The 57,671-nt window shown below is 70.9% G+C and carries 44 protein-coding genes (1 of these 44 running past the window's edge); 25 read left to right on the top strand and 19 right to left on the bottom strand.

The annotated features are described in order from the left end of the window. Together NMK44_RS04765 and NMK44_RS04760 are read left to right on the top strand one after the other, a co-directional pair. A protein-coding gene (locus NMK44_RS04765) for a DEAD/DEAH box helicase (RefSeq protein ID WP_254738495.1) crosses the window boundary here: on the top strand, positions 1-6,895 show its 3' portion. It extends 35 nt beyond the left edge of the window; only the last 6,895 of its 6,930 coding nucleotides appear in the window; its start codon lies beyond the left edge, outside the window; the stop codon is at positions 6,893-6,895. Next, positions 6,892-9,168: a UvrD-helicase domain-containing protein gene (locus tag NMK44_RS04760; protein ID WP_254738493.1), complete on the top strand. Its 2,277-nt coding sequence runs from the start codon at positions 6,892-6,894 to the stop codon at positions 9,166-9,168. The genes NMK44_RS04765 and NMK44_RS04760 overlap by 4 nt, the downstream gene beginning before the upstream one ends. A 63-nt stretch (positions 9,169-9,231) precedes the next feature. On the opposite strand, the gene NMK44_RS04755 is transcribed toward NMK44_RS04760, so the two are convergent. Next, a complete protein-coding gene (locus tag NMK44_RS04755; protein WP_254738491.1) occupies positions 9,232-11,778 on the bottom strand; it encodes a GmrSD restriction endonuclease domain-containing protein in 2,547 nt (848 codons plus the stop codon). 494 nt (positions 11,779-12,272) lie between these two features. Here NMK44_RS04755 and NMK44_RS04750 point away from each other — a divergent pair, with 494 nt between their 5' ends. The 4 genes from NMK44_RS04750 to NMK44_RS41970 all read left to right on the top strand — a co-directional run bounded on the left by NMK44_RS04750 (position 12,273) and on the right by NMK44_RS41970 (position 16,919). After that, a complete protein-coding gene (locus NMK44_RS04750; protein ID WP_254738489.1) occupies positions 12,273-12,833 on the top strand; it encodes a hypothetical protein in 561 nt (186 codons plus the stop codon). A 192-nt stretch (positions 12,834-13,025) separates the two neighbouring features. After that, positions 13,026-13,268 carry a DUF6411 family protein gene (locus NMK44_RS04745; protein ID WP_254738487.1) on the top strand — a complete coding sequence of 81 codons (243 nt, stop codon included), beginning with the start codon at positions 13,026-13,028 and terminating at the stop codon, positions 13,266-13,268. A 324-nt stretch (positions 13,269-13,592) separates the two neighbouring features. Further along, positions 13,593-14,414, top strand: coding sequence for an 8-oxoguanine DNA glycosylase OGG fold protein (locus NMK44_RS04740; protein ID WP_254738485.1), 822 nt, complete (start codon positions 13,593-13,595; stop codon positions 14,412-14,414). A gap of 60 nt (positions 14,415-14,474) precedes the next feature. Next, the gene (locus NMK44_RS41970; protein WP_308358283.1) at positions 14,475-16,919 is read left to right on the top strand and encodes a penicillin-binding transpeptidase domain-containing protein; all 2,445 of its coding nucleotides are present in this window, start codon (positions 14,475-14,477) and stop codon (positions 16,917-16,919) included. A gap of 38 nt (positions 16,920-16,957) precedes the next feature. Here NMK44_RS41970 and NMK44_RS04725 read toward each other — a convergent pair whose 3' ends face one another. Beyond that, positions 16,958-17,332, bottom strand: a complete 375-nt coding sequence (locus NMK44_RS04725; protein WP_254738483.1) for a hypothetical protein — start codon at positions 17,330-17,332, stop codon at positions 16,958-16,960. Between the two features lie 202 nt (positions 17,333-17,534). Between NMK44_RS04725 and NMK44_RS04720 the strand changes: the two genes are divergently transcribed. The 3 genes from NMK44_RS04720 to NMK44_RS04710 are packed head-to-tail and all read left to right on the top strand — an operon-like array spanning position 17,535 to position 20,941. Next, positions 17,535-17,990 (top strand): hypothetical protein, encoded by a 456-nt coding sequence (locus NMK44_RS04720; RefSeq protein WP_254738481.1) that lies wholly within the window; start codon positions 17,535-17,537, stop codon positions 17,988-17,990. A gap of 14 nt (positions 17,991-18,004) precedes the next feature. Further along, positions 18,005-20,278: a DUF6571 family protein gene (locus NMK44_RS04715; protein ID WP_254738479.1), complete on the top strand. Its 2,274-nt coding sequence runs from the start codon at positions 18,005-18,007 to the stop codon at positions 20,276-20,278. Between the two features lie 30 nt (positions 20,279-20,308). Next, the gene (locus tag NMK44_RS04710) at positions 20,309-20,941 is read left to right on the top strand and encodes a hypothetical protein (RefSeq protein WP_254738477.1); all 633 of its coding nucleotides are present in this window, start codon (positions 20,309-20,311) and stop codon (positions 20,939-20,941) included. On the opposite strand, the gene NMK44_RS04705 is transcribed toward NMK44_RS04710, so the two are convergent. From NMK44_RS04705 to NMK44_RS04695, 3 genes are all read right to left on the bottom strand, one after another. Next, positions 20,938-21,402 carry a hypothetical protein gene (locus NMK44_RS04705; RefSeq protein WP_254738475.1) on the bottom strand — a complete coding sequence of 155 codons (465 nt, stop codon included), beginning with the start codon at positions 21,400-21,402 and terminating at the stop codon, positions 20,938-20,940. The two genes, NMK44_RS04710 and NMK44_RS04705, sit on opposite strands and share 4 nt — an antisense overlap. 73 nt (positions 21,403-21,475) lie before the next feature. Then, entirely contained in the window at positions 21,476-21,871 is a 396-nt protein-coding gene (locus tag NMK44_RS04700; RefSeq protein WP_254738473.1) for a DUF427 domain-containing protein, read from the bottom strand. Positions 21,872-22,021: 150 nt separating this feature from the next. Next, positions 22,022-22,549: a MarR family winged helix-turn-helix transcriptional regulator gene (locus tag NMK44_RS04695; RefSeq protein WP_254738471.1), complete on the bottom strand. Its 528-nt coding sequence runs from the start codon at positions 22,547-22,549 to the stop codon at positions 22,022-22,024. Between the two features lie 112 nt (positions 22,550-22,661). Here NMK44_RS04695 and NMK44_RS04690 point away from each other — a divergent pair, with 112 nt between their 5' ends. Further along, positions 22,662-25,052: an MFS transporter gene (locus tag NMK44_RS04690; protein WP_254738469.1), complete on the top strand. Its 2,391-nt coding sequence runs from the start codon at positions 22,662-22,664 to the stop codon at positions 25,050-25,052. 69 nt (positions 25,053-25,121) lie between these two features. Here NMK44_RS04690 and NMK44_RS04685 read toward each other — a convergent pair whose 3' ends face one another. Next, positions 25,122-25,364: a hypothetical protein gene (locus tag NMK44_RS04685; RefSeq protein ID WP_254738467.1), complete on the bottom strand. Its 243-nt coding sequence runs from the start codon at positions 25,362-25,364 to the stop codon at positions 25,122-25,124. Between the two features lie 185 nt (positions 25,365-25,549). Here NMK44_RS04685 and NMK44_RS04680 point away from each other — a divergent pair, with 185 nt between their 5' ends. Then, complete coding sequence (locus tag NMK44_RS04680; RefSeq protein WP_254738465.1) at positions 25,550-26,323, top strand: thioesterase II family protein; 774 nt, start codon at positions 25,550-25,552, stop codon at positions 26,321-26,323. A 433-nt stretch (positions 26,324-26,756) separates the two neighbouring features. Here NMK44_RS04680 and NMK44_RS04675 read toward each other — a convergent pair whose 3' ends face one another. Beyond that, entirely contained in the window at positions 26,757-28,019 is a 1,263-nt protein-coding gene (locus NMK44_RS04675) for an MFS transporter (RefSeq protein ID WP_254738463.1), read from the bottom strand. A gap of 112 nt (positions 28,020-28,131) precedes the next feature. On the opposite strand from NMK44_RS04675, the gene NMK44_RS04670 reads away from it, so the two are divergent. Then, positions 28,132-29,031 carry a LysR family transcriptional regulator gene (locus tag NMK44_RS04670; protein ID WP_254738461.1) on the top strand — a complete coding sequence of 300 codons (900 nt, stop codon included), beginning with the start codon at positions 28,132-28,134 and terminating at the stop codon, positions 29,029-29,031. Between the two features lie 552 nt (positions 29,032-29,583). Here NMK44_RS04670 and NMK44_RS04665 read toward each other — a convergent pair. Both NMK44_RS04665 and NMK44_RS04660 read right to left on the bottom strand, forming a co-directional pair. Next, positions 29,584-30,108: a GNAT family N-acetyltransferase gene (locus NMK44_RS04665; protein WP_254738459.1), complete on the bottom strand. Its 525-nt coding sequence runs from the start codon at positions 30,106-30,108 to the stop codon at positions 29,584-29,586. Between the two features lie 268 nt (positions 30,109-30,376). Next, positions 30,377-31,459, bottom strand: coding sequence for a ferritin-like domain-containing protein (locus tag NMK44_RS04660; protein WP_302887807.1), 1,083 nt, complete (start codon positions 31,457-31,459; stop codon positions 30,377-30,379). Positions 31,460-31,705: 246 nt separating this feature from the next. On the opposite strand from NMK44_RS04660, the gene NMK44_RS04655 reads away from it, so the two are divergent. The 4 genes from NMK44_RS04655 (at position 31,706) to NMK44_RS04640 (ending at position 35,169) form a co-directional block, all read left to right on the top strand. Next, positions 31,706-32,635, top strand: a complete 930-nt coding sequence (locus NMK44_RS04655; RefSeq protein ID WP_254738455.1) for an AurF N-oxygenase family protein — start codon at positions 31,706-31,708, stop codon at positions 32,633-32,635. 59 nt (positions 32,636-32,694) lie between these two features. After that, complete coding sequence (locus NMK44_RS04650; protein WP_254738453.1) at positions 32,695-33,480, top strand: TetR/AcrR family transcriptional regulator; 786 nt, start codon at positions 32,695-32,697, stop codon at positions 33,478-33,480. Positions 33,481-33,513: 33 nt separating this feature from the next. Then, a complete protein-coding gene (locus NMK44_RS04645; RefSeq protein ID WP_254738451.1) occupies positions 33,514-33,780 on the top strand; it encodes a DUF8847 domain-containing protein in 267 nt (88 codons plus the stop codon). A gap of 183 nt (positions 33,781-33,963) precedes the next feature. Beyond that, on the top strand, positions 33,964-35,169 hold the full coding sequence (locus tag NMK44_RS04640; RefSeq protein ID WP_254738449.1) for a C40 family peptidase: 1,206 nt from the start codon (positions 33,964-33,966) through the stop codon (positions 35,167-35,169). On the opposite strand, the gene NMK44_RS04635 is transcribed toward NMK44_RS04640, so the two are convergent. The 5 genes from NMK44_RS04635 to NMK44_RS04615 form a co-directional block, all read right to left on the bottom strand. After that, positions 35,150-36,403 (bottom strand): styrene monooxygenase/indole monooxygenase family protein, encoded by a 1,254-nt coding sequence (locus tag NMK44_RS04635; protein WP_254738447.1) that lies wholly within the window; start codon positions 36,401-36,403, stop codon positions 35,150-35,152. The two genes, NMK44_RS04640 and NMK44_RS04635, sit on opposite strands and share 20 nt — an antisense overlap. Positions 36,404-36,479: 76 nt before the next feature. Next, the gene (locus tag NMK44_RS04630; RefSeq protein WP_374215233.1) at positions 36,480-37,172 is read right to left on the bottom strand and encodes a GTP-binding protein; all 693 of its coding nucleotides are present in this window, start codon (positions 37,170-37,172) and stop codon (positions 36,480-36,482) included. Then, complete coding sequence (locus tag NMK44_RS04625; RefSeq protein ID WP_254738445.1) at positions 37,153-37,545, bottom strand: DUF742 domain-containing protein; 393 nt, start codon at positions 37,543-37,545, stop codon at positions 37,153-37,155. Before NMK44_RS04625 ends, NMK44_RS04630 begins: the two co-directional genes overlap by 20 nt. Beyond that, positions 37,542-38,033 carry a roadblock/LC7 domain-containing protein gene (locus tag NMK44_RS04620; RefSeq protein WP_254738443.1) on the bottom strand — a complete coding sequence of 164 codons (492 nt, stop codon included), beginning with the start codon at positions 38,031-38,033 and terminating at the stop codon, positions 37,542-37,544. Before NMK44_RS04620 ends, NMK44_RS04625 begins: the two co-directional genes overlap by 4 nt. Further along, complete coding sequence (locus NMK44_RS04615) at positions 38,030-40,918, bottom strand: sensor histidine kinase (protein WP_254738441.1); 2,889 nt, start codon at positions 40,916-40,918, stop codon at positions 38,030-38,032. Before NMK44_RS04615 ends, NMK44_RS04620 begins: the two co-directional genes overlap by 4 nt. 389 nt (positions 40,919-41,307) lie before the next feature. Here NMK44_RS04615 and NMK44_RS04610 point away from each other — a divergent pair, with 389 nt between their 5' ends. Next, positions 41,308-42,078, top strand: coding sequence for a hypothetical protein (locus NMK44_RS04610; RefSeq protein ID WP_254738439.1), 771 nt, complete (start codon positions 41,308-41,310; stop codon positions 42,076-42,078). A 115-nt stretch (positions 42,079-42,193) separates the two neighbouring features. Here the strand turns inward: NMK44_RS04610 and NMK44_RS04605 are convergent, their stop codons facing one another. Then, entirely contained in the window at positions 42,194-42,676 is a 483-nt protein-coding gene (locus tag NMK44_RS04605) for a MarR family winged helix-turn-helix transcriptional regulator (protein ID WP_254738437.1), read from the bottom strand. Positions 42,677-42,928: 252 nt separating this feature from the next. Here NMK44_RS04605 and NMK44_RS04600 point away from each other — a divergent pair, with 252 nt between their 5' ends. Both NMK44_RS04600 and NMK44_RS04595 read left to right on the top strand, forming a co-directional pair. After that, positions 42,929-43,771, top strand: coding sequence for a lysozyme (locus NMK44_RS04600; RefSeq protein WP_254738435.1), 843 nt, complete (start codon positions 42,929-42,931; stop codon positions 43,769-43,771). Positions 43,772-43,888: 117 nt separating this feature from the next. After that, positions 43,889-44,467 carry a TetR/AcrR family transcriptional regulator gene (locus NMK44_RS04595; protein WP_254738433.1) on the top strand — a complete coding sequence of 193 codons (579 nt, stop codon included), beginning with the start codon at positions 43,889-43,891 and terminating at the stop codon, positions 44,465-44,467. 71 nt (positions 44,468-44,538) lie between these two features. Here the strand turns inward: NMK44_RS04595 and NMK44_RS04590 are convergent, their stop codons facing one another. After that, positions 44,539-45,090: an NAD(P)H-dependent oxidoreductase gene (locus NMK44_RS04590; protein ID WP_254738431.1), complete on the bottom strand. Its 552-nt coding sequence runs from the start codon at positions 45,088-45,090 to the stop codon at positions 44,539-44,541. Between the two features lie 230 nt (positions 45,091-45,320). Then, positions 45,321-47,735 (bottom strand): endopeptidase La, encoded by a 2,415-nt coding sequence (lon, locus tag NMK44_RS04585; protein WP_254738429.1) that lies wholly within the window; start codon positions 47,733-47,735, stop codon positions 45,321-45,323. A 329-nt stretch (positions 47,736-48,064) separates the two neighbouring features. Between lon and NMK44_RS04580 the strand changes: the two genes are divergently transcribed. The 5 genes from NMK44_RS04580 to NMK44_RS04560 all read left to right on the top strand — a co-directional run bounded on the left by NMK44_RS04580 (position 48,065) and on the right by NMK44_RS04560 (position 55,273). Further along, entirely contained in the window at positions 48,065-48,778 is a 714-nt protein-coding gene (locus tag NMK44_RS04580; RefSeq protein WP_254738427.1) for a spermidine synthase family protein, read from the top strand. A gap of 106 nt (positions 48,779-48,884) precedes the next feature. Further along, complete coding sequence (locus tag NMK44_RS04575) at positions 48,885-49,625, top strand: response regulator transcription factor (protein ID WP_254738425.1); 741 nt, start codon at positions 48,885-48,887, stop codon at positions 49,623-49,625. Continuing rightward, positions 49,622-50,890, top strand: a complete 1,269-nt coding sequence (locus NMK44_RS04570; RefSeq protein ID WP_254738423.1) for a sensor histidine kinase — start codon at positions 49,622-49,624, stop codon at positions 50,888-50,890. The genes NMK44_RS04575 and NMK44_RS04570 overlap by 4 nt, the downstream gene beginning before the upstream one ends. 239 nt (positions 50,891-51,129) lie before the next feature. Further along, a complete protein-coding gene (locus NMK44_RS04565) occupies positions 51,130-54,960 on the top strand; it encodes a multifunctional oxoglutarate decarboxylase/oxoglutarate dehydrogenase thiamine pyrophosphate-binding subunit/dihydrolipoyllysine-residue succinyltransferase subunit (protein ID WP_254738421.1) in 3,831 nt (1,276 codons plus the stop codon). A gap of 130 nt (positions 54,961-55,090) precedes the next feature. Further along, a complete protein-coding gene (locus NMK44_RS04560) occupies positions 55,091-55,273 on the top strand; it encodes a DUF6104 family protein (RefSeq protein ID WP_254738419.1) in 183 nt (60 codons plus the stop codon). A 36-nt stretch (positions 55,274-55,309) separates the two neighbouring features. Here the strand turns inward: NMK44_RS04560 and NMK44_RS04555 are convergent, their stop codons facing one another. Together NMK44_RS04555 and NMK44_RS04550 are read right to left on the bottom strand one after the other, a co-directional pair. Then, on the bottom strand, positions 55,310-56,125 hold the full coding sequence (locus tag NMK44_RS04555; protein ID WP_254738417.1) for an AfsR/SARP family transcriptional regulator: 816 nt from the start codon (positions 56,123-56,125) through the stop codon (positions 55,310-55,312). Between the two features lie 19 nt (positions 56,126-56,144). Next, positions 56,145-56,759, bottom strand: coding sequence for a TetR/AcrR family transcriptional regulator (locus NMK44_RS04550; protein ID WP_254738415.1), 615 nt, complete (start codon positions 56,757-56,759; stop codon positions 56,145-56,147). A 171-nt stretch (positions 56,760-56,930) separates the two neighbouring features. Between NMK44_RS04550 and NMK44_RS04545 the strand changes: the two genes are divergently transcribed. Continuing rightward, positions 56,931-57,551, top strand: coding sequence for a malonic semialdehyde reductase (locus NMK44_RS04545; protein ID WP_254738413.1), 621 nt, complete (start codon positions 56,931-56,933; stop codon positions 57,549-57,551). The last annotated feature ends 120 nt before the right edge of the window (positions 57,552-57,671 follow it).

Raw genomic sequence — 57,671 nt, 5'->3', positions numbered from 1 at the left:
CAGTCTGACGCAGTACCTCACGACGACGTACGCCCTCGCCGACGAGGACACCCGAGGTGCCCTCGAGCGCTTCCTCGGGCACCCCGAGACCGGGATCTTCCGGGGGCCGTATCTGCGGATCAGGACGCCGTTCCACCTCGCCGAAGACGGCTGGCAGCGGGACGTGGAGGGAGCGACCGGGTTCCCGGGGTTCGTGCCGTGGCGGCACCAGGCGAAGGCGTGGGCCCGGCTGTCCACGCTGCGCGGGCCCGCGCAGCCGGCTCTGGTGACGACCGGTACCGGCTCCGGCAAGACCGAGTCGTTCCTCGTCCCCGTACTGGACCACTGCCGACGGCGGAAGGCCGAGGGGCGCGGCGGGGTCAAGGCGGTTCTGCTGTATCCGATGAACGCGCTCGCCACCGACCAGGCGGGGCGCATCGGGGACTACCTGGCGCGGCCGGAGCTGGCCCAGGTCACCGCGGGCCTCTACATCGGCGACCGGCCCGACACGGACTTCCGGCGGGTGATGACGCGCCGGGAAGAAATGCGGGTGTCCCCGCCCGACGTGCTGATCACCAACTACAAGATGCTGGATCTGCTGCTCCAGCGCGGGGAGGACCGGAGCCTGTGGGAAGGCGCCGACCTCACCTATGTCGTGCTGGACGAGTTCCACACGTACGACGGGGCGCAGGGCACCGACGTCGCGATGCTGTTGCGCCGGCTCGCTGCCGCCACCGGCGCGTCCCGGCCCGGCAGGCCGCTGGGGTCGATCTGCCCGGTGGCGACCTCGGCCACGCTCGGTGAGGGGGCGGCGGACAACGGAGCCGGGGGCGTCCTCGACGTGGCGGCGCGGGTGTTCGGGATGCCGTTCCCGGCGGAGGCGGTCATCGGCGAGGAACGGATGACCGCCGATGAGTTCACCGGGTCCGTGGACTACGAGCTGGACGAGCCACCCTCCCCGCAGGAGGTGGTGGCGGTGTCCGGCGGGCCGGACGTGGAGGCCCGCCCCGACCTGCTGGACCTGGACGCTCTCGCCACGAGGCTGCTGGGCCGCTCCGGGCTGGACGCCTTCCGTATCGGGCGGCTGCTGAAGCGGCACGACTTCACGCACGGCGTGCTCTCGCTGCTGAGCGGGGAGCCGCTGGACGAGTGGGCGCTGCGGGATCGGCTGGCCCGGTTCGGCTACTCCTGGGGCCGTACCGCGCGGGAGAATCCGCGGCTGGTGCTCCAGGCGCTGGGCCGGTTCGTGGCACTGCTGTCGGCTGCTCGCGACCCGGAGTCCGATGAGCGCAGGCCCCGGCCGCTGCTGCACATCGAGGCGCATCTATGGGTGCGGCCCGTGACGCGGGTCCTGCGCGGGGTGGGACGCACCCCTGAGTTCCGCTGGTACGAGGACGACCGGACCGCCACCCGGCGGGCCGCGCTGAGCGCCGCGCCCCCCGGCGACGAGGATCCGGACGCCTCGTCCGGGGGCTGGCCGTCGTCCTCGGCGAGCAGCCCGCAGCCGCTGCCCGGTGCCGACACGGCGCCGCGCCCGGCCCAGGTGCACCTGCCCGCCGTGTACTGCCGCAGCTGCGGTCGCTCCGGGTGGGCGGCGCTGTCCCCCGAGGCCGACCCCCAGCAGCTGGTGACGGCACAGGACCGTATCTGGCGAGCCGCGGTGGGGCGGGACAGGCGGCGCATCCGCTACTTCATCTCCGCCACCCACGGCGAGCGGCAGCGGGCGCTCGACGCGCTGACCGGGGCGCGGCCCACGGGCGGCAAGGGGGACCCGCTGTCGGTCGTGGTGCTGGACGGCGGCCAGGGCACCTACCGGCTGCCCACCGCCGGAGACGACGGCGAGCTCGTCGACGCCTGGTTCGCACGGGCCCTGCTCGACAAGAAGACCGCCGACCGCGCGGCGAAAGACGACCGCTGCCCGGCCTGCCACACCGACAACAGCATCCGCTTTCTCGGCACGGCCCAGGCGGCCCTGGCCTCGGCAGCCGTGACCCAGCTGTTCACCGGCGGCGACATCGCGCTCGTACCGGAAGAGCGCAAGACGCTGCTGTTCAACGACTCCACACAGGATGCGGCGCATCGCGCGGGGTACGTTGCCAACGCCTCGTACAAATTCTCGCTGCGTTCGCTCCTCGCCCACAACCTCGACGACTCGGGAGCGCCGACCGCGCTGAACGAGCTGATCGGCCACGTCCTGGACTCGGTGGACGACCCGGACGCCCTGGCGGCCGTGGTGCCCCCCGACCTCCACGACGAGGCGGGCGTCGACCGGCTGCTGTCCGGCCGCGGCACCGGCGACGCCCGGACCTGGAAGCTGATCGGGGAACGGCTGGCGTTCACGACCGTGATGGAGTTCGGGCTGCGCAGCCGCATGGGGCGCACCCTGGAGCTGACCCGTACCGCGGCGGCCGAGGTCGTCGTGGCAGAGCCCGACCGCATCACGGACCTCGCCCGTGACCTGCATCTGGCCCTGCCCGGCCAGCTACTGACGGGAGGGGGCCTGCCCACCCCCGAGCGGTATCTGGCGTATGTGCGGGGGCTGCTCGAGCGACTGCGGATGCGCGGCGCGGTACGACACCGCTGGCTGGACGATTGGATCAAGGAAGGTGGCAGCAACCGCTACCTCATCTGGGGGCTCAGGCCTCCCGGCATGCCGGCCTTCCCCGAGGGGGTGGCCCCGCCCCGCTTCCTGCTGGACGGGCAGAAGGACCGGTCCGAATTCGATGCGGTCACGGGACGTCTGGGTTGGTACCAGGACTGGACGCGCAGGTGCCTGACGCTGGACGCCACCGGGGCCGTGGAGTATCTGCGCAGGCTGCTGCCCGCCCTCGCCGAGGAAGGTGTCTTGGCGGTGCGGACCGCCCGGGATCGGCAGACCCGGGTCTACGGGCTTCAGCCGGGGCACATCAACGTGCGACTGCTCGGCGACGCGGTCGTCAACAAGGCTTTCGTCAGCTGCGAGGACTGCGGCTGGCAGCAGGTCGTAGCGCCCGAGCGGCGCACGCGCTGGTACGGGCATCCCTGCCCCAGGTACCGCTGCGGGGGGCGGCTGACCGCGCCACAGCCAGGCATGCCCCGCAACGGAGCGGGGCTCCCCCACCTCGGCGGCGCCGTGCAGGAACGTGACTACACCGCCGACTACTACCGCCGCCTCTATCTGACAGGCGGCACGTTCCGTGTCGTCACCGCCGAGCACACGGGCATGCTCAGCCGCCCGGAGCGGGAGCGGGTCGAGCGCACCTTCAAGGCGGGAACGCACTACACCGACCCCAATGTGCTGTCGTGCACGCCGACACTGGAACTCGGCATCGACATCGGCGATCTGTCGGCCGTACTGCTCGGCTCCCTGCCTGCCGGGCCGGCCAACTACGTACAGCGCGCCGGGCGGGCCGGACGTCACACGGGCAACGCGCTGGTGGTCGCCTTCGGCGGACGCAAGGCGCGCGACCTGTATTACCTGGACGAACCGAAGGAGATGATCGCCGGGACCATCGTGCCTCCTGGCTGCTACCTGTCCGCGGTGGAGATCCTGCGCCGCCAGTACACGGCCCGGCTGCTGGACCTCGCGGCCCGTGGCGACCTGAGGACCTCCGACGGCGAGGTACTGGCGCCGCTCCCCCGGCTGTCGTCGGCCCTGTTCGGGGCGAGCGGATGGTGCCAGGATCTGGCCGATGCCGCGCAGACCCGTGGCACCGAGTTCGTCGAGGAGTTCCTGGCCCTGTTCCCCGACGGCAGCGGCGGCCGAGAGCCCGACGGCGCGGGCGTCTCGGCGTACGCGGCCGAGGAGCTGAGGGCGTATGCGACCAGCGGCATCGTCCGCGCCCTCCAGGAGGCCGAGGAGGACTGGACGGGGCGGCGGGAGGAGCTGCGACGCAGGATCGCCGCGATCGACGAGGCCGCCGGGCAGCTGGCCCGGTCGGACGAGACGCAGAACCACGAGCGGCGCGAGTTGCTGGCCGAGCGGCGAGGTGCCGGGGACCTGCTGCGGGAGCTGAGCCAGTCGAGCGCCCACGCCACCCTGGTGGAGCTCGGTCTGCTGCCCAACTACAGCCTGACCGACACCACCACTCAGCTGGAAGCGACGCTGTACTGGTCCGAGAATCCGAGCGAGGAGGACGGCGAGCAGGAGGCAGGCGCCGAGGAGGGACCGGTCCGCAAGATCTATCGCAGCGAGACGCGGGACTACGAGCGGTCCCGCAAACTGGCGCTCACCGAGCTGGCCCCCGGTAACTACTTCTACGTCAACGGCTACCGTCACGCCGTACGCGCCCTCGACATCGGCAGCCCCGACCGCAGAGCCTGGTCCGTCTGGCGGCTCTGCCCCGCCTGCGGATTCGTGCGCACTGAGGACGCCGAACACGACACGGCCCCATGCCCGCGCTGCGGCGGGCGGGAGATCGCCGACGCGGGCTGCGTGCAGTACGTACTGCAACCGAAGCGGGTGTTCTCCCGCGACAAGCGGGACGACGCCCGGGTGCGCGACGACCGCGATGAACGGGACCGCAAGCACTACGCGGTCCTCACCACCGTCGACATCGATCCTGACCGGCTCGCTCCTGGTTCCTGGCGGCACGACACCGCGGTCTTCGGAGTGGACTTCACCCGCCATGCGAAGATCCGGACGCTCAATCTGGGGCTGGACCGTGAGGACGGCAGCAGCACGGTGCCTCTGGCGGGACGGGACGTGCGGATCAACCCGTTCTTCGTCTGCACCAGTTGCGGCGGGGCGACAGCCGACGGGCGCCCCGTGGTGGACGTGGAGCAGCACGCGCTGACCGAGTCGGGAGCGGCGAGCACCCCGGCCGCGAGGCACCATCTGCTGTGGTGCCCGCGTCGCCGCAGCAGGGGGTCCACGACCAGTGCGGACGGGCAAGGCAGGGGGCAGGACGTGCCACTGCTGCTCGCGCACGAGCTGACCACGGAGGCGGTGCGCATCCTGCTGCCCGCGTCGATGGCCCGGGTCAAGGAGCGACTCGCCTCGTTCACCGCCGCACTGTTCGCGGGCATAGCCGCACGCTACGGCGGCGACCCCGACCACATCGACATCGCCGAGGCGACCATGCCCGACCACGCGGGCGGCATGGGCGCGGACTGGCCGAGACGCTTCCTCGTCGTCTACGACCGGTTGCCCGGCGGCACCGGATACCTGCACCGGCTGGCGTCCGCCGACGGCTTCCGGGAGGTGCTCCTTGAGGCGCGCGAGGTCATCGAGCGGTGCGCGTGCCGCGAGAAGGGGCTCGACGGCTGCCACCAGTGCCTGCTGCGGCGGGTCCCGGCCACCGACTACGACAAGGTGAGCCGCAACGAGGTCCGGCAGATGCTGGACGAACTACTCGGCACGGACGGCGAGCGCTGGCAGACCTCGCCGGTCGCGACGACACGGCACATCCCGTTGCAGCGGCAGGCCGAGAGCGACCTCGAGGTCCTGTTCATCGACACGCTCCAGGACTGGGCCAAGCTTGCCGAGTCCAAGGCCGCAGCGGACACGTACACCACATCGGCGGGCACGTACGCGCTCGATCTGCGGCTGACAGCGGCGGACGGCACGACGGTGAGCTGGCGCGTCTCCCAGCAGCGCGCGCTGGACGGCACCCGGCCCGATTTACTCCTCGAACGGCTCGACGCCCCCGGCCCGCGCGTGGCCCTGTATCTCGACGGCTACGCCTACCACGCCACCCACGAGCACAACCGGCTCGCCGACGACGCCATGAAACGGACGCGGCTCAGGGCCGAGGGTCTGCGGGTGTTCCAGCTGACCTTCCATGACGTCAAGGAGTGGCAGCAGCGGGTCAAGGACACCGGGTACGCGGCAGCCGGGCCGAGCGACCCGGTGTGGGAGCCGTACGGCACGAACAGCCGGAAGCGCGCCCGTGACTACTACGAGCGGGTGGGCCGGGGTCTGCCCGGCGAGCTGGCAGAAACGATGTGGGTCAATCCGGCCCAGCTGCTCCTGGCCTATCTGCGTGCCCCGGAACCCGGGCGCTGGCAGCGGCGGGCGGAGGCGGTGGCCGCGGGCCTGAGCGGTGCCGACGGCATCCGTGCCGCTGCCCTCGTGGGTGAAGGCGTCGGCGAGGGCATCCGAGAAGCGCTGCGCGGCGGCGCTCCGTCCGGCGCCGCCGGGCGGGTGCGGCTCATGTCCGGCCCGGACGAGTCGAACTGTCACCTCGTGCTGGCCGCGGACGGCAGGCGTACACCTCCGGTGTGGACCGGGCTCACCGTCCTGGACGACGGCGACGCGGCCCTGGCCGACGAGCGGGCGCACAAGCGGCGCTGGCGGGCCTGGCTGTACTGGAGCAACGTACTGCAGTTCCTGGAGCACGGCGGCGGGGACAGCGCCCAGCTCACGACCAGCATGCTCGACGGTTTCACCGCCGAAGCGCTCACCGTGACAGGCGGAGTGGGCTGGCTGACGTCGGCACGGATCCCGGTAACGGCACACGCGGCAGAGCCCGCCGCCCCCCTCGTCGCCACACCGGCCGTGCCCGCTCCCGCCCGTGGTGAGGAAGTCCCGCCCCGGTCCGATGCGGGCGAAGCGACCACGGCTACCGGTCCGAAGCGGGACCCCGGCTGGGACCGGGTCATCGAATACCTCGATCCGGAGGAGCCGGGGCTCGTCGGCCTCGCGCACGCGCTGGCGGGCGCGGGTGTGCCCGCGCCTCGGGACGGCTACGAATTGGACGGGCATGGGTGGCAGGCCGAACTGGCCTGGCCCGACGCACGTATCGGAGTGGTTCTGGCACCCCGCGTGGACCGCGACGAGCCAGATCACGAGGCAGCGGACCGGGACAAGGCGTTCGCGGCCGCGGGCTGGGAGGTCCGCACCGCGACGGCATGGGACGGAGCGCGGCTGATCGGCCGCCTCACCGGTCAGGAGCAGAACAACACGGTCACCAGCGACGGGGAGTCGAAGCGATGAACACCTCGGGCGTCACTCTGCGTCTGCTCGACAAGGCCGACAAGGAGATCCTCAAGCTCCCACGTACGGTCAAGGGCGCGTTCTTCGACTTCCAGCACAAGTTCAAGACCAACCCGCACACCGCCGGGCTCAAACTCCAGCAGCTCAAGGGCGACAACAGGCTGTGGTCGGCACGGGTCAACGACGAGTACCGCGCACTGCTGCTGCGGCTCGCCGAGGACGACTGGCTGATCGTCTCCGTCAAGCACCGCAAGGACGTCTACGACCGGCTGTCGTACGGCGTCAACCAGGTCACCGGCGGTATCGAGTACGTGGATCTGGAGGTGGTGGAGGACAGCGTTCTGCGCCGTCTGCCGACTCCGCCCTCCTCCAAACCCGCACCCGATGCGGCCGAGGCGCCCGCCCGACCCGATGCGGCACGGCCACTGTTCGCCGACTGGACCGACGACCAACTGCTCGGCCTGGGCGTCGCCGAACCTCTGCTTCCGGTGATCCGCACGCTCACCACCGAGGACCAGTTGCTCGGTCTGGTCGAGTACGCGCCGCAGCTCACCGGCGAAGTACTGCTGTCACTGTTCGACGGGGCGTCTTACGACGATGTCCTCGATCAGGTGACGAAGCCCGTGGCCACCGCCGACCCGGTTGACCCGGAGGACTTCGAGGCAGCCGCACAGCGTCCGGCAACGGTCGTCACCACAACGGACGAAGCTCTCCGGGAGGCCCTGGAAAGCGGCGACTTCGGCCGCTGGAAGGTATTCCTGCATCCCACTCAGGCCAAGCTGGTCGAACGACGCTACAACGGCCCTGCCCGGGTGGGCGGCGGCCCCGGTACCGGCAAGACCATCGTGGCCCTGCACCGGGTACGGCATCTCGTGCGGGAGCTGTCCCCCGGCCGCGACAAACCTGTCCTGCTGACGACCTACAACAAGAACCTCGCCGCCGATCTGCGCTCCAGGCTGCTGGAACTGGGGGGCGAGGAATTGCTGGCCCGGGTCGAGGTGAGCCACGTCGACCAGCTGGCGCTACGGATCGTCCGGGAAGCCGAACCCGGCAACGGCAAGCAGACCATCGACGACAGCCAGGCGGTACGGGAATGGCGCGCGCTGCTCGATGAGCTCGGGGAGAACACCTGGGAGCCGGAGTTCCTGCACGAAGAGTGGACGCAGGTCATTCTGGGACAGGCCGTCGGCACCCGCACCGACTACTTCCGTGCCCGGCGTGCCGGTCGCGGCAGGAACATCGGCCGCGCCGAGCGCGCCGAGATCTGGCAGCTCGCTGAACGCTTCACCCAGCGGCTCGACCGTCTCGGACGGCAGTCCTGGGACCAGGTGGCCGAGCGTGCCGCTCGCCTGGAGATGGGCCGTGAGCAGCGCATCCTCGGCATCGCCCGGCAGCGGGAGGAGGCGGGCGGCCTCGACAACGTCCACGTGGCGGACGGCTCGGGAGGTTGGCTGCGCTACCGGTACCGGCACATCGTCGTGGACGAAGCCCAGGACCTGCGGCCCGCCCACTGGAAGATGCTGCGCGCGATGACTCCTCGTGCGGCGGACGACCTGTTCCTGGTCGGCGACACCCACCAGCGCATCTACAAGAACCAGGTGACGCTTGGCAGTCTGGGCATCCATATCCGCGGCCGGTCCTCGAAGCTGAGCCTCAGCTACCGCACGACCCGACAGATCCTGCGCTCAGCGTTGGGCGTGCTGGGAGAAGCCCAGTACGACGACCTCGACGGCAGCCAAGAGACCCTGGCCGGCTACCGGTCGGTGCTCAGCGGCAGCCGACCGTCCGGGCACCCGTTCCATGACTGGGCCTCAGAGCGGGAAGGCATCGCTGCGCTCATCAAGGAGTGGGACACGGTTGCCGAGCCACGTACCCCGCACGAGCAGATCGCGATCTGCGTGCCGACCAACCAGATGGCGGCCGAGGTGGGGTACACACTCAAGTTGCATGACATCCGCTCGGTCGAGATCCGCTCCGACGGCCCGCACGGCACCGGCGGCGTCCATATCGGCACCATGTTCCGGTTCAAGGGACTGGAATACCAGCGAATGATCATCGCAGGTGTGACGGATGGTCTCGTGCCCAGGGAAGCCGTCAACGCGTTGCGGGATACGGACCCTCTGCGATACCGACACGAGATCCAGCGAGCCCGTTCCCTGCTGTTCGTGGCGGCCACCCGGGCACGCGATACGGTGGATCTTTTCTGGCACGGCAGCCCCAGCCCATTTCTGACCGCTTCGCTGACAAACGCACAGGAGAGAATCGGCCGATAGCTATCGACGAGGCCAGGCCCAGGTGGCCGGGACGGCGCCGACCTCGCGAGTGCTTGCCATAGTTCACAGGCTCTGTTGCCGGAACCATTCCAGCGTCTCAGCGAACCGGATCAGGCCACCACCGCGCAGAACGCCTAGTGGGAAGCTCGGTCGTCGCCGGGGCAATTCCGCATCGGGAACGGTCAGCGTCACTCCAGGAATCGCCCGGATCCGGTCACGGAGCTCCGCAAGTAGCCCTGACCTGGTGAAAGGCTCCCGCCTCGCCAGATGTGCGAAGACGACTTCGACGACCCCCGACCGCGGATAGATGTTCACTGGCCAAATCGAGCCCTGCGAGCCGCTTCCTTCTCGCAACACCGGCGAACAGCTCGTCTCCTCGGCGGCACCGTATCCAAGCCGCCCGCCATCCGTCTCCCACTTCCGCAGCAGTGCCAGCAGCGCCTCGGCGAGATCGGGGTGGTGGCTGCTGAGCAGCTGGCTGAATTTCTCTGCGCGGTCGGTGACAGTACCCTCCGATGCTGATGCGGCCTCCTCTTCCGTTTCACGTGGCGTGTCAAGACCAGCTAGACCGGCCAGCACTTCCGCAGTCAGCTTCTGCTCAGGGTCCGCCACGGCGCCGTTGAAGCGGACGCTCTCACGCTCGAGCGCCTCCCGCTGAGTCTCCGTACGGCCGTCGAGCCAGGCGAAGTCGGGCGAGGACGTGCCATCGGCTCGGAGCACCCGGTGGGCGTTGGGGACATCGGTGCGGCTGGCCAGATAACTTCCAACAGTCTGGGGAGAACCGACGCCGGTTACTGCGGCGAGATCCTTGTACGTGGTCCACCTGCCGGAGGGCAATGCCGCCAGTACCTTCCTCAACCGCAGCCACTCTGAGCGCTCTCCGGACTGACCGCCTTCGCCCGCGACAGGCCCGGGCCACATGCGCACCGCGCGATCGGCGAGCCGGTCGGCGCGGCTGAGAATCTCCTTCCTTCCCCAGCGTTCAGCAGCGGCGATCTCCCGGTTCATCCGCAGGGCGCTCTGGTCGAAGATCTGCTGCTTGCGCTCGTAGGGGTGATTGGACAGGCGTGTGTTCTCGCCCGTGAGGGTCAGATTGCCCAGAGTGTGAACCAGCGCCTCGTGCAGGTCCTCTGCCTGCTCCCCCTCCTCGGCGTCCTCGGCGAGCATGGCGAGCCATTCCTGTCCTGGCCGCCGCGGAAGCACGTGCTCGATGGTCGCCCAGGCCCGCGAGAAGTCGACCGGCTCCGGAGCCATGTAGTCCTCCTCCAACCTCCTGAGGACGTAGGCGCGGTGGCGGCTGCTGCCCTGCCAGTAGAAGGGCTGGGCACGGATCGCCTCGCGCAGGTCCTCGTCCCGTGGCCACCCCCGTCGAGGACCGGACAGGTAGCGACGGACCGCCTCCGGCAGCGCCCGGTCCCGCTCAATGCCCGAAGGCAGCGTGGCCAGAATCTGCCGAACGCTGTGCGACGGTTCCCGACAGAGCATGCGCCGGACCAGGAAGCTCTCCACAAAGGTGAGCGCTGCGACGGCCTCCCTGGGCTCGACCGTCCCGCGATCCACTCGGTCCAGAACATGGAGCGCCGGAGGGAAATGAGCTTCTCCGCCCCACTGGAGAAGACGCCGCAGCACTGTGCGCAACTCGGCATCGGGCTCGCGCTGGGGCTCGAAGACCCGCATGAGCAAGTGACCAAGGCGCCGGAGTCGAGCCAGATCGTCCCGTAGCCCTTCCTCACCGGAAGCAGCGACGATCCGGCCCATTCGCTGTTGTTGTCCCTGGTACACCTCACTGATGGTGACCCGCGACTGTCCCTGCAGAACGAGGTCCAGCCACGCCAGAGTGGTCAGTCGATCCGGCCCGAGTTCCGTCTGCAGGGGAAGCCATATCTTGTCGTACACATGCTCGCCCAGACGCGGAAGCTGCATGAACACGTAGTTGCGCAGCAGGTCGGCCTGGCTCAGCGGTTTGCCTGTGTTGTTCAGGGACTCGAAGATTCGAAAGGCGTTGTCCTGTGACCCTGCGGTGATCGTCACTAGCGTAAGCCGGTGCCGCAACGCCTGGTCGATCTGACGAACGGTCTCCCACTCACCGGCGGGGTCATACTCGGCCAGCGCCGCCAGGAAGAACCGGTAGGCGACGCCGATACTGTCGTCCCCACCCGCCCTGGGATCGTTGTCGACACATGCGAGGTACGAAGGACGGTCGGCCTGTGTCGGGAGCAGGCGATAGGCGTCGAGGCCACCGTAGTCCTCTTCGTTGATCAGGTACCTACGGTGAATGAGTTCGGCCTTGGTCTTGTCAAAAGTCCGCACGTGATCACGAAGAGCACAGGCAAGCAGCATCAGCGTGGTCAGGCGCTGCTGGCCGTCGATGACGACCCAGCGTTGCACGGTGTCGGGCATGGGCGGCCGGGGATCGAGCACCAGCGACCCGAGGAAATGGCCACTGGGCGCCTGTGACGCGTCCAAGCCGGACGTCGCCTGCTCCACCAGGTCGTCCCACAAGCGTTGGTGATCGTCGACATCCCAGCTGTAGGTGCGCTGATACAGCGGAATCTGAAACTGGTTGTCCCCTTGAATCAGCCGCTCGAACGTTGTCTCCCGTGCTTCCACCGATCCTCCGCCTCCCCCTGCGCCAAGACCTTCCGCCCCGGCCTCCCCAAGGCTGACAACCTAACGAGAGTGCATCGCGGGAGCAGCGCTGTCCGTGCATCTTCAGGGTTCCTCCGCCACCTTGGCCGAAACCTGTGATAGACCCCGCCATCAGCCCAGCAGCTGAGAGCGGGGTCTTCGCGTATGTACTGGCGGGTGCCTCCCGGAGTGCCCGCGTGGCGGAGTCCGTGCACGAGCCGTGGACACGATCCCAGGGCATTTCCGCCGATGGCGGGACTCACCTGAGGAGAACACTCTTCCTCGCTATCGTCGAACCGAATCCGGGCCACGCCGCGGACGGGCCTCTTGGGCGTGGCAGGGGCGGCTGTCATGTTGTGTTCAGCCGCTGCATGCGGCAGAGAGATGGACGAGTTGGGGGATCCCGTGGATGTGAACACGCTTGCTGTCGCACTCATCGGTGTCGGAGGAACGCTGGGCGGAACTCTGGTGGGGCAGTGCTCAGCCAACGCGCCGGCCGGGAGCAGAACGAGCGTGCCGATCGTGAACGGGAGCAAGAGCGCTATGAGCAGGCGCAGCAAGCCAAGCGGGATCTCTATGCCCAATTGAATGCTGCGGCCCGCGCTTATCGGGTCGCCGGACGAGATGTGGTCCACGCGGCCGAGCGCGGTGAGGACGTCGACCACGCAGTTCTCGAATCCTCCAAAGAGGCATGGGGCGACCAGTACTCCCAAGCACAGATGGCACTCTCGAAGGATGTCCTGCATGTGGTCTCAAAACTCGACAGGACACTCCAGGTCGGCTACTCGATCGTCAAGCAGTTGCCGAGCAGCCCCAACCTCGACGAGGCGTATCAGCGGACGAAGGCATGGTTCAGCGGCCCACTGTCCGACGGTGTGTACCTGCTCAGAGTCACTCTGCGCCATGACCTCGGCGTTGAGGTCGACCCAGGATTCGAGCAGACTCGTACACGGATACTCACCGCCCTCGACACCGCGCGGAATGACATTGAGCGCCTGCTGGACGAAGAACGCGCGGAGAAGGCCGGATCCCGTTGACGGGCGCAGTAATTGACGGAGGCCCTCTCCCATTTCAAGATCCCAGCCGAGACCTGGGCCTGGCAGCACACGTCCACGTGCGGTGCCGGTGCTCCTTCCCAGCCGCATATGGGGCGGCGTCGCGGTGTGTGACGCATGTCCCGGCATCTCCGGGGCACGCGGCAGAGACCGCTCATGTTCAGGAGGACCATCATGGTGATCGTGGGAATCGTCGCCGTCTGCGCCGTTCTACTCGTCCTTGCTTTCCTCGTGCCTCGTCTGTCCCGGCACCCGGAACGTGGAACGCAGCGGACGCTCGGCGCTGGATCACGTGTCGGCGGAAAGGCCCCCGGCATTTTGGGCCGCGCTCTCAGCAAGCCTTTCCGCAGCAGTTCCAGGGCTGTCAGTCGCAGCGGGTCGGCTGGTCGGCGCGCCCGTGGTCACATGCCGTTCTGATCCGTCTGCCCGTCCTGCCGACGAACCTGGCCGAACCGCCTGCCATCGGGGGGTGAGCATGGTGGCCTTCCATGCTCACCCCCGGCCGTACGTCCATCTCGATGGAGTCGGCTGCCGCACCTGCCCACTGGGCGTACTGCTCGGGGGCGCCAACGGTGCGGGGCACCGGTCGTCCCCAGTCCCTGCCCCAAGGGCATGCCGCAGAGTCCGCCGCCCTGCGGGTTTGGAAGTGCCGCGCCGAGCGGATAACTCCCGCAAGCAGACAGTGGGGATGAGAAACGCCGGTCGCGCCACCCCGCGGCAATCGGCGTATGGGGGAGAACCATGGACAGACAGGCTCGTGCGGACGCCTTGGACCGGGAGATGGCCACCCGGCTCCTGCCCGAAGCGGAATTGGCGGCATTGGGCAACTGGTGGGCCGAGAACAAGGCGACGTACCCGGAGGGGAACCCGGGTCCGCACGCCGTCTGCTACACCCCGGCACGCTGGGTGGACATCACCCCGTGGCCGAAGCGCCTGGCCGACCCCTCGGTCACCGGTGACGCCTGGGTCAGCCGGGCGGACGTGACCTCGATGGTCGCCGACGCGCTCCAGCTCCAGCGAGGAGCCCACAAGGAGGCGCTGGTCGCGACCTATGTGTGGGGCAAGGGCAAGTGCGGTTCGCCCAAAGGCAGCGGACCCGCGACCCTGGCGGAGATCCTGAAGGCGGTGGAGGAGAACCCTACGGCGCTCGCCGACGCGGTCGAGGCGCTCCGCGAGCGAGGCGCACAAGATGCCTATGCCGCCCTACGCAAAGCAATTTCGGGGTTCGGGCCGGCCTTCTTCACCAAGTTCCTCTACTTCGCCGGCAAGGCGGGAGTGGTCGCGGCCGGTCCCGACCCGCTCATCCTGGACGGAGTACTCGCTTGCCGAATGCGGTCCCTCGCGACCGCCGTGGGCCAGGAGACCGGCCTCGATCCGGATGGCTCGATCGCGGCCTGGGTCTGGGCGGACTGGGACTGGACACCCCATCGCTACGGGGTCTACCTCGCGTTCATGCACGCCGCGTCCCGTCAGCTTGCCCGCACGGACACCTGGCCGACCGACGCGGGGCCCGATCTGCTGGAGTGTGCGCTGTTTCAACGGTGCCGTGCCCCACGCCACTAACATGATTCCCCATCGCGGCAGTCCATGAGCCGTGAGCTGTGGCCGAGGGGGACGGGGTCAGTGGACGCTTGGGGTGGGGACGAGCCCGCGGAGATCGCCGGTTACCGGGTGCGGGGCAGGCTCGGGGTCGGGGGGATGGGCGCCGTGTACCTGGCGTACACCCGGGGCGGGCTGCCCGTGGCGCTCAAGGTGATCCGTGACGAGTACGCCCAGGACCAGGAGTTCCGGCGGCGGTTCGCGCGGGAGGTCGCCGCGGTGCGGCGGGTGCAGGGGCCGTACACCGCGCCCGTCATCGACAGTGACGCCGACAGTCCGCGCCCCTGGCTCGTCAGCGCGTACGTCGCCGGGCCCTCGCTCAGCGCCGCGGTGGGCGAGCACGGTGCGCTGCCGCCGACCACCGTGCTCCAGTTGGTGGCCGGAGTGGCCGAGGCGCTGCAGTCGATCCACGGGGCGGGGCTGATCCACCGTGATCTGAAACCCTCCAACGTGCTGCTGGCCTCCGACGGGCCGCGCGTCATCGACTTCGGTATCGCGCACGCCATGGACGCCACGGCGCTGACCGGGCCGGACGAACGGCTGGGTACACCCGGGTACATGGCTCCGGAGCAGATCTCCGGGCGGGCGGTCAGCCCGGCCCTGGACGTCTTCGCGCTCGGGCTGCTGGCCCACTTCGCCGCCACCGGCACCCATGCCTTCGGCGAGGGGTCGTCGCACGCGCTGCTGTACCGGATCGTGGCCGAGGAGCCGGATCTCGGCGACTGTCCGGAGGAGCTGCGGGGGCTGGTGTCCCGCTGTCTGGCGAAGGATCCGGTGGAGCGGCCGACGCCGGCCGCGGTGATCGAGATCTGCCGGGAGCTGGCCGGGGACGAACTGTTGGAGCGGGACTCCCGGGGGTGGCTTCCCGAGGCGGTCGCCGGACATGTGGCCCGGCGGGAGAAGGAGGAACCGCGGCCGGAGGCGGCCCGGGAAAGGCCCGTACCGGATGGGCCGGACCCGCGCGTTCCGCACTCCTCCCCCGCCGTACCGGCCACGCCACCCCCGCCCGTACCCTCCGCTCCCCCCGTTCCCGCACCCGCTCCCGTCTCGCAGCGGCGGTCGCGGGCACGCATCGCGCTCGCCGTGGTGGCCGCGCTGGCGGTGATCGGTGGCGGGGTGTTCACCGTCGTACAGCTCACGGGCGACGACGGTTCGGCTGGTGCGGCCGGTTCGGAGAAGGGCGGCGGGGCCAAGGGTGGCTCCACCGGGGGCGGCGGCAACAAGGGCCTCGGCGACATCATCGTGGACGGCAAGCCGGTGACCGGCTCTCGGTACACCCCCAAGAACAGCTTCCCGTACCAGCGCACCTACACCGACGGTGCGCTCTACCTCCCCGTGACCGGGCAGTCGTCCCAGTCCTTCGGCGCCACGGGGATCGAGAGCCTGTACCGCGAGGTCCTCAACGGCCAGGAGAAGGGGCTGACGGCCCCGGGCAACGTCATCACGACCGTGGATCCCGCGGTGCAGAAGGCGGCGTACGAGGCGTTGGGGAACGCCAAGGGCGCGGCCGTGGCCATCGATCCTTCGAACGGCGAGATCCTCGGGATGGTGAGCAGACCGTCGTACGACCCCTCGTCCTACGCCGGGAACACCACCGAGGACCAGAAGGCGTGGCTGGAGGCCAACCACGACAAGGGCACCCCGCTGCACAACCGCGCGCTGCGAAAGACGTATCCGCCCGGTGCGACGTTCGAGCTGGTGGTGACCGCGGCGGCGCTGGAGAGCGGACTGTACGAGTCGATCGACGCGGCCACGCAGAGCCCCGAGCCGTACGCCCTCCCCGGTACTGCCACGGTCGTGCGGAACGAGGGCGCGGGGCACTGCAAGAACGTCAGCCTGCGCGTCGCACTGCGCGAGTCCTGCAGCACCGTGTTCGCCAAGGCGGCCGCCGATCTCGGGGCGGAGAAACTGCGCGGCATGGCGGAGAAGTTCGGCTTCAACTCAGAAGACCAGATGACACCGGTCCGGGCTGCCGAAAGCCAGTACCCGAACCCCGCCGACCAGGCGCACACGGCGCTCTCCGGCCTCGGTCAGTCCGAGGTGACGGCGACCCCGCTCCAGTTGGCGATGGTGTCCGCGGCGCTGGAGAACGACGGCAAGCTGGTCGCGCCCCATCTGGTCTCACGGGTGACCGATTCCGAGGGCAAGACCCTGCGCGGCAGGACTCCGGAATCCGCCACCACCCAGGTGGTCAGCGCCAAGACGGCGGGCGAGCTGCGCTCGGCGATGGCGGACGTCATCGCCGACGGCGCGGGCCGCCCAGCCCGCATCAGCGGCGCCGACCTCGGCGGCCAGCCGGCCACGGCCAACGGCGGTACGGACGAGGGGCAGATCGGTTGGTTCACCTCGTACGCGCGACGTGACGGCGGGAAGCGGGTCGCGGTCGCGGTGGTCGTGGAGGACGCCCGCGTCGGGGACGACCGTGCGGCTGCCGTCGCCAAGCGGATGATGCAGGCGGCGATCGGCTGAGAGGCGGGCCGCTGCATCCACGCATCCACAGAGTCGTATCAGGTGGTCGGGGGCCAGTCGACCATGGCGTGGAAGACGGCGTACAGGAAGAGCACGGCGAAGGGCACCAGCAGGGCGAGGACGCCGCGCCGGAGGCGCTGGCTCCGGCGTCGCGGCAGGGTCAAGCTGGCCACCAGCAGTGCCAGCGGGAGCAGCAGGCCCCAGAAGTACACCTTGATGGCGGGAGCCGCACTGGCGTTGCATCGGCTGATCTCGGCGCTGGAGCCGGTGTCGCACGACATTCCGGCGAAGCCCACCCCGATGCTGAGTACGTAGACCAGCGGAAGCGTGACGAGCAGGGAGAGCAGGGGGAAGATCCAGGCTCGCTGGTCGTACGCATCCGGTGCGGGGGCGGGTGCTGTGCTGTCGGGCATGGGCACCATCCCACCCGGCGGGCAGCGCCCGCGCATGAGTCCTGCTACTCAGATCACCCGGTGTTTCTCCCACGTCGTCAAGGGCCGCGACCGTGGGCGTACCGCTTTTCGGTGACACGCCGGTCTTCGCGCATCCGTACGGGGCGTCAACTCCCATAGGCTGTCGGTAACTTCATGTTCATGACGCAACTGGGGAGAGAGCGTGTCATTCGACGGGGAATGGAGTGGGCTGCGTGCCGAGGCGGCGTCCCGGATGCGGGTCAACAGCGCGGGCAAGGGCTCATCGGGCGGGGATTCCGGCGATCTCGTGGTGCATCAGGATGATCTGGGGCGGGTCGGCCATGAGGCGTTCTTACTCCACGCCCGCCTGAAGAAGGCGGGCGATATCACCCGGGGGGCGAAGGACGACGGCGCGACGGCCAAGGCCGCGAAGTCGCTGGGGGCGCACCACTTCGGTATGGCCGATGCCCTCACCACCATGGCCACGATGTGGAACGACCAGCTCAAGACATTGCTCCAAGCCTGCGCCCATATCTCCAACGGTCTCGACTACACCAAGAAGTCACAGGCCCATACGGACAAAGAGATCGGCGCTTCCATGACGCATCGGAACGGCAGCGCCATGTCCGTTTCCGAGATCTCCCGCTACTACCGGTAGAGGGGGCGGCGACCGTGGCCCGATTGACGTTCGACGACCTGTATCACGTCTCCTTCGAGAGTCTCGGCGCGGCGGCCGACGACTGGAAGGAGATGGTGGACCAACTGGACACGCTGGCCACCGATGCCAAGGACGGCATGGTCAAGCAGTCCGAAGCCGCGCGCTGGGCGGGGCTGACCGCCGATGTCACCCGGCCGTTCGTCCGCAAGACCGGGAAGGAATTCCGGGACGCGCACACCGAGGCCAAGGCCATCTGGAGCATGCTCCGGGACGCGCACACGGATCTGACGGAGATCCAGTCCGATCTGAAGACCGCCGTGGACGTCGACGCCAAGAAGTCGCACATCAGGGTCACCGGGCTGGACGACGGCACGGTCTCGTGCGTGGCGGTGGGGCGGCAAGGGGACACCGATCAGGAGACCCCTACGCAGGCCCGGGAGCGGGAGGCCCTGGAGAGCCGGATCAACGGGCTCATCGCGCAGGCGGACGAGATCGACAACTCCGTGACCCGTGCCCTGAAGAAGATCCACGGCGGCGACAGCCACAACTTCGGCCACGCGAGATATGACTCGCTCGATGACGCCCAGGCGGAACGGGCCGTCGAGCTCGCCAGGCTGGCACTCGAACCCGGGCAGGCGTGGGACAAAAAGCTCACCGGGGCCAAGCTGGCGGAACTCAAGCAGCTTCTCGCCGGGAACCGCAAGGACCGTGAGTTCGCCGTGGACTTCTACCGTTCGCTGGGGCCCACGGACGCCTTGCGCTTCCAGCAGTATGTCGCGCTCGGCGCCCCGGAGGGATGCAGCAAGGCTCAGCTCGAACTGGCCCACAGCATTCAGGTCAGCATGGGCGAGACGCTGGCCACGGCGACCCACCGGCCGGACGGAAGGGATGACCCGCACACCGCGTTTCGCGAGGACAAGGATTACCTCGGGAAGTCATGGGTGACCGAGCTGAAGAAGGTGGGGAAGGGGCCTCTGCCCTCCGATCCATGGGGACGGGCGGACACCACCGGCTATCAGGTCCTGTCCACCCTGCTGCGCCACGGGAAGTACGACAAGGAATTTCTCGTCCCCATCGCGCAGGACATGGTCGCCTTCGACCGGAAGAACCCGAACGCGTGGGCGTGGGCCGAGGGGCCTGATGGGGACACGAAATTCCGCCTCAACCTCGACAAGAAGGGCGGGCCCGGCTGGGACCCGATTCCGGGACTCCTCGAAGGGCTCGGTCATAGCCCGGAGGCGTCGACGGAGTTCTTCCAGGGCTCCACGGGTGGAAAGAAGGACGACGGGCTCGAGAAGCTCCGCAATCTGGACTACTTCCTGGGTGACAAGGACGGCAAGAACCATCGTTGGTACGCGACGGACGCGACGAAGGATGTCCTCGGTGGAGTCGGGGAGCGTGCGGACTACGGCAAGGAGGCTCTGGGGCATGCGCTGGAGTCCGCCACGTCGGGGCGGGCGTATGACAGTGCCGGCCCCGCGAAGGATCACACCCTGGACCAGGCGGAGTTGTTCAGCACGGTGGTGAAGAAGGTGGCGGCCAACCCCGATCTGTTCAAGGGGGAGGGTGAACTCGCGCCGATCGCGGGGAGTCTGGGGAATATGTCGGCGGAGTACATGCATGACATTCAGCGGGTGTATGCGGGTGGGGACGAGAGTGGGTACTACCGGGATACCGGGGCCGCCCCCGATCTCGGAGGGGCCAAGGCGGCCCGCGTACTGGACACCTTCCTGGGAACCGCGGCCGAAGACCCTGAGGCGTACTCCACCATCACCCATGCACGACAAGCCGTGACAACCGAGGCCATGCGTGCGGCAATCGAGCAACGCGCGGATGGCGAGAGCCTCGCGGAGGTCGGCGCAAGGGCTTCACAGGCGGGGGGAAGGATTGCGGACGTCGCGTCCGGCGGCCGGGCGGACGCCATCGCGGGTGCCGATGACAGCGTCCAGAAGGTCGAGGAGTACAACGAGAAACTGACGCAGACCGACAAGTGGGTCGGACGTTTCCTCGACCTCGGCACAGGTTACGTCCCGATTGCCGGAGACGTAGTCGGCTGGGCCACCGAGGACATTCGCGAGGCAGTACTCGGCCAGCAACTCAAGGACCCGGAAGAGGCGGCCAAGCAGATTGAGGAGAATCGGGGTGCTTATGTGCAGGACGAAGGCGAGCGAACGGCGCAAGCGGCCAAGCGAGCGTTCCTGAGTGCCGCGAAGGAAGCTGGTCTCGACCCCAGCAGCTCTGACGTCAAGGGCGCAGCCGACGATGTGTACGAAGCCACCCGCGATTGAAGTCACCCAGTGAAGAGGCCGTTCTCACAGATGTCGTTCACCTTGCTGAACAGTCGCAGGCGAGTGGTCGCCGCATTGTTATCCCTGGCGGTGATAGGTACCGGGGCGTGGTGGGCCGTCACTCGCGCACTATCGGACGACGCCATCAAAGTCCCGGCACGAGTCTGCACGGAGCGCATCTCCGGAAAGGAGATCGCCCCGCTGCTCCCCAGTCAAGGAGATGAAGTCGAGGAGCAGGACGTCGGGTTCATCATCAAGGGCCATGGCGGAAGCTGCGAACTCAAGGTCGGAGACCAGGACGCAATCGTCGTCTACTCACGTGGCCTGGACAGTACTTCCCGAGAGCGCATCGTGAGCAAAGGGATCCCCGTCTCACTGGGAGATGCCTACGGCTATCTCTCCGACAAGGGGGAGATCTCGCTCTACATCTCCTGCGGATCCTCGCCGGCCGGGGGCACGAACCGGCTCAACGTCGGCACCAGCGCCTCCCTGGTCCGGGACGCCGTCGGGTCACGCGGCGTACCCACCAAGTCGACCAAGGGGCTTCGCGCGCTGTCCGCATTCGCGGCTCAGGCGGCGCGCGATATCGCTCAGGACTGGTTCAAATGCCCCGGCGCCGACCGGCTGCCCGACACGCCCGTCACCATCCACTGGGACCGCTAGCCACCCCGCGGGCACCTGAGGTTCGGGGTGGTGTGGTTGGGGGAGCAGGTGACCAGGGCCAGGGAGAGGAAGGATGTCCGGCCGAGGTAGAAGCCGAACGAGACGTCCCCGCCGTGGGCCAGGCGTTCCGCCGCCGTGGCGACCAGGCGGGACAGGCGGGCGGCGTCCGCCTCCTGTTGGGAGAGGAAGCCGGGGGCGTGTTCGGTGAGTTCGCGGCCGAGCCAGGCCGCCGCGTCCTTCGGTTCGTCGAAGGTCGCGCGGATCGCCGAGGGTGGCTTCAGCAGCCAGTGGGACGTCTCCATCGGGGGCAGCTCCGAGCGGCGGAAGGTGTCGAGGAGCGACCGGTAGTGCTCCTCGTCCTCCGCGGTGCCGGGCGGCCGGGGGCGGTCCGGGAGGCGGCGGCGCGCCTCCCGGTCGAAGAGCTCCTTCTCGCCGAGCCACGAGTACGCGTGGATGTGCACGCGACAGCCGTTCCCGCCGCCGGGGCCGGGCAAGGCCCCTGCCCGGGTGACGGCGGCCGGAGGCCGGGCGCCGTCACTCCTCCACGGCGACCTCGGCCACGGAGTCGTAGAACGACAGATGGTTCTTGATCTCCGCCACCGCGTCGATCGGCTGCGGGTACGCCCAGACCACATCCGGTCGCAGCGTGCCGCCGCTCTCCGCGCCGATGAACGTCCAGTAGGCCGCCTCGCCCTTGAAGGGGCAGGTGGTCGTGGTGTCGGTCGGTTCGAAGAGGGTCAGGTCCACGTCCTCCGGCGGGAGGTAGTAGCGCACCGGCATACCCGTCTCATGGACGAGCAGCGGGCGGCGGGACTCGGCGACGACCTGGCCGTCGATCGTGACCTTGACGCGCTGGGAGCCGCGGACCACATCCACGCGGTGCCCGCCGCTGCCGCTTCCGGTCGTGGGGTGGGGTGCGTGGGTCGACATGACCGCGTCCTCCTCGGACTTCTCGGGTGAAGGTGAATGCGTGCGGTGCCCGTGCGGTGCTCCGCACTGTGACGCTTTCCCTGTTCAGGGCAACGTACGGCCGGGTGCACACATTCCGGCCCGCTCACACCTCGCTACCCGCCCGCCTCGCTACACACCTGCCGTGTTGTCCTCGCGCGGCCAGAGGTGGCCCTCCTTGGTCTCCACCTCGCGGTTGAAGCGGGTCAGCATCTCCTCGAAGCGGGCGACCTCCTCCGGGGTCCAGCCCTCGAGAAGCCCGGCCAGGGCTGCCCGGCGGCGTTCCCGTTCGGCGGTGAAGCGGTCGGCGCCCTCGGTGGTGGCGCGCAGTTTGCGGGCGAGGCCGCCGTCCGGGTCCGGGATGCGCTCCAGGAGACCGCTGCGGACCAGGTTTCCGGTCTGCCGGTTGACGGTCGAGACATCCAACTGGAACGCGTCGGCGAGCTGGCCGATGGACATCGCGCCCTCCGCGTCCAGCCGGGAGAGGAGCAGATAGGCGGAACGGTCCAGCCGGTCCGGGCCGCAGCGGCCCGCGGTCCCGTCGGCGTCACCGGACCTGGCCTCAGCGGCCGCGTCCGCCCCCGTGGTCTTGCGGTCCCGGGGCGTCAGCACATGGCACCGGGCGACCAGCATCAGCTCGCGTTCCAGGCGCTCCAGCACGCTTCCTCCTCACCGCCCCCGTACTTCTCCTTGGCAATGTGCATCGTACACATCGTGTGTAGGATGCACATCATTCGTTGTCCCCTGAACTTGTTTGGAGGCGGGCACCCGCATGCCCCAGTCAGCCCCCACCCGCGTCGAGGAGCTCCAGAGCGCCGCGTCGCCGGGCTCGCCGCTTCCGCGCGAGGTCGGCGGCGGCTTCGTGGCCGTCCTCGCGTTCTGCGGTATCGCCGTCTCGGTGATGCAGACGCTGGTCGTCCCGCTGGTGACCGACCTGCCCCAGCTTCTGGACACCACCAGCTCGAACGCTTCCTGGGTGATCACCGCGACCCTGCTGGCGGGCGCGGTGTCCACCCCCGTCATGGGGCGGCTCGGCGATATGTTCGGCAAGCGCCGGATGCTGATGGTCGCCCTGGCGCTGCTGGTGATCGGCTCGCTGACCTGCGCGGTCACCTCCGACTTGGTGGTGATGGTGGTCGGCCGGGCCATCCAGGGCGGGGCGATGGGCGCCATTCCGCTGGGCATCAGCATCATGCGGGATGAGCTCCCGCCGCAGAAGCTGGGCTCCGCGATGGCCCTGATGAGCTCGTCACTGGGGATCGGCGGTGCGCTCGGCCTCCCGGCCGCCGCGTTCGTCGCCCAGCACACCAACTGGCATGTGCTGTTCTACGGGGCCGCCGGGATCGGTGTGGTCGCCATCGCGCTGGTGCTGATGGTCGTGCCCGAGTCCAGCGTCCGCACCCCCAGCCGCTTCGACTTCATCGGAGCGATCGGACTGTCCGCCGGACTGCTCTGCCTGCTGCTGCCGATCACCAAGGGCGCCGACTGGGGCTGGGGCAGCGGCACCACCCTCGGGCTGTTCGGGGCCTCCGCGGTGATCCTGGTGGTGTGGGGTCTGATCGAGCTGCGGACCGAGAACCCGCTGGTCGACCTGCGGACCACCGCGCGCCGCCAGGTGCTGCTGACCAACCTCGCCTCGATCATGGTCGGCTTCTCGTTCTACGCGATGTCGCTGATCCTCCCCCAGCTCCTGCAGCTCCCGGAGGCCACCGGTTACGGCCTCGGCCAGTCGATGGTCATGGCCGGGCTCTACGTCGCGCCGATGGGCGTCGCGATGATGGCCGTCTCCCCGCTGTCCGCGCGGATCAACGCCGCGAGCGGCCCCAAGGTGTCGCTGGTCCTGGGTCTCATCGTGATCGCCGCGACCTACGGCGCAGGCACCGTGATGATGGACCACGTCTGGCAGATCGTGGTGCTGTCGGTCGCGCTCGGCATCGGTGTCGGGATCGCGTACTCGGCCATGCCGACCCTGATCATCAGCTCCGTTCCGGCCAGTGAGACGGGTGCGGCCAACGGGCTCAACACCCTGATGCGGTCCATCGGCATGTCCACCTCCAGTGCGGTGGTGGGTGTGATCCTGGCCCACCAGACGACCAGCTTCGGCGGTGTTCCGCTGCCGAACACGGACGGGTTCAAGACGTCGTTCGCCGTGGCGTGCGCCGCCGCGATCGGTGGTCTGCTGATCGCACTCTTCCTGCCCGGCCGACGCCGGACCGCCCTCGCCTCCGGGAACCCGGCGGCCACGTCCGAGGCATCGCAGGACGGCGCGGACGCGCCGCGCGCCGAAGCCGAAGCCGACGTCGAAGCCAAGGCCGAGGCGGAGGCTGAGGTGGCGGCTGAGGTGGCGGCTGAGGCCGAGGCTGAGCCCGTCGCCGACGACGCGGCGGACCCCGCCGGTCGGCTCGTCCACGGCCGTGTCCTCGGCCCCGGCGACGCTCCGCTCGCCGATGCCGCCGTCACCCTCATCGACACCGGCGGTCAGCAGCTCGGACGTACGGCCAGCGGCGACGACGGCCGCTACCGCGTCACCGTCCCCGATGCCGGGAACGTCGTCCTCATCGGCTCCGCCCCGGGCCACCGTCCCCAGGCCGCCACCCTGCTGGTCGCGGACCAGCCGGTCGTCTGCGATCTGCGGCTGACAGGTGGCGGCACCGGGATCGCCGGTTCGGTACGGACCACCGGCGGGGAGCCGCTGGCCGGGGCGACCGTGACCGCGACCGGCCCCGACGGAGCGGTCGCGGGTGCGGCGACGACCGACGAGAAGGGCGAGTTCACGCTGCCCGAGCCCGCCTCCGGCGCGTACACCGTGACCGTGGCCGCCGACGGACACCGTCCGCACGCCACCCAGGTGGAGCTGACCGGCGGTGAGCCGGTGCGCGTGGACGTGGAGCTGCGGCCCGCCGCCCGGGTCCGGGGCACCGTGCGCGGACGGAGCGGGCGACCGCTCCAGGACGCGCGGGTCTCGCTGCTGGACTCCACGGGAGACGTCGTCGGGCAGTTCATCACCGGCGAGGACGGGACGTTCGGCTTCGAGGGGCTGACCGGTGAGCACTACACGGTGGTCGCGGGCGGTTACGCACCGGCGACCCGGCCGGTCACGGTCGGCGGCGCGGAGCCCGCGGAGGCCCGTGACGTGGACTTCCTGCTGACCCACGGCGGCTGAGACCGACCCCCACCGGCGGAACATCGATGAACACACGGTGCGGCGGCCCCCGGGCCCCGCGCCGTGTGCTCATTCCGCGTCTTCCTCCTCGGGCAGGCTCTCCCACGCCTCACCCTTGCGGAACAGTTCGAACCCCTCCTCGTCCGCGATGGACTCCGCCTGCGCGCGGCTACGGAGGGAGATCTCGTACGTGTGACTGTCGACCGTCGCGTGTACGCCCTCGCCGTCGGTGATCGTTTCGATCGAGTGCGTCTCGTAGATGACGCGCCCCGGCTCGGTCTTGCTCCAGACCACGTGCATGCTCACTGCCATCGGACCCACTCCCGAAGACGAGTCCCCTGGTTTCAGGGTCTCACCTGCGCGCCCCGTCCACATGGCCTGAGCCTTTCGCCGCTCAAGCCGCACGTTAGGGGGTTCCTGGTACCAAGGCGGTGGTCGCAGCGGGAGTACGTGCTTCCCCCGGCTCCCGCGTACCCCGGCGGAAGGAACCGTTCACCATGACGAGCATCGCCAGCGGTGCCGACACCTGGCTCAGGCGATACCAGGAGGCCCCGGACAGCGCGATCCGGCTGCTCTGCTTCCCCTACGCCGGAGGGTCGGCCAGCTACTACCTGCCGGTGGCGAAGGCCCTGGCGCCGTCGGTCGAGGTGCTGGCCGTGCAGTACCCGGGGCGGCAGGACCGCTACCGGGAACCGTGTCTGGACGATCTCCACGAACTCGCCGACGCCGTCGTCGCCGCCGTCCGGGAACGGGCCGGGATCTTCGACCGGCCGCTGGCGCTGTTCGGGCACAGCATGGGCGCGACCCTCGCGTACGAGGTGGCGCTGCGTCTGGAGGAGCGCGCCGGGGTGACGCCCGCCGCGCTGTTCGTCTCCGGACGGCGCGCGCCCTCCACGCGGCGCGACGAGACCGTGCACCAGCGCGACGACGAGGGTGTGCTGCGTGAGCTGCGTCGGTTGAACGGGACGGACGGGCAGGTGTTCCAGAACGAGGAGCTGCTGCGGCTGGCCATGCCCGCGATCCGGGGCGACTACCACGCCATCGAGACCTACCGCTGCGTTCCGGGGCAGCGGGTCGGCTGCCCGGTCACCGCGCTGACCGGGGACGCCGACCCGAGGACGACCATCGACGAGGTACGGGCCTGGCAGCGGCACACCAGCGGCGCCTTCGAGTACCAGGTCTTCCCGGGCGGGCACTTCTACCTCAACGACCAGGTGCCGTCGGTGGTGAAGACGGTCGCCGAGCGGCTGCGGGCCCTGCCGGGGGCCTGACGGCCGGGGCCCTACGGGGCGGGTGACGAGCGGCCGGCCCGTGCGCGGTGGCGCCCGGTCATCCGCGCGGCCCGGGAGACCGCGGGCGTACCGGCGGCCCGACGATGGTCGCGCGCCGTCCCGGCCGCGTCGTCCTTGCCCCGCCGCGACGTGGGCGACCGGGCGACCGGTGACCGGCGGGCCCGGGGTCCGGATACGGATACGCGCGGTCCGGGGGACCGCGGGCGTACCCGTGTCGCGGCCCTGGGCGCATGTCATCCCTGCTCCGCAGCCGGTTCCGCCCTCGGACACCGGGGACTCGTCGCCGATCACCCGCGCCGCCCGGGGACCTCCGACACGAGGGGACCGGCTCCGGCTGCGCGCGGCCGGGGAGACCGCGAACGTACCGGCGGGCCGGACACCGGTCGCGTGCCGTCCCCGCTCCGCAGCCGGCTCAACGCCCGCGCCCGCTTCCACGCCCTCGCTCTCGCCCGCCGAAGACCGCCACGTTCAGCAGGGCCAGCACCGCCAGCGCGCCCCCGCACCACATCACGGCCGTCGGACCTGCGCCGTCCGCCACCCGGCCGCCGAGCAGCGCGCCCAGTGCGATCGCCACGTTGAAGACCCCGACGAACAGCGCCGAGGCCGCTTCCCGCGCGTCCGGCGCCGCGTGCAGCACCCAGGTCTGCGAGGTCACCGACACCCCGCCGTACGCCAGCCCCCACAGCACCAGCAGCGCCGTCGCGCCCGCCGGGGAGCCGCCGGTGACCGGGACCAGCAGTTCGGCCGTGGCCAGCAGGACGAAGATCACTACGAGGGTACGGCGCGGATCGCGGTGAGCGGTCGCGCCCGCGAGGAAGTTCCCGGCGATGCCCGCCACCCCGTACGCCAGCAGCAGCCCGCTGATCAGGCCCGTGCGCACACCCGCGACGTCCTCGAGCACCGGGCGGATATAGGTGTACGCGCAGAAGTGGCCGGTGACCAGCAGCAGGGTGGTCGTGAGTGCGACCCGCAGCCGGACCTCGCGGAACAGCCCCGGGACCTCGCGCAGCCGGATCGCCTCGGTCGCGGGCAACCGCGGCAGGGTGATCGCCAGGGCGGCGGCCACCGCCAGCGACAGCGTGGCCATCACCGCGAACGCCGCCCGCCAGTCGATCAGGTCGCCGATCAGCGTTCCGGCGGGTACGCCCAGGACCGAGGCCACCGCGATCCCGCTGAAGACGATCGCGGTGGCGTGCCCCGCGGACTTCTCCGGCACCAGCCGTAGGGCGAGTCCGGCGGCGATCGACCACACCCCGCCGATGCTCACTCCCACCAGCACCCGGGCGGTCAGCAGGACGGGGAAGCCGGGGGCGAGCGCGGCGAGCAGGTTGGCCGCGGCCAGCAGGCCCATCAGCGCGGTCAGCACCAGCCGCCGGTCGAGTCCGGCCACCCCGACGGTGAGCAGCGGGGCCGCGACCGCCGCCACGATCCCGGGCACCGTCATCGCGAGCCCGGCCGTACCGTCCGAGACATCGAGCGTGGATCCGATGGAAGTGAGGAGGCCGACCGGCAGCATCTCGGTGGTGACGACGGAGAAGGTGCCGAACGCCACGGCGACGACGGCGAGCCAGGACCTGAGCGGTGAGGTGTGCGGAGTCGGGGTCGGAGTCGAAGACGGCTGGGGACCGGGCCTGGAGACGCCCGTCGGAGTGGTGAATTCCGTGCGGTTGGACATGGTTCCAGCGAACTGCCGTTCCCGGCGGGGAACAACGGCGAACTGCTCACCCTTCCATGAGCGAGGCTCATCGATCCCGGTGGGACCGTCCGGGAGGGGTGCAAGGGGCGTCATGAGCGGGCTGGATCTCCGCGAACTGGAGTGTTTCCTCGTGCTCAGCGAGGAGTTGCACTTCGGGCGGGCGGCCGAGCGGCTGTACGTCTCGCAGAGCAGGGTGAGCCAGCTACTGCGCGCGCTGGAGGGGCGAATCGGCGCCCGGCTGCTGGACCGCACCAGCCGCCGGGTCCGGCTGACCCCGCTGGGCGAACGGTTCCTGGCCGAGCTGCGGCCCGCCCACGCCGCGCTGCACGGCGCGGTCGAGGGGGCGCGGGAGGCGGCCCGCGGGGTCGAGGGCGTTCTGCGGGTCGGGTTCCAAGGGGCGGTCGGGGACGGGCTGATGGCGGCGATCGTGGCGTTCCGGGACCGACATCCGGGCTGTGAGCTGGAGACGGTGGAGATTCCGCTCGCGGATCCGTTCGGCGCGCTGCGCCGGGGTGAGGTGGACACGGCGGTGGTCTGTCTGCCGGTCGCCGAACCGGATCTGGTGCTGGGGCCGGTCTTCTCGCGGCAGCCGCAGCGGCTGGCGGTGGCCGGTGGCCACCCGCTCGCGGGCCGCTCCGTCGTACGGGCCGAGGAGCTGGCGGAGAGCCCGCTGGTCTCCCCGGCCGGTCCCGCACCGCGCTACTGGCGCGACGCCATGGCTCCGGCCGCGACCCCGGGTGGACGCCCGGTCCCGACCGGCCCCCGGGTGCACACCCTCCAGGAGGGGCTGACGGCGGTCGCGGCGGGCCGGGGCGCGATGCTGCTCTGCGCGCCGACGGCCGAGTACCACGGCCGCAGCGCGGTGCGGTTCCTCCCGGTGGAGGACCTGCCGGAGTCGGCCCTCGGCCTGATCTGGCGCAAGGCCGACGCGACCGCGCGCGTACGGGAGTTCGGCCGGACCGTCGCCGCGACGTGCACGGGGCGGGCCTGACCCGCGCCTGACGTGCGGCGGGCAGACGTCCGCACGCGCGTAGGGAATTCAGTCGGGCCATGGTCAAGGCGCAGCACCACGGGCCTGCCCGCGCAGCGCGACGCCGATCCCGGACCGGCCCAGGCCCGGCCCCGGCCCCGGCCCCGGCCCAGCGGAAAGCCGCGGCGACCCCGCGCGTACGCGGAAGCCAGCCGGATCCCGTGCTCCTGCGCGGCACGGGCCTGACCGCGAGACGCGACCGGCACCGCGCACCTCCCCCGCCCGAGCGGGACCGTGCATACCCCCCCTGCCCGTCCGGCCCGGGTCCCGGCAGACCGGGTCAGCCGGGCATGGCCACAGCGCACGCGGCCCGGCCGGGGCCGGAGCCGCGGCGCGATGACTGCCGGAGTCGGCCCCGGCCTGGCGGAAACCGAGGCGACCACACGCGCATGGCGAATTCGGCCGGGCCGCGGGCCCGACCGCGAGGCGTGGCACCGCCCCGGCCCCCGGACCGGCCCGTGGCGAACCCGCAGCGCGGTACCGGCACCTGCCCCCGCCCCCGACCTCGCCCGCTCAGCCGGAGGCCCCCGACAGGTCCCTGCGCATGCAGACCCTCGGCCACCGGTCCAGGCCGTGCCTGGCCTCGCTGCGTCGGATCTCGCGCAGACCGGGGGTGAGTTCGCCCTCGGTCAGCGTCCGGAAGCCGCACCGGGCCGCGTAGTACGGCGCGTTCCAGGCCACGTCCACGAACGTGGTCAGGGTCAGCGCCGGTACGCCCATCGCGGCGGCCTGCGCCGCGATGTGGTCGATCAGGGCGCGGCCGACACCGCGCCCGGCGGCGTCCGGGTGGACCGAGACCTGCTCGATATGCACATTGCCGTCGACGGGGTCGGTGATCAGGTAGCCCATCGCCCGGTCGGTGTCGTCCACCGCGACCCACGCCCGCCCGGCCCGCTGGTAGCACCCCAGCTCGGCAAGGCTCAGTGGCTCGTCATCGGCGACCTCGTCCATGCCGACGTCCCGGAAGCACAGGCCCGCCGCGCGCTCGATCTCCTGGAGGACGGGAAGGTCCTCGATGGTGCTCGTTCGAATCCGCACACCACCATCATCCTCCGGCCGGACACACGAAGAGATGCCCCCCACCGCCGTGGAAGGCACCTCTTGGCCGTTCTGTTGCACTGCAGATGCCACCGGACCGAGATCACCCCAATGACCTCGGCGTTCCCGGTGGCACTGATCACGAAGGTAACAAGCGCCGTGTCACAGAGTTGTGTTGACGGTGTCACGTCCCCGCCACGCGGCGTTTGGGCACCCGCGCGGCGATTCGGCAGACGCGGGTCGCTCCGCGCCGGGGTCGCGCGCCCCCTCAGTCCTCCGCACCCTGGGCGATGGCCTCGGCGACCTCACCGGTGCGGGCCGCCTCCTCCGTGGCGAAGCGTTCCGCGTCCAGCCGTTCGGCGAGCTCCTCGTCCTGGTTCATCAGCAGGTCCAGATTGCTGTCGCCCAGCTCCAGCACGCCCATGTCGACATAGGCCCGCTGAAGCCGCTCGCCCCACAGCCCGATGTCCTTCACACAGGGCACGATCCGGCTGAACAGCAGCTTGCGGAAGATGTGGAGGTAGGGCGAGCGCTCGCTGAACTCCTCGGCCTCGGCCTTGGGGATGCCGAGGTTCTCCAGCACCTCGACACCGCGCAGCCGGTCGCGCATCAGATAGCAGCCCTCGATGACGAACTCCTCGCGCTCGCGCAGCTCCGCGTCGGTGAGCTGGCGGTAGTAGTCGCGCAGCGCCATCCGGCCGAACGCGACATGGCGGGCCTCGTCCTGCATCACATAGGCGAGGAGCTGCTGCGGCAGGGGTTTGTCGGTGGTGTCGCGGATGACGCCGAACGCGGCGAGCGCCAGACCCTCGATGAGCACCTGCATACCGAGGTAGGCCATGTCCCAGCGGGAGTCGCGGAGGGTGTCGCCCAGCAGGGCCTGGAGGTTGTCGTTGATCGGGTAGAGCATCCCGATCTTCTCGTGGAGGAAGCGCCCGTAGAGCTCGGCGTGGCGCGCCTCGTCCATGGTCTGGGTGGCGGAGTAGAACTTGGCGTCGAGGTCGGGGGCCGATTCGACGATGCGGGCGGCGCAGACCATGGCGCCCTGTTCACCGTGGAGGAACTGGCTGAACTGCCAGGCGGCGGCGTGGCGCCGGAACTCCGCCCGCTCCTTTTCGGACATCCTTTCCCAGTAGCGGGTGCCGTAGAGGGCCAGGGCCTCGTCGGGGGTGCCCAGCGGGTCGTACGGGTCCACCTCCAGGTCCCAGTCGATCCGTTTGGTGGCGTCCCACTGTTTGTCCTTGCCCTTCTGGTAGAGGGCGAGGAGCCGGGCACGGTGATCGTCGTACTCCCAGCTGAAGCGCGCGGCACCGGTGGCCGGCACCTTCCACATCGGGTCCCCGGAGTCCATCGCGTAGAGCTCATGCGTCGCCACCGACGCCCTCCTTCACCTCGCTCCCCCGTAACGGATGCGTTTTCGGCAGGCTCACACGCGCTCACCGAACGGTCAACAACACATCCTCGGGGGATTGACGCGCTTGCTGACAGGCAGTCTTATAAGAGGAGTTCGCCGGTCACCCGCCGACCCGGGCGTCGTGTCCGGGCCCGGTGTGTCCGTGCCATCCGAGTCCGAGCCATCAGCGAGGTGCCCCCAGCGATGACGACCATGACCGAACCGCCCGCGCTCCGGGACGCGCTCGGGCTGATCAAGGACCGGGAGCGGGTGGCACAGCGGCTGCTCGAATCCTCCGCCAAGCACTCCTTCGACCCCGACAAGGAGCTCGACTGGGACGCCCCGTTCGAGCCGGACAAGTGGTACTGGCCGCCGGAGCTGGTGTCCCTGTACGACACCCCCATGTGGCGGCGGATGTCGGAGGAGCAGCGCCATCTGCTGGCCAAGCACGAGGGTGCCGCCCTGCTGTCGCTGGGCATCTGGTTCGAGGTCATCCTGATGCAGCTGCTCGTCCGGCACATCTACGACAAGCCCGCCACCAGCGCCCATGTGCGCTACGCACTCACCGAGATAGCGGATGAGTGCCGTCACTCGATGATGTTCGCGCGTCTGATCAACAAGGGCGGCATCGACGAATACCCGGTCTCCCGGCTCCACCACAACATCGCCCGCTTCTTCAAGACGGTCTCCACCACGCCCGGTTCCTTCACCGCCACCCTGCTCGGCGAGGAGGTGCTGGACTGGATGCAGCGGCTGACCTTCCCGGACGACCGGGTGCAGACGCTGGTGCGCGGGGTGACCCGGATCCATGTGGTGGAGGAGGCCCGCCATGTGCGGTACGCGCGCGAGGAGCTGCGTCGCCAGATGGTGACCGCCCCGCGCTGGGAGCAGGAGCTGACCCGGGTCACCGCGGGCGAGTTCGCCCGTATTTTCTCCCGGGCGTTCGTCAACCCGCGGGTGTACAGCGATGTGGGGCTGGACCGGCGGGAGGCGGTGGCCCAGGTGCGGGCGAGCGGCCACCGGCGCGAGGTGATGCAGACCGGCGCCAAGCGGCTGACCGACTTCCTCGACGACATCGGGGTGCTGCGGGGCGTGGGCCGCCGGATGTGGCAGAGCTCGGGGCTGCTGCCGTAGGCGCCGTGCGAGGACCCCGCACCCTGGCGCCTCCGACCGGGGCGGTTACGCTGCCGGACATGACGACAGGCAGCGGCACCGCCCCGGCCCGCCCGGAGGCAGCACCCGCAGCGGCGGACCGCACCCGGGCCGCGCGCCGCGGGACCTACCGCCGGCTCAGCGTCGAGGCGCGGCGGGCCGAACTCATCGCGGCGGCCCTGGATCTCTTCGCCCACCGCCCGCCCGAGGACGTGTCGCTGGACGATGTCGCCTCGACCGCGGGCGCCTCCCGTCCGCTGGTCTACCGCTACTTCCCCGGCGGTAAGCAGCAGTTGTACGAGGCCGTGCTGCGCAGTGCGTCCGATGAGCTGGCGCGGTGCTTCGAGGAGCCGCAGCAGGGTCCGCTGAGCGCCCGGCTGCGCAATGTGCTGGACCGCTATCTCGCCTTCGTGGACGAGCACGACACGGGTTTCAGCGCGCTGCTCCAGAGCGGCAGCGTGGCCGAGACCTCGCAGACCAACGCGATCGTGGACGGGGTGCGGCGGGCCGGGGCGGAGCAGATCCTGCTGCACCTGGCGGTCCAGACGCCCGGTCCGCGGCTGCGGATGATGGTGCGCACCTGGATCACGGCGGTCGAGGCGGCCTCCCTGGTCTGGCTGGACGAGCGCAAGGAGCTGCCGGTCGAGGAGTTGCGCGACTGGCTGGTCGACCACTTCGTCTCGCTGCTGTGCTCGACCGCGGCCTGCGATCCGCAGACCGCGGCGGTGGCCCGGGCCGCGCTCGCCATGGAGCCCGCGCAGGGGCCGGTGGGCTCACTGCTGCGGAGGATGCTGCCGGTGGTGGGCGAGGCGGCGCATCTGCTGTGAGCGCCGTGGCGGGCGGGCTGTGAGACTGGTCCGGTGAGAAGCGAGGAGATGCCCTTCGTGGGCGGGCCGCTGGACGGCCGGGTGCTGAAGGTGCTGGTCGGCGCCACCGGACAGCCGCCGAAGCACTATGAGGTCCCGGTGGAGGACCAGGCGGGCGGAGCTCCGACGGTCCATGTCTACCGCCGCGTCCCGGCGGGAATGTCGAAACGGCTGGGTGTGATCCGGGGCTGGCGCTACGAGTACGACCCGGAGGGCAGGGCGCGCGGCGGGCTGAAGTGGCCGTGGTCCAAGCCGGGCTGATGCCGCGGGGGAAGCACTCCGTCGGGGTGTCCACCGGACCGGGGCCGATCGGCGGGGTGCGACCCACCGGACGGGTGACCGTGTTGACCCGACTCGCCCACAATTCTCCAGAACATACGACCAACGTGCCACGATCCTGCTGATCTGGAGTGGAGAGACGCTTCAGCAGCCGGAGGTGAGCACGTGTCAGGACGATTCGTGGGCTCGGTCTGCGTGGCAGCGATCACCGCAGCCGCCGCACTCGTACCGCCCGTCGCGGGAGTCACGGCACAGGCCGCCCCGGTCCGCCCCGTCGACGCATCCGTCGCCGAGCTGCTGACCCAGCTCAAGACGATGTACCGGAAGGCCGAGGAGGCGACCGAGGCCTACAACGCGACCGAGGAGAAGCTGCGCACCCAGCGCGCGAAGACCAAGAAGCTGGCGGCCGACCTCGCCCGCACCCGCACCCGGCTGGCCGACAGCCAGGCCGACGCCGGGCGGCTGGCCCGGCAGCAGTACCAGGGCCACAGCCGGCTCTCCTCCTACAGCTTCCTGCTCACCCTGCTCAGCACCCATCCGGACGCCGCCGCCGACCAGGCGCGCGAGCTCACCCGGGCCGCGGGCCGGGAAGCCGCCCTGGTCGAACGTCTGTCCAAGGGTGAGCGGCACGCCGACACCCTCGCCACCCGGGCCCGTACCGCCCTGGACAAACAGCTTTCGCTGACCTCGAAGCGGAAGAAACAGCGCGACAAGGTGAAGAAGCGGCTCACCGGGATCGAGAAGAAGCTGGCGTCGCTGACCGCCCGGCAGATCGCCGAGGTGGCCGAGCGCGAGCGGCAGGAGACCGAGGACGCCCAGCAGAAGCTGGTCGCCTCCGGTGCCCTCGGCTCCGGGGCGGACGATCCGGCGGGCGCGGCGGGACCGCCCGCCGCCGACCCCGCCGACCCCGGCCAGGAGACCGGCGGCCAGCAGGGCCAGAACGGTGGTGACGGCGGTGACGGCCAGGCGCCGCAGTCCACCGGCGGGTCCATGGCGTCCGCCACGGCCGGGCGGCGCGCCCTGGACTACGCCATGGAGCAGATCGGCAAACCGTATGTGTGGGGCGCCGAGGGACCCAACTCCTTCGACTGCTCGGGGCTGACGTCCCAGGCGTGGGCCCATGCGGGACGCACCATTCCGCGCACCAGCCAGGAGCAGTGGCGGCAGCTCCCCCGGATCTCCCTCCAGCGGCTGCGCCCCGGCGATCTGGTGATCTACAACAAGGGCGCCAGCCATGTGGCGATCTACGCGGGCAACGGCCAGGTGGTGCAGGCGCCGCGCCCCGGTCAGCAGGTGAAGCTCTCCGCCCTGGCCACCAATCCGGTGCAGGGCGCGGTGCGTCCGGGGCCGGTCACGAAGCGGAAGCGCTGACCCGCTCCAGATAGGCCGCGGCCCGCTCCGGCTCGTAGAAGAAGTGCTCGAAGTCGGCGGGGTCGTCGAATCCGTTGGCGATCCGCCGGGCAACGTCGGGCAGCTCGGTCGCCGCGCCGAGGAGGCCCACGATGTGCTCCGGCGGCGGGGCCAGCATCGCGTTGGTCCACTTGGTGGCGTGCCGCGCGGTGGCCCAGTAGCGGTCGAAGGTCCGGTGCATCCAGTCGGCGTCGAACGGGCGGTCGCCGTGTTCGACGATGCTCTCCAGATACCCGGCGGCGCATTTGGCGGCCGAGTTGGCGCCCTGACCGGTGATGGGGTCGTTGGTGACCACCACGTCCGCGACGCCGAGCACCCGTCCGCCGCCGGGCAGCTCACCGACCGGGTGGCGCACGGTCGGGGCGTACCGCCCGACCAGGGTGGCGCCCGCGTCCGTCAGCTCGACCTTGGTGGCGCGTGCGTACTCCCACGGGGTGAACCGCTCCATCAGCTCCAGGATCAGGGAAAGCTGTTCGGAGGGGTCGGTGACGCCCTGGAAGACATCGGCGGGGCCGCCCGGGACGCCCTCCCAGAAGAGGATGTCGGCGCGGCCGGAGCGGGTGAGGGCCGGCATGACGAACAGTTCGCCGACACCGGGCACCAGATTGCAGCGCACCGCGTCCAGCTCCGGGTGTTCCGGACGCGGGCCGAGACCGTGCACATAGGCGAGGGCGAGCGCACGCTGCGGGGCGGCGTACGGGGAGCGGGCGCCGTCCCGGCCGAAGAGCGAGACCAGTTCGCCCTTGCCCGCGGCCACCAGCACCAGGTCATAGGCGGTGGCGAAGACGGCGAGGTCGGAGACGGAGGCACCGTGGACGACCACCCGCCCGCCGCGCCGTGCGAACAGCTCCAGCCAGCCCGCCATCTTCAGCCGCTGGTCGACGGACTGGGCGTACCCGTCCAGTGGTCCGAGCCAGTCGACGGCGCGGGGGTGGCCCGCGGGGGTCGGCGGTCCGGCGATGGACACGCCCAGCCCCTCGATCCGCGGCGCCTGCTCCTCCCAGAAGTTCAGCCCCAGGTCGCGCTCGTGCTGGAGCGCGGTGTGGAACATGACCTGGGTGGACATCACCCGCCCGGAGCGGATCTCATCGGCCGTCCGGTTGGACATCACGGTGACCTCGTACCCCCGGGACTGGAGGCCGAGGGCGAGTTGGAGCCCGGACTGCCCGGCTCCGACGATGAGTATCTTCCGCATGACTGTCGACGCTCCCTCGAGCTCGGACCAAAAGAGGAATGGAGCATTCCATTCCGCGAGCGGTGCCGAGGTTACGTCACTCGGGTGAAACGTCGACGGCGTGCCGCACCAGGGCCAGCAGCGCGTCCACCACCGTGATCCGCCGACGGGCGTCCATGAGCACCACGGGGACCCCCTCGGTCACCGAGAGCGCGTCCCGCACGTCCTCCGGCAGATACCGGGGTGCCCCGTCGAAGTGATTGACCGCCACCACATAGGGCAGTCCGAGGGTCTCGAAGTAGTCCAGCGCCGGGAAGCTGTCCTCCAGCCGCCGGGTGTCGGCCATCACCACCGCGCCGATCGCCCCGCGCATCAGGTCGTCCCACATGAACCAGAAGCGGTGCTGGCCGGGGGTGCCGAAGAGATACAGCACCAGGTCGTTCTCGAGCGTGATCCGCCCGAAGTCCATCGCCACCGTGGTGGTCAGCTTGTCCGGGGTCGCGGTGATGTCGTCGATGCCCTCGGCCGCCCGGGTCATCAGCGCCTCGGTCTGCAGCGGAGTGATCTCCGAGACCGCGCCCACGAAGGTGGTCTTCCCCACCCCGAAACCGCCCGCTATCACGATCTTGGTCGCGATCGGCGCCCGCGAACGGTCCGTCTGCCAGCTCTGCGGCGCCTCCTCGGCACCGGGTATCCCCGCGCCCGGTATCCCGGCGCCGGGTATGCCGGACCGCCGCGGCGGCGGCACCGGCGCCGCGGTCGGAATCGTGTCAGAGCCTGCGGAGTCCACTGAGCACCCTTTCGAGCAACGCGCGGTCCGGCTGTCCCGGGCCCCGCCCGGTGCCGTAGACGCGGATCTTTCCCTGGTCGGCTAAGTCGCTGAGCAGGACGCGCACCACCCCGAGCGGGATCTTGAGCATCGCGGAGACCTCCGCGACCGAGCGCATCCGGCGGCAGAGTTCGATGATCGCCCGGATCTCCGGCAGCATCCGGGCGCCCGGCCCGCCGGAAGGGGCCGGGTCCCACCGTCCGTCCGGTGGCTCCAGCGAGGCCACGAAGGTCTCCACCAGCAGCACATGGTCCGAGCGGGTCCGCCCGCCGGTGAGCGAGTACGGCCGGACGCGGCCGGGCTGGCGGGCGGGCCGACCGGACCCGGCCGTCACTGAGCCGACTCCAGGGACCTGCGTAGTTCACCGCGGAGTTCGGGGGTGAGCACATGTCCGGCCCGGCCCACGAACAGCGCCATGTGATAGGCGACGACGGTCATATCGCAGTCGGGGGTGGCATGCACGCCCAGCAGCGAACCGTCCCCGATCGTCATGACGAACAGACTGCCGCCGTCCATCGCCACCATCGTCTGCTTGACGCCCCCGCCGTCCATCAGCTTCGCCGCGCCGAGGGTGAGACTGCCCAGCCCCGAGACGATCGTGGCGAGGTCCGCGCTGGAACCCTTGGGACCGTCCTGTGCCGTGGGGTCGAGGGCGCCCGCGGCGGTGAGGTGCCGCGCGTCGGAGGAGAGCAGCATCAGCCCGTCCGAGGAGACCACCGCGACCGATCGGACGCCCGGCACCTCCTCCACGAGGTTCGACAGCAACCAGTGCAGATTACGGGCCTCGGAACTCAACCCGTAGGTACTACTCGGCGCATTCACCTGCGTGCCTCCTCAACCGTGTCACCCTCGTCGTGCGCCCCCGTACGTTCTGTGCCGCCCTGGGGGCCGTGCTCCCGGCCCCGGCCGCGTGCGGCGATCTCGGCCTCGGCGTCCCGGCGGCCCTCCAGCGCACCGCGCTGGAAACCACCGAGTCTGCGCCGCAGCTCCTCCGCGTCCACCGCGCCGGACCGCTCCCGCGCCCCGGGGGCGCGGCGCTCCACGCTCTTCGGGGTGCGCTTGGGAAGTCCCTTGTCGGTACGGGGGTGTTCGGCGGCCCGGGTGTGCTCCTCGGAGCCGATGGCGTACGGATCCGTACGGTCCGCGTCCGCATCCGTACCGGCCGGGCCCCAGGCGTCCGCGCCCACCGGGCGGACGGCGTGGCCGCCCGCGGGCTCCTCGGCGTCACCGGGGCGTGCGAGGAAGGCGAGCGTCCGCTCGGAGCGGTCCCGCGCGGCGGATCCGCCGGCGTCGGCGGAGTCGTGGGCGGACGCGGACGGGGTGGCGCCGGACCGGGGCGTGCGCCTGGGCAGTGCGGGCGGCTCTCCGGCACCCCCCGGGGCCGGGTGGCCGCGCGGCGGCGTCGGTTCCATCGGATACGGCGTGTCGTCCGGGGCCGCGGCCGGTGCCGGGCTCCACCGCTCACCCGGTGCGACCCAGGGGGCGGGGGTCTCCGCGCCGGGGTCCACGGCCGCGGACGCGGGTGCCCCGTCCGGCTCGGGCTCGCGTTCAGCAATCGGTCTGGACGCCGAACGGGCCTGCGACGGCAGGGCGTTGGAGTTGGCCTCGGCCTCCGACCCGGGGAAGGCGGGCAACCCCACATCACCGCGGTCGGCGCCGGTACCGGCCGAGGGCGCGGGCGGCAGCCCGGCACCCGGCGGACCCGCCGGGAGGATCTTCGTGGGCAGGACGACGACGGCGGCCACCCCGCCCGGCTGCTGCTCGCGGAGCTGCACCCGGACCCCGTGGCGCGCGGCGAGCCGGGTCACCACGTACAGGCCGAGCCCCAACGGGTCCTCGGGCTGCGGGCCCTGGCAGTAGTCGGGCACCGGATCGGCGAGCCGGTCGTTCAGCTCCACCATCCGCTCGGGGGTCATCCCGATGCCCTCGTCCTGGATGGAGAGCATGACCTCGCCGCTCTCCAGCAGCCAGCCGGAGAGCTGCACCGGGGCGTCCGGCGGGGAGAACGAGGTGGCGTTCTCCAGGAGTTCGGCGACCAGGTGGCTGATGCTGTCGGCGGCGTACCCGGCGACCTGGGCATGCGGCGGGAGTGACTGGATCCGCACCCGGTCGTACCGCTCGACCTCGCTGATCGAGGCGCGCAGCACATCCAGCAGCAGCACCGGGCCGGGATGGCCGGAGGTGTTCTCCGAGCCCGCGATGACCAGGAGGTTCTCACCGTACCGGCGCATACCGGTGGCCAGATGGTCCAGTTGGAAGAGGGTCTCCAGCCGGTCGGGGTCCTGTTCCTGCTCCTCCATGCCCTCGATGACGGCGAGCTGGCGCTCGATCAGACCGAGGGTGCGCAGGGCGAGGCTGACGAAGCTGCCGTGCACCCGGGACCGCAGCCCCTCCAGCCGGGCGGCGACCGCGTCCCGCTCACGGCGCAGCGCGTCCCGCTCATCGGCCAGCCGCTGCCGCTCCCCGACCAGCCGGGTGCGCTCGGTGCCGAGTCCGGCGGCGCGCTCCTGGGCGCGCACGGCCTTGGCATGGAGCTCGTTGACCGCGCGGACCGCGTCGGCGAACTCGTCGTCGCGGCCGGTGTAGCCGACCGGTTCCTCGGCCGCCGGATCGGCCGCGACCCGGCGGGCGCCACGCCGCAGGACGGCCAGCGGCCGGGTCATCGAGCGGGCGGTCTGCACACCGGCGCCGAGGGCCAGCAGCAGGGCGCCGCCGACGATCGCGATCCGCACCTCCAGGGTGGTGACCGCGTCGTGGCGCACCCCCGTGACCGCGGAGATCTCGGCGGACGCCAGGGAGGACTCGACCCCGCGCATCCGGGTGAGGCGGGCGCTCAGAGCGGTCTCGACGCGGTCCTCGTCGACGAGGAGATCGCCGCCGGACAGCCGGCCCCGCTCGGTGAGACGGGTGGCGTACCGCTCGGCGGTGCCGACCTCGGTGCCGTTGACCGTGCGGTCGTAGCGCTCACGGGCGGAGGCCGGGGCGAGCTGGCGGAAGTCGGCGAGCGCGGACCCGTCGCGCAGGTGGGCCCGCTGGGCGGCGGAGGTCAGCGCGGGCTGGGCACCGCCCCCGGCCAGCGCGGCCGTGAGCAGGCCGCGGGTGGCCGACGCCTGCTCGGTGGCCCGGCCCAGCGGGACGAGCGCGGCGGCGGAGCCGGAGCCCGCGCCGGGCAGTTCGCGGGCCAGGCCGACGGAGACCTCGTTCAGTGCCTGGACGGCGGTGGTGTACGAGGTGAAGACCTCCAGCGCCGAGCCATGGCCGGTCAGGGCCTGCTGGCGCAGCCGCGGGAGGCCGTCCAGCAGCCGCCGGACGGAGCCGGGGACCTCCTGGCGCACCTCTTGGACCTGCCGGTCCACCCGGGCGCGCTGGCTCTCGGAGACACCGCCGCCGGAGGCGGTGGTGCGCCCGCCCGCGACATAGGCGGTCATGGCGTCGCGCTCATCGGCGAGGGAGTGGGCCAGGGTCACCGCGTCACGGTTGGTCCGGGCGAGGCCGACCAGCCGCTGGGCATCGGTGCAGTCGTCGAGGGCCAGGAGGACGGCCGGGGCGCCCGCGCCGAGGACGGCGAGGGAGACGAGGACGACGGACGCGGCCAGGCGGTTGCGGACACGCGCGGTTCGCCGCCGTGCCGTGCCGCCCTGGAGATCCTGAAGGCGTGGTTCGCCGTCCGGTTCGCGCTGGGTGCCCCGAAGCCGCTTCTTCCGCACCGGTGCTCACAATCTTTTCTCGCCCGACCGCTGTGATTCCAGAGGTGACGACGGATCAACAATTGTGTTTCCCCACCCCTGGTAGGGAATCCGACCCTTCCAGGACGGCTCGGGGGCGGGCATGCATCACCCACCCGGCCACCTGAACGAGTGAACCGCATTGCGTAGTTGACCACCAACTTTGTGTATGGGCCATACCCTTCCGCCGCCTTTTACGGGAGTGGACGGGAGTGGAAAAGACGTGGCCGCCCTGGAAAGATGCCCGCCCACACCTTCCCAGACATCGCATTCCCGTCCCAATCCGACAAACATGTGCTTGGTACGAACCATTGTCTTTCTCTTCACCCCTGGACGGGCGGTGTTCGAAGGGGGTCCGGCAGACTGACGGCATGCGCATCGAACTCGCGACGACCCCCGGCGATCAGCGGCGCCCCAACGAGGACTGGGCCTCGGTAGCCCTGCCCGCCTCGGGGCTCGGCGGCTCACTGGTGGTCCTGGACGGGGTGACCCCGCCCGAGGGTGACGACGGCTGCATCCACGGAGTGCCGTGGTTCACCGCGCGACTGGGCGGCGCACTGCTCGAACTGTCCGGTTCGCGAAGGGATATGACCCTGGCCGCATGCCTCTCCGAGGCGATCGGGCGTACCGCGGAAGCACATGGTTCAACCTGTGACCTTTATCACCCACTGACCCCGCAGGCCACCGTGGTGGCCGCCCGCTGGGACGCCGAGCGGGTCGAACATCTGGTGCTCTCCGACTCGGCGTTGCTCATCGAGGGGACGGGCGGCGAGGTCACCCCGGTGCTCGACGACCGCATCGACCGGCTGCGCGCGGCGGGCCACCGGCTGGCCGGACTGCGGAACGCGGAGGGCGGCTTCTTCACCGCCGCCGCCGACCCCGCCGTCTCGGCCAGGGCGGTCACCGGCACCCGGCCGCGCACCGGGGTCCGGGCGCTGGCGGCCCTCACCGACGGGGCGTCGCGCTGGGTGGAGGTGTTCGGCGAGGGCGATTGGACGGCCTGCTTCGCCCTGCTGCGCAAGGAGGGACCGCAGGCACTGATCGACCGGGTGCGGGCGGCCGAGCACGCCGATCCGGACGGGACCGCGTTCCGGCGCGGCAAGGCGCACGACGACGCGGCCGTGATCTACGCCGAACTCTGAGCCCGCCGCACCCCGGCGGGGCGCCGCCCCTCCGATGGCGCAGCGGGGTACCGCCGTTGCCACACCCGCGTCGCCGGATCCCCACGGCTCGCGGATGCTGACGTATGTGAGTGCCCTACTCCTCGCCCCCGCGGGCCGAGTGCCCGGCGTCGTCGGCCTCCTGCTCACTGTTCAACCGGTGCAGCAGGCGGGCGAGTTCGGCGACCTCGCTGCGCTCCCATCCGGCGAGCCGGCGGGCGTAGCGGGCCCGGCGGGCGACCCGGACGGCGCGGAAGCGGGTCCGGCCCTCGTCGGTGAGCTGCACCAGGAAGGCCCGGCCGTCCGCCGGGTCCGGGGCGCGGGTGACCAGACCGAGCCCCTCCAGGGCGCGGAGCTGACGGCTCATCGTGGCCTTGCCGACGCCGATGTACCCGGCGAGGTCGGTGGCGCGCTGGGGCCCCGCGTCCTCCAGCCGCATCAGCAGCCCGTACGCGGCGGATTCCAGATCGGGGTGGACCTCCCGGGCCAATTCCCCGGACGCGGCACGGGCCCGGCGGAGGAAGACCGCCAATTCGCGCTCCAGAGCCAGGAATGCGTGGTCCACACCAATTCCACCCATGGTGCCGCCCTCACTCCGCTCGGGGGGCAGTGGCCCGTTGTTGTGCACGTCAGAGCCCTCTCCGCATTTTCACATGGTGAAAGTTTCTGCCAGGCGCGGCTGTTGCCGCAGCTCCGTCAGTATTTCGCAGGATTAGACCAACGGCACCACCCCCTCCCCCTTCCCCGCCCTTATCTACGCCCGTAGCGTCATTTCTGACATGGCCATACCAAACATCTCCCGCTCCCCCCACCGAGGCTTCGGAGGCTCGCCATGCCCGTGCACAGACCCGGTCCGGCCCGACGCGCCCTCAGTGCGCTGACCGGCCTTCTCGCCGCCCTCGCGACCACGACCTTCGCGCTCTCCGCCCCGGCCGCCGCGGCCCAGGGCACGGAGGACATCCCCCACCCCGAGGACGACTGGGCGGGCTCGCAGATACTCAAGCATGAGGGCGGGTCCACCACCGGCCAGGAGCCGCCGAGCGTGCTCGCCACCGTCGAGGGCGTCGACGTCAGCAGCCACCAGGGCAATGTGGCCTGGTCCACGCTCTGGAGCAGCGGCGTCCGGTTCGCCTACGTCAAGGCGACCGAGGGCACCAGCTACACCAATCCGTACTTCACCCAGCAGTACACCGGCTCGTACGACGTGGGCATGATCCGTGGGTCGTACCACTTCGCGCTGCCGAACAACTCCAGCGGCGCCGCCCAGGCCAACTACTTCGTCGACCACGGCGGCGGCTGGTCCAAGGACGGCAGGACCCTGCCCGGCGCGCTGGACATGGAGTACAACCCCTACGGCGCCACCTGCTACGGCAAGAGCGCCAGTGCCATGGTCAGCTGGGTCAAGGACTTCTCCGACACCTACCGCGCCCGCACCGGCCGTGACCCGGTGATCTACACCTCCACCAGCTGGTGGAAGACCTGCACCGGCAACTCCAGCGCCTTCGGCGGCGTCAACCCGCTGTGGATCCCCCGCTACGGCTCGTCCGTCGGTGAACTCCCGGCGGGCTGGGGCTTCCACACCATCTGGCAGTACACCTCCTCCGGCGCGACCGTCGGCGACCACAACAAGTTCAACGGCGCCCTGGACCGGCTCAAGGCCCTGGCGAACGGCTGACGCGGCGGTCCGCGGCAACCACCTCGACCGGCGCACCCGCCCTCCGGCGTACGGACAGGTCTGTCTGTACGCTGGGGGGCACCGTCCGTCCTGGGCCCCGCCCCGAGGAGCATGACCATGAGCAGCACCCGCCCCTCCGCCCGTGAACGGATCCTGTCCACGGCCACCACCCTGTTCAACGCCCACGGGGTGCGCGGGGTCGGGGTGGACCGGATCATCGCCGAGTCGGGCGTGGCCAAGGCGACGCTGTACTCCCACTTCGGCTGCAAGGACGCCCTGGTCCTGGCGTACCTCCGGGAGTCGGACACCTACTGGCGCCGGGCGCTGGCCGAGGCGGCCGAGGCGGCCGGGCCGGATCCGCGCGACCAGCTCACCGGCATCTTCGACGCGCTGTGCGCCGCCACCGTGCGGGACGGCTTCCGCGGCTGCGCCTTCGTCCGGACCGCCGGGGAGACGGAGCCGGGCAGCGCCACCCACGAGGCGACGGCCGAGCACAAGCGCACGGTGCGGGCCTGGCTGACCGAACTGGCCACCGCGGCGGGTGCCGCCGACCCCGCGGTGCTGGCACTCCAGATCTCCGTGCTCGTCGACGGCGCGATGTCCGCGGCCGCCGTGGAGCCCGGACCCGAGATCGCGATGGCGGCGAAGGCGGCGACCCGGGTACTGGTGGCGGGCGCCTGCCCGGCTCCGGTCTGAGCCGCCCGGGCACAGAGTGAAGGGCCCGACCGCGGTCGGGCCCTTCGCCATCCGCCGGGGGCGCGAAGCCGTCAGACGGCGGTGAGCTCCGGCTGCCGCACCGCGCCGGAGGCCAGCAGCGCCCGATAGCGCTCCTGGTGGGCGGCCAGCCCCGCGTCGTCGAGCGCCGGCGTCGCGTACAGCACGAACGGCTCCTCGTAGCGGAGGCCGGTCATCCGGGCGGTGGCCTCCAGCGGCCTGAGCAGCTCGGCGACCGTGTAGCGGTTGACCCCCTCGGGGCGGTAGTGCTCCTCCCCACCGCCCAGCGAGGTGGTGACCAGCAGCGACTTGCCGTGCAGGGAGGTGCCGCCGGTGCCGTACGCCCAGCCGTGCAGGAAGACCTCGTCGAGCCACTTCTTGAGCAGCGGGGGTACCGAGTACCAGTAGAAGGGGAACTGGAGAACGATCCGGTCGTGCTCCAGCAGCAGCCGCTGCTCCCGCTCCACGTCGAGCGTCAGATCGGGATACGCGGCGTACAGGTCGTGGACCGTGACACCCTCCACCGGCCGGGCCGCCCCGGCGAGCGCGGCGTTGACACGGGAGGCGGCGAGATCGGGGTGGGCGAGGACGACGAGAGTGCGCACGGGTTCCTCCGTGGGTTTCCGTGATGCCGTGGACAGCGGGGGGGCGGGCACACCGGCGCCACCACACCGGACAGACAGGTCTGTCTGGTCTGCTGGGAACGCTACCAGACAGACCTGTCTGACTGCCATCGATGAGGGCCTTCGCGAGCGGGCCGGGCGCCGGGAACGGACCGCGGCCCGGCACCCCCGTGTCCACGGGGATCCGGGCCGCGTCGCCCCGGCGGCGTCCGTCACGCCGCCGCCGGAACCTCCGGGGCCACCGTCGAGGCGGGCTGGAGCGCCAGCTCCAGCACCTGCCGGACGTCGGAGACGGGGTGAACGTCCAGCTTCTCCAGCACCTCGGCCGGGACGTCGTCCAGATCGGGCTCGTTCCGCTTGGGGATGACGACGGTGGTCACCCCGGCCCGGTGCGCCGCCAGCAGCTTCTGCTTGACGCCGCCGATGGGCAGCACCCGCCCGGTCAGCGAGACCTCGCCGGTCATCGCCACGTCCGGGCGCACCTGGCGGCCGGAGAGCAGCGACGCGAGCGCCGTGGTCATGGTGATGCCCGCGCTCGGGCCGTCCTTGGGCACCGCGCCCGCCGGGACGTGCAGATGGACCCCGCGCTCCTTGAGGTCGCCCACCGGCAGTTCCAGCTCCGCGCCATGGGAGCGCAGGAAGGACAGCGCGATCTGAGCGGACTCCTTCATCACCTCACCAAGCTGACCGGTCAGCGTCAGCCCCGCGCCACCCGTCTCCGGATCGGCCAGCGACGCCTCGACGAACAGCACGTCGCCGCCCGCACCGGTGACCGCGAGCCCGGTGGCCACACCGGGGACGGCGGTGCGCCGCTCGGCCGGGTCCTGGGCGGACTCGGGGGTGTGGTGCGGCCGTCCGATCAGCGGCCGCAGGCTCTCCACCCCGACGGTGAACGGCAGCTTCCGCTCGCCCAGTTCATGCTCGGCCGCGATCTTGCGCAGCAGCCGTGCCACGGACCGCTCCAGGGTCCGCACACCCGCCTCACGGGTGTACTCGCCCGCCAGCCTGCGCAGTGCCGCGTCCTCGACCACGACCTCGCCCGGCTCCAGTCCGGCGCGCTCAAGCTGCCGGGGCAGCAGGTGGTCACGGGCGATGGTGACCTTCTCGTCCTCGGTGTAGCCGTCCAGCCGCACCAGCTCCATCCGGTCCAGCAGCGCCTCCGGGATGGCCTCCAGGACGTTGGCGGTGGCCAGGAAGACCACATCGCTCAGATCGAGTTCAACCTCCAGGTAGTGGTCCCGGAAGGTGTGGTTCTGGGCCGGGTCCAGGACCTCCAGCAGGGCCGCGGCCGGGTCGCCGCGGAAGTCGGAGCCGACCTTGTCGATCTCGTCGAGCAGGACGACCGGGTTCATCGAACCGGCCTCCTTGACGGCCCGGACGATACGGCCGGGCAGCGCGCCCACATAGGTGCGCCGGTGGCCGCGGATCTCCGCCTCGTCGCGGACGCCGCCGAGCGCCACCCGGACGAACTTCCGCCCCATCGCGCGGGCGACGCTCTCGCCGAGGCTGGTCTTGCCGACCCCGGGCGGTCCCACCAGGGCGAGCACGGCGCCGCCGCGGCGGCCGCCGACGACGCCGAGACCCCGGTCGGCACGGCGCTTGCGCACCGCCAGGTACTCGGTGATCCGCTCCTTGACGTCCTCCAGGCCTGCGTGGTCGGTGTCCAGCACCTCCTTGGCGCCCTGGATGTCGTACGCGTCCTCGGTGCGCTCGTTCCACGGCAGCTCCAGGACGGTGTCCAGCCAGGTGCGGATCCAGCTCCCCTCGGGGCTCTGGTCGGAGGACCGCTCCAGCTTGTCGACCTCCTTCAGGGCCGCCTCGCGGACCTTGTCCGGCAGCTCGGCGGCCTCGACCCGGGCCCGGTAGTCATCGGACTCGTCCTCCGGATCTCCGTTGAGGTCGGCCAGCTCCTTGCGGACGGCCTCCAGCTGGCGCCGCAGCAGGAACTCGCGCTGCTGCTTGTCCACACCTTCCTGGACGTCCTTGGCGATCGACTCGGCGACGTCCTGTTCGGCCAGGTGCTCGCTCAGCCGGCTGACCGCCAGCCGCAGCCGGGCCACCGGGTCGGCGGTCTCCAGCAGCTCCACGCGCTGGGCGGTGGTGAGGAACGGCGAGTAGCCCGCGTTGTCGGCGAGCTGCGCGACATCGTCGATCTGCTGCACCCGGTCCACGACCTGCCAGGCACCGCGCTTGCGCAGCCAGCTCGTGGCCAGCGCCTTGTACTCCTTCATCAGTTCGGTGACGGCACCGGGCAGCGGGTCGGGCACGATCTCCTCGACCGCCGTCCCCTCCACCCACAGTGCCGCCCCGGGACCGGTGGTCCCGGCGCCGATGCGGACACGGCGCACGCCGCGGATGAGCGCACCGGGGTCACCGTCGGAGAGGCGGCCCACCTGCTCGACGCTGCCGAGCGTGCCGATCCCCGTGTAGGTCCCGTCGACCCGCGGCACCAGCAGGAGCTGCGGTTTCCCTCCGCCGCCGCGGGAGCGGGCGGCGGCCTGGGCGGCCTCGACCGCGGCGCGCACCTCGGTGTCGGACAGGTCCAGCGGCACCACCATGCCGGGCAGCACCACCTCGTCGTCGAGAGGCAGCACGGGCAGGGTGAGCGGTGTGGACAGCGAAGCCATGATCTCCCCTTAGGCAGGCAAGTTGAGCTATGCAGACTCAATGCGCTAAGGGCTCCCGGTGTTCCCGGAGCGGTGTTCGCTGTGAGCGATCAGCCGTTCGGTGCGCCGGATGGCGGGACCGAGAGGTCTCCACCACTGGCAGCCGACCTTCCGCCCGCCCCACCACAACGCTCCGCGGGCCACGAGTGATGTCACCAGAGGTCGCTGTGTCCACCACCACAGCCGCCGCGCCGGGACGGCGAATCCGGTGGACCGCCGAGCGGGCACGGCGCAAGGATGGCGGCGGGTCCGCCACGGACCCGCGCGCCCCGTCCAGCCGGAGGATCACCATGCAGCCCCCGTACGACACCGCGACCGGTCAGCCGGTCACCCTCGACCGCCGGGAGGGTCCCCACGGCGAGGTGGTGCTGCGGCGGCGCGGGACGGCGGACGGCGGGGACGCCGTCTTCGAGATCATCGCCAACGGCTGCTTCCTGATGGACACCTCCGACGGCCGCTCCGAGCGGCTGCTGGTCCGGGCCGCCCTCGACGCCCTGCCCGCCGGCCGCCCCTCCCCCGCCCTGCTCATCGGCGGTCTCGGCGTCGGCTTCTCGCTCGCCGAGGCCGCCGGTGAACCGCGCTGGGGCCGGATCGCGGTCGTGGAGCGGGAGGAGGCGGTCGTCGACTGGCACCGCGACGGCCCGCTGGCGGCGGTCTCCGCGACCGCGCTGGCCGATCCGCGCACCGCGATCGTCCGCGCCGATCTGGTGGCCCACCTGCGCGCACCGGACGCCCCGGTCTACGACGCGCTCTGCCTGGACATCGACAACGGACCGGACTGGACGGTCACCGAGGACAACACCGGCCTCTACTCCCCCGCCGGACTGGCCGCCTGCGCGGCCCGCCTCACACCGGGCGGAGTGCTCGCGGTCTGGTCGGCGCGGCCGTCCGCCGCATTCGAGGAATCTCTCCGCAATGCCGGATTCAGCAGGGTCCGTACGGAAGAGATCACAGTTGCCCGGGGAGTGCCCGACGTGGTCCACATCGGGATTCGAGGCGCGTAGCCGAGCCGCGTACGCTGCCCTTACGCTTTCATGCCTAGACCACGCCGCACGGCACATCACCAGGCGCGGAGCGCGGTTTTTCAGGACGAACGCATGGGGCGGGCGTATGGAGCAGAATCTCAACGGCCACAACGGGGCCGCCACGACCACCCCCGGCGCACAGCGCCGGGTGCTCGTCGTCGAGGACGATCCGACCATCGTGGACGCGATCGCCGCCCGGCTGCGGGCCGAGGGCTTCCAGGTACAGACGGCGGGTGACGGCCCGGCGGCCGTCGACACCGCCGAGGCGTGGCAGCCCGATCTGCTGGTGCTCGATGTGATGCTGCCGGGGTTCGACGGACTCGAGGTGTGCCGTCGGGTGCAGGCGCGCCGTCCGGTCCCGGTGATGATGCTCACCGCACGCGATGACGAGACCGACATGCTGGTCGGGCTCGGGGTCGGTGCGGACGACTACATGACCAAGCCGTTCTCGATGCGCGAGCTGGCCGCCCGGGTGCACGTACTGCTGCGGCGGGTGGAGCGGGCGGCACTGGCCGCGCACACCCCGCGCAGCGGGATCCTCCGCCTGGGCGAGCTGGAGATCGACCACGCGCAGCGCCGGGTGCGGGTCCGCGGCTCCGACGTCCACCTCACGCCCACCGAGTTCGACCTGCTGGTCTGCCTGGCCAACACCCCGCGCGCGGTGCTCTCCCGGGAGCAGCTGCTGGCCGAGGTGTGGGACTGGGCGGACGCCTCCGGCACCCGGACCGTGGACAGCCACATCAAGGCGCTGCGCCGGAAGATCGGCGCGGAGCGGATCCGTACGGTGCACGGCGTCGGCTACGCCCTGGAGACCCCGGCCGCATGACGGCCCCCGGCGCTCGCAGGGTCCCTTCCGTCCGCAAGGCCCTGAAGGCGCTGCGGACGCTCACGACGGCCGGTGAGGCGCGGGCCGCCCGCCCTCCACAGCCGCCCGGCTCCCCCGGGGCCACCGCGCGGCGCCGCTGCGCCCGCAGCCGGGCCACCTGGGACCGGGTGTGGGAGGCGCTGCGGCCGTTCGACCCGTATCGCTCGGTCAAGGCCGCGCTCGGAGCGCTGGTCATCGGGTCAGTGATCATCACCACGCTGCTGGTGTTCGCGGCGATGCATTCGAACACCGAGCTGCGCGTGATCACCATCTTCTCGATCATCGCCTCCCTGCTGATCACCCAGTTCGTGGCGCACGGTCTCACCGCTCCGCTGGACGAGATGACCGCGGTCACCCGGGCGATGGCGCACGGCGACTACACCCGGCGGGTGGGCGCCGCACAGCGCCGGGACGAGTTCGGCCACCTGGCGAGCGCCTTCAACCGGATGGCGGCGGACCTGGAGGCGGTGGACACCCACCGCAAGGAACTGGTGGCCAATGTCTCGCATGAGCTGCGCACCCCGATCGCGGCGCTGCGCGCGGTGCTGGAGAACGTGGTCGACGGGGTCTCCGAGGCCGATCCGGAGACCATGCGGGTCGCGCTGCGCCAGACCCAGCGGCTGGGCCGGCTGGTGGAGCAGCTGCTCGATCTGTCGCGGCTGGACAACGGGGTGGTGCCGCTCTACGCCCGGCGCTTCGAGGTCTGGCCGTATCTGGCCCAGATCCTCAAGGAGGCGAGCATGGCCAAGGGCGCGGAAGCCGGGTCGGGCTCGCACACCCGCAAGGACGTCCACCTCCACCTGGATGTCTCGCCGCCGGAGCTGACCGCGCACGCGGACGCCGAGCGGCTGCACCAGGTGGTGGCGAATCTCATCGACAACGCCATGAAGCACAGCCCGGCGCACGGCCGGGTCACGGTCCGCGCCCGGCGCGGCGAGGAGCCGGAGAGCCTGGAGCTGGAGGTGCTGGACGAGGGCCCCGGTATCCCGGAGGCCGAGCGGTACCGGGTCTTCGAGCGCTTCAACCGCGGCGGGCTCTCGCCGGGCGGCACGGGGCCCGCGGCCCGCCGCCCCTCGAGTCAGGGCAGCGACGGAGGGACCGGGCTGGGGCTGGCCATCGCCCGCTGGGCGGTCGATCTGCACGGCGGCCGGATAGGTGTCGCGGAGTCCCCCCGGGGCTGCCGGATCAAGGTGAGCCTTCCGGGCGGTGCCCGAGATCACATGTGACGTAAAGTCGATCCCGGACGCGCACATCCGAGCGGTGTGGGTGCACTTTTGCGTTCGCTCGTATCTGCGGAAACACGGCGGAACCCCGTGTGTTTCCCGCCATGACATGCACCGAAACCCGCCGATCGATGTGACTTGCGCGACGATGACCAGTGCGGCCTGCACGTAAGGGTCCAATGGGCGTAGCCTTTATTCCCGCTGTCCACCACCTAAGGAAGCGGAAGAGGGCGGTTGCCGCCGTGTCGCCACAGTCCCCCAATACCTCGAGCGTCTCGACCGATGAGCAGGACGGTCAGGGAAGTAACCCTGCCGCCGCTTTCGGGCCCAACGAGTGGCTCGTCGACGAGATCTACCAGCAGTACCTCCAGGACCCGAACTCGGTCGACCGAGCCTGGTGGGACTTCTTCGCCGACTACAAGCCGGGTCAGGACACCGGCTCCGCCGTGGCCGCGCCGCCACCGGCCGTGACCGGGGGTACCGCCGCGGGGGCGCCCGCCGCCGCGCAGGCCACCCCGGCCGTCACTCCCCCGGCGCAGCCGAAGGCCGCGCCCGCCGCGAAGCCGGCGGACGCGAAGCCCGCCGCGGCCCCGGTCGCCCCGAAGCCCGCCGCCGCGGCTCCCGCCCCGGCCAAGCCCGCTCCGGTGAAGCCGACGCCTGCCGAGCCGACGTCCCCGGCGAAGGCCGCCAAGGCCGAGCCGTCCGCCGGTCCGGAGCTGGTCACGCTGCGCGGCCCGTCCGCCGCCGTGGCGAAGAACATGAACGCCAGCCTTGAGCTGCCGACGGCCACCTCCGTGCGCGCCGTCCCGGTCAAGCTGCTGTTCGACCAGCGCATCGTGATCAACAACCACCTCAAGCGCGCCCGCGGCGGCAAGGTGTCCTTCACGCACCTCATCGGCTACGCCATGGTGCAGGCGCTGAAGGCGATGCCCTCGATGAACCACTCGTTCACCGAGAAGGACGGCAAGCCGACGCTGGTCAAGCCCGAGCACATCAACCTCGGTCTGGCCATCGACCTGGTCAAGCCCAACGGCGACCGCCAGCTCGTCGTCGCGGCGATCAAGAAGGCCGAGACGCTCAACTTCTTCGAGTTCTGGCAGGCGTACGAGGACATCGTCCGCCGCGCCCGCGCGAACAAGCTGACGATGGAGGACTTCACCGGCGTCACCGCCTCCCTGACCAACCCCGGCGGCATCGGCACCGTGCACTCGGTGCCGCGGCTGATGCCCGGCCAGGGCCTGATCGTGGGCGTCGGCGCCATGGAGTACCCGGCCGAGTTCCAGGGCACCTCGCAGGACACCCTGAACAAGCTGGGCGTCTCCAAGGTCATGACGCTGACCAGCACCTATGACCACCGGGTGATCCAGGGCGCCGCCTCCGGCGAGTTCCTGCGGATCATGAGCCAGCTACTGCTCGGCGAGAACGACTTCTACGACGAGATCTTCAAGGCGCTGCGCATCCCCTACGAGCCGGTCCGCTGGCTCAAGGACATCGACGTCAGCCATGACGACGACGTCACCAAGGCGGCGCGGGTCTTCGACCTGATCCACGCCTACCGGGTCCGCGGCCACGTCATGGCCGACACCGACCCGCTGGAGTACCGCCAGCGCAAGCACCCCGACCTCGACATCATCGAGCACGGGCTCACCCTGTGGGACCTGGAGCGCGAGTTCGCGGTCGGCGGCTTCTCGGGCAAGTCCATGATGAAGCTGCGCGACATCCTGGGCGTGCTGCGCGACTCGTACTGCCGCACCACCGGCATCGAGTTCATGCACATCCAGGACCCCAAGCAGCGCAAGTGGATCCAGGACCGGGTCGAGCGCAGCCACGACAAGCCGGAGCGCGAGGAGCAGCTGCGCATCCTGCGCCGGCTGAACGCGGCCGAGGCGTTCGAGACCTTCCTCCAGACCAAGTACGTCGGCCAGAAGCGGTTCTCGCTGGAGGGCGGCGAGTCCGTCATCCCGCTGCTGGACGCCGTGCTGGACGCGGCCGCCGAGTCGCGCCTGGACGAGGTCGTCATCGGAATGGCCCACCGCGGCCGTCTGAACGTGCTGGCCAACATCGTCGGCAAGTCCTACGCACAGATCTTCCGCGAGTTCGAGGGCAACCTCGACCCGAAGTCGATGCACGGCTCCGGCGATGTGAAGTACCACCTGGGCGCCGAGGGCACCTTCACCGGTCTGGACGGTGAGCAGATCCAGGTCTCGCTCACCGCCAACCCCTCCCACCTGGAGGCGGTGGACCCGGTCCTGGAGGGCGTCGCCCGCGCCAAGCAGGACATCATCGGCAAGGCCGGTACGGACTTCACCGTGCTCCCCGTCGCCCTGCACGGCGACGCGGCCTTCGCGGGCCAGGGCGTGGTCGCCGAGACGCTGAACATGTCGCAGCTGCGCGGCTACCGCACCGGCGGCACCGTGCACATCGTGATCAACAACCAGGTCGGCTTCACCGCCGCCCCGGCCGCGTCCCGCTCCTCGATGTACGCCACCGACGTGGCGCGCATGATCGAGGCGCCGATCTTCCACGTCAACGGTGACGACCCGGAGGCCGTGGTCCGCGTCGCGCGGCTCGCCTTCGAGTTCCGGCAGGCGTTCAACAAGGACGTGGTCATCGACCTGATCTGCTACCGCCGCCGCGGCCACAACGAGACCGACAACCCCGGTTTCACCCAGCCGCTGATGTACGACCTGATCGACAAGAAGCGCTCGGTGCGCAAGCTCTACACCGAGTCGCTGATCGGGCGCGGCGACATCACGCTGGAAGAGGCCGAGCAGGCGCTGCAGGACTTCCAGGGTCAGCTGGAGAAGGTCTTCACCGAGGTCCGCGACGCGGTCTCCGCCCCGGCCCAGCCCGCGGTGCCCGAGCCGCAGCCGGAGTTCCCGGTCGCGGTGAACACGGCGATCTCCCAGGAGGTCGTCAAGCGGATCGCCGAGTCCCAGGTCAACATCCCCGACCGGATCACCGTCCACCCGCGGCTGTACCCGCAGCTCCAGCGGCGTGCGGCGATGATCGAGGACGGCACGATCGACTGGGGCATGGGCGAGACCCTCGCCATCGGTTCGCTGCTGATGGAGGGCACCCCGGTCCGGCTCGCCGGCCAGGACTCCCGCCGCGGCACCTTCGGCCAGCGCCACGCGGTGCTGGTGGACCGGGAGACCGGCGACGACTTCACCCCGCTGCTCTACCTCGCCGAGGACCAGGCCCGCTACAACGTCTACGACTCGCTGCTCAGCGAGTACGCGGCGATGGGCTTCGAGTACGGCTACTCGCTGGCCCGGCCGGAGTCGCTGGTCATGTGGGAGGCCCAGTTCGGTGACTTCGTCAACGGCGCGCAGACCGTCGTGGACGAGTTCATCTCCTCGGCCGAGCAGAAGTGGAGCCAGACCTCCGGCGTCACGCTGCTGCTGCCGCACGGCTACGAGGGCCAGGGCCCGGACCACTCCTCGGCCCGGATCGAGCGCTTCCTCCAGCTCTGCGCGCAGAACAACATGACCGTCGCCACCCCGACGCTGCCGTCGAACTACTTCCACCTGCTGCGCTGGCAGGTGCACAACCCGCACCACAAGCCGCTGGTCGTCTTCACCCCGAAGTCGATGCTGCGTCTGAAGGCCGCGGCCTCGAAGGCCGAGGAGTTCACCACCGGCGCCTTCCGTCCGGTCATCGGCGACGAGACCGCCGACCCGGCCGCGGTGCGCAAGGTGGTCTTCTGCTCCGGCAAGGTCTACTACGACCTGGCCGCGGAGCGGGAGAAGCGCGGTGCGAACGATGTGGCGATCATCCGGCTGGAGCGGCTGTACCCGCTGCCGGGTGCCGAGGTCCAGGCCGAGATCGCCAAGTACACGGGCGTCGAGAAGTTCGTGTGGGCCCAGGAGGAGCCCGCGAACCAGGGTGGCTGGCCGTTCATGGCCCTCAACCTGATCGACCACCTGGAGCTGTCGGTCGGCGCGGACGTCCCCGCCGCCGGGCGTCTGGTCCGGGTCTCCCGGCCGCACTCGTCCTCGCCCGCGGTGGGGTCGAACAAGCGCCACCAGGCGGAGCAGCAGGCGCTGGTGACCGAGGTCTTCGAGATCTGATCACCGGCCCCACGGCCCGAACGGCAAGGCCCGGTCCCCGCGCGAGCGGAGGCCGGGCCTTCCCGGTTCCCCGGCGGCATATCCTGGGCGGTGCAGATCGTCCCCGAACCCCCCTCATCCGGAGCGACCCTTGTACTTCACCGACCGCGGTATCGAGGAGCTGGCGCAGCGGCGCGGCGAGGAGGAAGTCACCTTCGACTGGCTGGCCGACCAGCTCCGCACGTTCGTCGATCTGAACCCGGACTTCGAGGTGCCGGTGGAGCGGCTGGCCACCTGGCTGGCCCGGCTCGACGACGAGGACGACGACCTCTGATCCCCCGGCCGCTCTCCCAGCCGCCGGGCCGGGGGTTCAGGCCACCACCGGTCCGCGGCCCGGCGCCCCGGCCTCGTGGTCCAGCCGGGGGTCGGAGACCAGGACCGCCTGCTGGAGGCGCTGGAGCTTCACGGAGGGCTCCAGGCCGAGTTCCTCGGTCATCGCCATCCGCAGCCGCTGGTAGACCGCCAGGGCGCGGGTGCGCTGTCCCGAGCGGTGCAGGGCCAGCATGTACTGGCCGTGCAGACCCTCGTGGAAGCGGTGCTCGACCACCAGTGAGGCCAGATCGCTCAGCACCTCCAGATGGCCGCCGAGCCGCAGCCGGGTCTCGATCCCCCGCTCGGTGACGGTGAGCCGGGACTCCTCCAGCCGGGCCACCTCCGCCTGGAGCGGCCGGCCCAGCGGGGTGACATCGACCAGGGCCGGGCCCTGCCACAGGGCGAGCGCCCGCCGGAAGGCGATGTCCGCGGCCCGTTCGTCCCCGACCTCCAGCGCGCATTCGCCCTCGGCGACGAACTGACGGTAGTCATGGACGTCGAGCTGGCCGGGGCGCAGCACCAGGGCGTAGCCGCCGGGCCGGGTCTGCAGCACATCCCGGGCGACGAGGGCCGGGGGGATGCCCAGCACCTGGGCGAGCAGCTTGCGCAGGTGCAGGATGTAGGTCTGGAGCGTGGTCTGGCCCGTCCGCGGCGGCCCGTCGCCCCACAGCTCGGCCATCAGCGACTGCACCGGCACCATCCGGCCGTCGCTGAGCAGCAGCAGGGACAGGACCTTGCGGGGCTTCATCGCGCTGGGAACTCCGGACAGGGCGCCATGGTTCAGCGTCAGCGGTCCGAGGACGTTCACACGCATGGGTGACACCTCTCACACATCATGTGCGGTACGCGCGGACAACCAGGTCGGCGGCCTTCTCGCAGATGGAGGCGGCGACCTCGGCGGCGAGCGGGCGGGTGCCGTACATGGACTGGTGGAGGCCCTGCTGCACCAGCAGGGCCACGAACTGCCCGGCGGCCGAGGCCGGATCGGGGACGTCCAGCTCACCGCTGCCGGTGCGGCGGTCCAGCATCCCGGCGAGCCAGATCACCAGCTGCCGGGGCTCGCCCTCGGCGCACGCGGTGCGCAGCGAGGGATGGCGGCCGACCTCGGCGATGACCAGGCGGCGCAGCGCGGAGGCCCGTTCGTCGAGCAGGACCTCCAGCACCCGGTGACCGAAGGCGATGAGCGCGGTGCGGGCGTCGGCACCGTCGAACTGCTCGGGGGCGTACGGCGCACCGTCGGCGAACTCGGCGGCCACCCGCTCCCGTTCCCCGTCCACGGCGGCGATGAACAGCCGTTCCTTGTCGCCGAAGTGGTTGTAGACGGTCTGCTTGGAGACCCGGGCCTCGTCCGCGATGACGTCCACGCCGGCGCGGGCGTACCCCTCGCGCAGGAAGACGGTCACGGCCGCCTCCAGGATCGCCTGGCGCTTGGCCGGCTGGGGCCCCATCGGGCGGCCCACGGGGGCACGCCGGGGACCGTTGTCCGTCCGCAACGGTCCAACCTCCTTGATGAGTAGCGGCCTTGCCCCCGATGGACCTGTGAGTCTAGCCTTCCTTCACCGCACTGGACTAGTCCGTCCAGTCCAATAAATTCCGCACCGCGTGACGAGGAGAGCTCCATGAGCGCACCGGAGAACAGCGACGCCCTGCGGCACCTGACCCTTGTGCCGGAGGCCCAGAAGCAGCTGTTCCTGGAGGCCCGCACGGCGCACACCTTCACCGGCGAGCCGGTGACGGAGGAGCAGATCCGCGCCGTCTACGAGCTGGTCAAGTACGCGCCCACATCGATGAACCAGCAGCCGCTGCGCATGGTGCTGGTCCGCTCCCCGCACGCGCGGGAGCGGCTGGTGGCCCATATGACCGGCCGCAACCAGGAGAAGACGGCGAAGGCGCCGCTGGTGGCGGTGCTCGCGGCCGACCTGGACTTCCACGAGGAGCTGCCCCGGCTGGTGCCGTTCATGGAGAACCCACAGGCCGTCTTCGCCGAGGAGGGCCCGCGCGAGGCATCCGCCCGGTTCAACACCGCCCTCCAGGTGGGCTACTTCATCCTGGGCATACGGGCCGCCGGTCTGGCCGCCGGGCCGATGGCCGGTTTCGACCACGCCGCCGTCTCCAAGGAGTTCTTCGGCGACGGACGGCACCAGGCGGTCTGCGTGGTCAACATCGGCCACCCGGGTCCGGACGCCTGGATGGGACGGCTGCCGCGGCTGCCGTACGAGGAGGTCGTCACCACCGTCTGAGACCACCCGGCGGCCCCCGGGCCGCCCGGGGAAGCGCGTGAGCCGTCCGCCCCCCCCCGGGGGGGGGGGGGGGGCGGGCCGCGGGGGCGCGCGCCCAGCGCGGGGGGGAGGGGCCGGGGT

This window comes from Streptomyces cucumeris, from assembly GCF_024295805.1.
GTDB classification, from domain to species: Bacteria; Actinomycetota; Actinomycetes; order Streptomycetales; family Streptomycetaceae; genus Streptomyces; species Streptomyces cucumeris.
Note: the sequence above shows the minus strand (reverse complement) of the source record. Positions and strands in the feature narration are given on the sequence as shown.

What these genes read in the sequence shown, in the direction of transcription:
- NMK44_RS04635 (WP_254738447.1), bottom strand. Translation starts at nt 36,403, where the DNA reads ATGCGGAAGATACTCATCGTCGGAGCCGGGCAGTCCGGGCTCCAACTC.
- NMK44_RS04745 (WP_254738487.1), top strand. Translation starts at nt 13,026, where the DNA reads ATGGTGATCGTGGGAATCGTCGCCGTCTGCGCCGTTCTACTCGTCCTT.
- NMK44_RS04550 (WP_254738415.1), bottom strand. Translation starts at nt 56,759, where the DNA reads ATGGGGCCCCAGCCGGCCAAGCGCCAGGCGATCCTGGAGGCGGCCGTG.
- NMK44_RS04710 (WP_254738477.1), top strand. Translation starts at nt 20,309, where the DNA reads ATGTCGTTCACCTTGCTGAACAGTCGCAGGCGAGTGGTCGCCGCATTG.
- NMK44_RS04670 (WP_254738461.1), top strand. Translation starts at nt 28,132, where the DNA reads ATGAGCGGGCTGGATCTCCGCGAACTGGAGTGTTTCCTCGTGCTCAGC.
- NMK44_RS04570 (WP_254738423.1), top strand. Translation starts at nt 49,622, where the DNA reads ATGACGGCCCCCGGCGCTCGCAGGGTCCCTTCCGTCCGCAAGGCCCTG.
- NMK44_RS04610 (WP_254738439.1), top strand. Translation starts at nt 41,308, where the DNA reads ATGCGCATCGAACTCGCGACGACCCCCGGCGATCAGCGGCGCCCCAAC.
- NMK44_RS04685 (WP_254738467.1), bottom strand. Translation starts at nt 25,364, where the DNA reads ATGGCAGTGAGCATGCACGTGGTCTGGAGCAAGACCGAGCCGGGGCGC.
- NMK44_RS04760 (WP_254738493.1), top strand. Translation starts at nt 6,892, where the DNA reads ATGAACACCTCGGGCGTCACTCTGCGTCTGCTCGACAAGGCCGACAAG.
- lon (WP_254738429.1), bottom strand. Translation starts at nt 47,735, where the DNA reads ATGGCTTCGCTGTCCACACCGCTCACCCTGCCCGTGCTGCCTCTCGAC.
- NMK44_RS04605 (WP_254738437.1), bottom strand. Translation starts at nt 42,676, where the DNA reads ATGGGTGGAATTGGTGTGGACCACGCATTCCTGGCTCTGGAGCGCGAA.
- NMK44_RS04740 (WP_254738485.1), top strand. Translation starts at nt 13,593, where the DNA reads ATGGACAGACAGGCTCGTGCGGACGCCTTGGACCGGGAGATGGCCACC.
- NMK44_RS04580 (WP_254738427.1), top strand. Translation starts at nt 48,065, where the DNA reads ATGCAGCCCCCGTACGACACCGCGACCGGTCAGCCGGTCACCCTCGAC.
- NMK44_RS04595 (WP_254738433.1), top strand. Translation starts at nt 43,889, where the DNA reads ATGAGCAGCACCCGCCCCTCCGCCCGTGAACGGATCCTGTCCACGGCC.
- NMK44_RS04575 (WP_254738425.1), top strand. Translation starts at nt 48,885, where the DNA reads ATGGAGCAGAATCTCAACGGCCACAACGGGGCCGCCACGACCACCCCC.
- NMK44_RS04700 (WP_254738473.1), bottom strand. Translation starts at nt 21,871, where the DNA reads ATGTCGACCCACGCACCCCACCCCACGACCGGAAGCGGCAGCGGCGGG.
- NMK44_RS04655 (WP_254738455.1), top strand. Translation starts at nt 31,706, where the DNA reads ATGACGACCATGACCGAACCGCCCGCGCTCCGGGACGCGCTCGGGCTG.
- NMK44_RS04650 (WP_254738453.1), top strand. Translation starts at nt 32,695, where the DNA reads ATGACGACAGGCAGCGGCACCGCCCCGGCCCGCCCGGAGGCAGCACCC.
- NMK44_RS04660 (WP_302887807.1), bottom strand. Translation starts at nt 31,459, where the DNA reads ATGGACTCCGGGGACCCGATGTGGAAGGTGCCGGCCACCGGTGCCGCG.
- NMK44_RS04680 (WP_254738465.1), top strand. Translation starts at nt 25,550, where the DNA reads ATGACGAGCATCGCCAGCGGTGCCGACACCTGGCTCAGGCGATACCAG.
- NMK44_RS04675 (WP_254738463.1), bottom strand. Translation starts at nt 28,019, where the DNA reads ATGTCCAACCGCACGGAATTCACCACTCCGACGGGCGTCTCCAGGCCC.
- NMK44_RS04725 (WP_254738483.1), bottom strand. Translation starts at nt 17,332, where the DNA reads ATGCCCGACAGCACAGCACCCGCCCCCGCACCGGATGCGTACGACCAG.
- NMK44_RS04600 (WP_254738435.1), top strand. Translation starts at nt 42,929, where the DNA reads ATGCCCGTGCACAGACCCGGTCCGGCCCGACGCGCCCTCAGTGCGCTG.
- NMK44_RS04545 (WP_254738413.1), top strand. Translation starts at nt 56,931, where the DNA reads ATGAGCGCACCGGAGAACAGCGACGCCCTGCGGCACCTGACCCTTGTG.
- NMK44_RS04690 (WP_254738469.1), top strand. Translation starts at nt 22,662, where the DNA reads ATGCCCCAGTCAGCCCCCACCCGCGTCGAGGAGCTCCAGAGCGCCGCG.
- NMK44_RS04555 (WP_254738417.1), bottom strand. Translation starts at nt 56,125, where the DNA reads ATGCGTGTGAACGTCCTCGGACCGCTGACGCTGAACCATGGCGCCCTG.